Here is a 55144-nt window from a genome sequence, read left to right as displayed (position 1 = left end):
CGCGGTAGAAGGCGAGCGAGGCTTCGGGGTCGTTGTGCGGAAGGAAACTGGCTTCAATGGTGAGGTCCATGACCATCACGCTAACCGCGACCCGGGACCGGCGCTTCTCGATTCCTGATCGGTCTGGTCACCTGTTTGGCCACACACGACGGGATGCCCGCGGTCGCGTCGGCCGCCTCGCGCCGGTAGACGCTGGGCGATACACCGACCAGTTCGGTGAAGCGGGTGCTGAAGGTGCCGAGAGACGAACAGCCGACCGCGAAACAGACCTCGGTCACGCTCAGCTCGCCGACCCGCAACAGCGCCATCGCGCGCTCGATCCGCCGCGTCATCAGATAGCTGTACGGCGACTCCCCGTACGCAAGCCGGAATTCGCGGCTGAGATGTCCGGCCGACATGTGCGCACCGCGCGCGAGTGCTTCGACGTCCAGTGGCTGCGCGTACTCCCGGTCGATCCGGTCCTTGACCCGGCGCAACCGGGCGAGATCGCTCAGCCGTTGCTCGGTGGTCGGTGGCCTGGTCACGGCTTGAATCGTCCCATAACTCCGCAAGCCCGGTCGAGAACGACCGGGCGGCGATCAGGCGGGCTTGCGCCAGACGGAGACGTGGCTCTCGCTGTCGGCGGTGAAGGGGCGGCGATGCCAGTCGGCGAACCGGCCTTCGAACTCGAGCCCGGCCAGTTGCGCCATCAGGTCGCATTCGGCCGGCCACGCGTAGCGGAAGGTGCCGGAGCCGTACCGCGTCGTACCGTCGGCAAGCCGGTGATAGTGGTGCGACGTGCACTGCTGCTCGACCACGTCGTAGGTGTCGAAGATGAGGTGCCCGTCATCCTCGCCAAGCGTCATCGGCACGGCCGTCTGGCCTGGCGGCATGCGGCGCAGAGCCGGTACCCAGAGCTCGATGACGAACCGGCCGCCCGGCGCGAGATGGCGCGCGGCGTTGCGGAAGCACTCGACCTGTTCGGCCTGGGTACGCAGGTTCGAGATCGTGTTGAAGACGAGGTAGACCAGGGAGAACTCGCCGGGCACGGTGGTGCGGGCCATGTCGCCGATCACCACCGGCAAGGTTGCCTCGTCGACCTTTTTCCGCAGCTCGGCCACCATCGGCTCCGACAGCTCGATCCCGGTCACCGGCACACCGCGCGCGGCGAGCGGAATGCCCACCCGTCCGGTGCCCACCGCGAACTCCAGCGCTGGGCCGGATCCAGCCAGCTCCGCCAGGAAGCCGACAGCTGGATCGAGCACCTCCGGCGAGAAGGCCTCCGGAGAACTCTCGTCGTAGAACTTGGCTGTTTCTTCGGTCCAAACTTCACTACTGGTCATTACGCCCGAGCCTGGTTCAGCGGCCTGGAGGTTGTCCACCGGTTTTCCTAGTACTAGCCGACCCTGCCGGCCACCCCTGCTGCCTCCTCGTCGGCAACCCCTGACTTCGGGCAGTCGATGGGTTAGGCGGTGCGGGGTTGGACTAGGCCGGCGTCGTAGCCGAGGATTACGGCTTGGACTCGGTCGCGGAGGCCGGTTTTGGTGAGGATGCGGCTGACGTGGGTTTTGACCGTGTGCTCGGTCAGGTGCAGGGAGGCCGCGATCTCGGCGTTGGAGTTGCCTTCGGCAAGCAGTTGCAGGACCTCGCGCTCGCGGGCGGTGAGGCTGCTCAGCTGATCCAGTGCGGCCGGGTCCTGCCCGCCGGCGGCGAACCGGTCGATCAGGCGGCGGGTCACCGGTGGTGCGAGCAACGCGTCGCCGCCGGCGATCACCCGTACGGCGTTGATCAGCTCGTCGCGCGACGACCGCTTCAGCAGAAAGCCACTGGCACCGGCGCGCAGCGCGGCGTACACGTACTCGTCGAGGTCGAAGGTGGTCAGGATGATGACCTTCGGCCCGTTCTCCGTACCGGCCAGTCGGCGGGTGGCCTCGATGCCGTCCATCACCGGCATGCGCACGTCCATCAGGATCACCTGCAGGTTCAGCAAGGCCGAGGCCTGCCGGATCGCGTCGGCGCCGTCGACGGCCTGGGCGGCCACCTCGATATCGGGCTGCCCGTTCAGGATCATGGCGATACCGTCGCGGACGAGATCCTGGTCGTCGACCACCATCACCTTGATCGGTTCCTCGCCACCGGTCGTACCGTCGATCCCGGTCACACCAGCGCCTCAGCGCCGGCCGGAACGTTGGCGCCGATCGTGGTGCCCGCGCCCGGTGCCGACTCGATGCGCAGCCGGCCGCCGTGGATGCGGACCCGCTCGCGCATTCCGGCGAGGCCATGGCGTCCGCCGCGTCCGGCCTCGGCCGGATCGAACCCGCGGCCGTCGTCTGTGACCGTCAACTGGATGTCCCCGTTCTGCACTGTGATGGTGACCGTTGCCCGCTCGGCGCCGGAGTGCCGTACGACGTTGGTGAGCGCTTCCTGCACGATGCGGTACGCCGTGAGCTGCTGCCCGGCCGGGAGGTCGTCGGTGACCGGCGGCATCACCAGATCGACCTGGAGGCCCTGAGTCGCGACCTGGGTCACCAGGCTGGGCAGATCCGACAGGCCGGGCTGGGGCGCGAGCTGCGGATCAGGTACGCCGTCCGCGTCGCGCAGCGCCGACAGCATCCGGTCGAGTTCGCCGAGGGCGCGCCGGCCGGTATCGCCGATGCGCTGGAATCCGCGCAGCACCTCGTCATCGCCTTGGCGGATCAGATCGGGCCCGGTTTCGGCCTGGATCACCATCAGGCTGACGTGGTGCGCGATCACGTCGTGCAGGTCGCGCGCGATGTGGGCCCGTTCGGTGAGCTTGGTCTGCTCTTCCTCCTGCTCGACGGCCCGGTGGCGCAGCTGATTCTCGCGCTCGCGGGATTCCACGATGCCGCGGTAAAGCCGGGCCAGCACGCCCAGGCACACGCCGAGCGCGAGGACCAGTGACAAGGCGATCGGCCAATCCCGGTCGAACACGATGTCCAGCCGGGTGGCGTGTGCGTTCTTGTACCAGACGCCGTCGCCGAACTCGGTACTGTCGAGCCCCCGGAACAGGTTGGGCAAGATCACGTTGCGGGTGAAGTTCCCGAGGCCGGTGATCACGACCATGCCTGCCAAGATCGCCGCTGAGGCGGGCAGGGCGAATTGCCACCGGCGGTGCCGCGCCAGCGAGTACAAGGCGAAGCCGAGCGCCAGCATCAACAGCCAGCGCTCACTCGACAGCCAGTACGCCGTCAGGTTCGCGAAGGCCAGCACGATGCAGGGCACCAGCGGCCGGATCCGTCGCAGCGCGAGTGTGAGCGGGGCGCAGATGATGTAGACGGTCAGCCAGGTGGGGGCATAAAGCCACTCGTCCCACCTGATCGCGCGCCAGATGTCGAGCCCCATCACGGGTACCGCCAGGACACTCAGAACCACGTCGGCCGCCAGCAGGCTCGTCGGCCGGAGTAGTACCTCGCGCAGGTCGTTCAGCCAAGCCTCGGCCGTGCGAAGTCCGAGCCGCCAGGCCCGGTTCATCAGGATCGCCCATATCGCCGCGGCGGATCCGGCAACGAACACCCAGAACAGGGCCGGCACCGGGACCGAGTACGCGAGTACCGACGCCGCGAGCATGCCGACGGCGGTCAGGAACGGCGTGACGGTACGCAGCGCGAGCAGCGCCGGCGCGGTCATCACCAGGACGAGGACCGGCAGCGGGCTGGGGAACCAGTTGTACTCGTTGATCGACCAGTGCACCGTGGCCCCGGCGGTGAGCACACCGGCCACCGCCAGGGCCACGTCGAGTCTTGATCCGGACAGGGCGGGGCGAGGCATGGTCACATTCTGACGGCCGGATCGAGCGCGCTCGTCACTCGGAAGAGTGACGCCCGTCCGGCAATTGTCACTCTTTTTGGTCACAGCAGGTGAGACTTGGCGGCGATGCCCCGTGGCTAGGTCATTGTCCACGCTTGTGAACATGACCCTCCTGACCCCTTCCCGGCCACCCCGCCGCGAAGCCGCCAGCCGGCCCACCGCCTGGCCGACCGCTGTCGCGGTGGCCGCCTTTGTCGGCTTCTGCCTTTGGAACTGGCCGCCGTCGTCCCTGCAGTTCGACCTTCGTGTGTACGTCGCCGCGGCGGGCGACTTCCTGGCCGGGCTCGATATCTACGAGGCGAGTGTGCGCCATCCGGAGATCGGGATGGCGTTCACCTATCCGCCGTTCGCGGCCATTCTGTTCGCACCGCTGTCGCTGGTCGGTACCGGCGTCGGGCGCGTTATCACCGTGCTGATCTGCGCCTTCTCCACGCTGGCGATCGGCCTGGTGAGCGCACGCGCGATCTGGCCCCACCTGCCGGCGGTCAGGCTCCGCACCCTGGGATTGGCGATCGGTGCGGCCGGCGTCGCGCTGGAGCCGGTTCGGTCGACGTTCGACTACGGGCAGATCAACCTGATCCTGACGGCGATGCTGCTGGTCGACCTGCTCGGCTATCTACCGAGCCGGTACCGCGGCGTGCTGATCGGGATCGCCACCGGCATCAAGCTCACTCCCGGCATCTTCTTGATCTACCTGGTCGTCACGCGTCGCTACCGCGAGGCCGCGACCGCCGCGGCGGCAACGATCGCCACGATGGTGATCGGATTCCTGGCGATGCCGGCGGAGTCGATCAAGTTCTGGTTCAAGCTCATCTACGACCCGGGCCGTCCGGGAGCCAGCCACTTCATCAGCAACCAGTCGCTGCGCGGAATGGCCGATCGGCTCACCTACGGGGAAGGTGCCTTGTACTGGCTGGTGCTCGCCTTGGCGGCACTGGTGCTGGGCATGTACGCCGCCCGGCGCGCGTACTTCGCCGGTCAGCACTTGGAGGCGATCCTGCTCGCTGCCTGCACCGCGCTGCTCATCTCGCCGATCTCCTGGACCGCCCACTGGGTCTGGGCCCTGCCGATTTGCGCGCTGCTGTGGTCCCGCGTCCGGACCACGCCGGCGATCGCCGTACTCGCGGCCGGGTGGACGGTCACGATGGCGTTCGGTCTGCCCTGGTACGCGCCGTACTTCGGTGATCGCGAGTACACCCACCAGGGCTTCGACGTGGTCCTGGGCAACTCGTACGCGCTGGTGGCCGTCGCCTTCATCGCGACCTCCCTGCTGACGAAACGCCGGGTATGACGCAGCGCCGCGTCTTCTGGGCGCTGGTCGTCGTGCTGGCCCTCACCCCGATCCTGTACGCCGCCACGGCGGGGTCGCTCGATCTGAAGGTGTACCGGGTCGGAGGGACCGTTTGGCGGGACGGGCTCAGCCTGTACTCGCCGGGATTCGCCGAACTGGTACCGGTGCTGCCGCTGCCGTTCACCTATCCCCCGTTCGCGGCGATCTTGTTCACCGGAGTCGCGGTGCTGCCGTTCGTAGTCGCCGAGGTGCTGATGAACGCCGTGAGCGTGGCCGCCCTGGCCGCCACGCTCACGGTGGTCACCGCCCGCCTGTACGGGTGGAATCGCCGCTCGGTCATCATCGGTCTCGGCCTGACGACCATCGGCATGCTGCTCGAACCAGTTCGCGCGACGATCGGGTTCGGCCAGGTGAACCTGCTGCTGATGGCGCTGGTCACCCTCGACTGCCTGCTGCCGCGCACACGTTGGCCGCGCGGGTTGCTGCTCGGTTTGGCCGCCGCGAGCAAGCTGACGCCAGCGGTGTTCGTCTTGTACTTCCTGGTCCGGCGGCAGTACCGCGCCGCACTGGTTTCGCTGGGGTCGTTTGCCGGGTTCACGCTCGTCGGCTTCGCGATGCTGCCTGGGGATTCGATGAAGTACTGGTTCGGTGTGTTGTTCGACCCGGGCCGCATCGGCGGCGCGACGTACTCGTTCAACCAGTGTTTCCAGGCGGTGCTGGAACGGATCGCGCCCGGTCATACGTTGTTGTGGGCCGGCTTGGTCGTACTGGCGTTCGCACCGGCGGTGGTCGCGGCACGAAAGGCCCGGGCCGCGGGCGACGACGTGACGGCCTTGATCGTGATCGCTGCCTTCGGGCTGCTGGCCTCGCCCGTGAGCTGGTCGCACCATTGGGTGTGGGTGGCGCCGGCGTTGATCGTGTTGGCGCACAAGCGTCAGTGGTTCGTCGGTGGGCTGGTACTCGCGGTGTTCGCCGTCGGTCCCCATAAGTACCTGCCGCCCGAAGGCCGGAGCTGGAACTGGGCCGAGCATCTGATCGGTTCGGCGTACGTCGTCACCGCGGTGGTGGCTCTGATCGTGCTCGCGTTCCACCGGTGGGCGGTGATGACCTCAGGGCCAGGTGGTGGCGTGCCGGGCGAAGACCTCGGGGTCGCTGTGCAGCGGGATCACGCAGAGCAGGTGGCCACCGGGGGCTCGTAGCGTGTGGCAGTCGAGCCACTGCGAGAGCTTGACCGCGCCCAGGCCGGTCAGCCTCGCGACCTCGGCGTCCACGTCATCGGTTTCGATGTCGAGGTGGTAGCGCGCCTCCCCTTCGATCGACTGAATCGCCAGCACGTGATCGGTCAGCGCGCCGGGCAGATCGATGAACTGGGGCTCACCCGGCGGACTCTGCGTAGACGTGCCCAGGGCGGCCGACCAGAACGTAGCCGCCTCGGCCGCCTGCTCCGCGGGCGTATCGATCAGAAACGTGGAAACGCGACTGCGATGCATGCCCACCGAGTCTAGATACGCCCGGGTTTGCGGGCGAGGTGGCGGGTCAGGCCACGAAGGGTCATGGCGGTGATTCGGCCGTTGGCCAGGCCCAGTTCCACCAAGTCGTCGAAGACGCGTTGATCGGCCGAGGCGGCTCGGATACCGGCGTCGAGGATCAGGCCGGAGTGGCTCAACCGCGCGCTCAACGCCGTATGGCGAAGGTGGGCCGACAACAGTCCGCGAGCCGCCTCCCGGTACCGACGACCGGCACCCGGCCCAGTTGTCTGCGCCGCGGTGCGTCCGGCGAGAAGGCCCGTTGCGATCGCGTAGTAGATCCCTTCCCCGGTCATCGGATTCACCAGGCCTGCTGCGTCGCCGACGAGCAGAACGCGTCCGCGGCCGGTCGGCCAGGACGGAACCGCCAGCGGAAGGTGATGCGCTCGCCAGGCGGTTGCGCCTTCGGCCGCGTTCGGTAGCAACTCGTCGAGCCGGCTGAGCAGTTCGCGTCGCGTCGGGTGGGACCGCCCCGCGGTCAGGCCTTCGCCGTAGCCGACGTTGGCCAGGCCGTCGCCGCGATCGAACGACCAGGCGTACGACGGTTGGTGGCTGGTGCCGAACACGATCACCTGCGCGCCCGTTCGGCCTGGCGGCGTGGGCGCATAGCCGCGAATCGCCAGGGCCATCGGCCCCGGACCGGTCCATCCTCGCAGCGCGGCACATTCAGCGCTGGACGTACGGCGCGGGAACGACCGTGCCGGGGGCGTGGGGGCGCCCCCGGCCGGGATATCAGCAGTCGGCGATGCGGGTGTAGTTGGCCGGGCCCGGGTAGGTGGCCCAGTTGCTCTGGCCGAACTTGGCCGCGACCACAACGCCGTCCTTGATCTGTTCGTAGTGCAGGTGCGGTCCGGACGAATTGCCGGTGCTGCCGACCCGGCCGATCTGCTGGTTGTCCGAGACGCGAGCACCGGCGGCGACACCACGGCTTTGCAGGTGCGCGTACAGCGTGTGCCAGCCGTCGCCGTGGGCGATCCGGATGTAGTTGCCGTAACCACCCGCGTCGTACGACGAGATGATCACCGTGCCGGCGGCGCTGGTCTTCACCGGTTTGCCGAGGTCGTCGCTACCGGAACCCCAGTTGAAGTCGAGCGAGTAGTACGACGGGCTGTGACCCGAGCGGCTCGCGCCGGACCAGGTCTCGTGGCAGCGGAACGGCACCCGCAGGATCGGGCGTTCCAGTAGCCGGGTGTCGCGATCGGCGGCGGCCCGCGCGGCCGCGACCTGGGCCGCGGGAATGGCGGCCCGCTGAGCCATGTAGCTGCCGGGCGCTGGTTCGCCGATCCGGCTTTCGGGGGTTGGAGCCGCGTGCGCGGTGAGGCCGACGGCGGCCAGCGCGGCAGTGGTCGAGGCGAGAGCGAACAGACGTTTCACGGTTTCCTCCATGGGGCGGTCGGAGAAACCCCGGGCCGGCGACCTCGTCGAGGTCCGCACCCGGCGGTCATCGCCAGCCTCCGCCCGCGATCGGCCCATGCCCACGAACCCGATCAAACTCGGTCAGCCGCCGGCCGCGCGGATAACGGCCGCGCGGATAAATGAGTTGAGCCGCGCGGTGACCGGCTGTTGTACTGCCAGAGAACTGTTCGTCTACCCAGGAGAAACCAATGCGCCGAGCGTCGATGTCCGCTGCGAAGGGGTACTCCACCTATTCAAGGGACATGACGTTCAGTGTTGAGTTTGAACTTGGGCATTCTGGCGCACATCGACGCCGGTAAAACCAGCCTGACCGAGCGGCTGCTGCACGCCGCCGGGGTCATCGACGAGATCGGCAGTGTCGATGACGGCAATACCCAGACCGATTCGCTGGCGCTCGAGCGCCAGCGCGGCATCACCATCAAGTCGGCCGTGGTGTCGTTCCGCCTGGGCGATCTCGCGGTCAACCTGATCGACACCCCCGGCCACCCCGACTTCATCGCGGAGGTGGACCGGGTACTCGGCGCGCTCGACGGCGCGGTCCTGGTCGTCTCGGCCGTCGAGGGCATTCAGGCGCAGACCCGGGTGCTGATGCGCGCGCTGCAGCGCCTGCGCATTCCGACGGTGATCTTCGTGAACAAGATCGACCGCTCCGGCGCCCGGTACGGCGAACTGCTCACGCGCCTCGCGGCCAAGCTCGCGCCGGAGATCGTCGCCATGGGCCGAACGGAAGCCCTCGGCACCCGAGGCGCCCGCTTCACGCCGTACGACGGAACCGAGCCGGGTTTCACCGCGAACCTGGTGGAGGTGCTCGCCGAACACGACGACGAGTTGCTCGCGGCGTACGTGCAGGACGAGTCGGCCATCTCCCACGAGGACCTGCGCAAGCGGCTGGCCCGCCGTACCGCCGAGGCGAAGGCCCATCCGGTGTACTTCGGCTCGGCCGTGACCGGTGCGGGTCTGGACGAGTTGATCGCCGGGATCAGGGAGTTCCTGCCCGCACGCACCGGCGATGCCGACGGTCCCGTCTCGGGCACGGTGTTCAAGGTCGACCGGGCGCCTTCGGGCGCGAAGGTGGCGTACGTGCGGCTGTTCTCGGGCACGATCAGAACCCGCGAACTGGTCCACCTAGGCAACCATGAACGTGCCTCAGGCAACCGTACTGATGCCCCGGGCAACGAGGCGAAGGTGACCGGGATCGACCGTTTCCAAGGCGGAACGCCGGTGCGCGCCAACACCTTGACGGCCGGCCAGATCGGCCGGTTGTGGGGCCTGAGCGAGATCCAGATCGGCGACACGCTCGGCCTCGCCGCGATCGATGCCGCAGGCAAGCACCACTTCGCACCGCCTTCGCTGGAGTCGGTGATCTACCCGGTCCGGCCGGCCGACAAGGCCCGGCTGCGGATGGCGTTGTCGCAACTGGCCGAACAGGACCCGTTGATCAACGTGCGCCAAGACGATCTGCGCCAGGAGGTGTCTGTCTGGCTCTACGGCGAAGTACAGAAGGAGGTCATCCAGGCCACCCTCGCCAACGATTACGGCGTCGAGGCCGGGTTCCGGGAGACCACCACGATCTGCGTCGAGCGACTGGCCGGCACCGGTTCGGCGTACGAGCTGATCGGCACCGACGAGAACCCGTTCCTGGCCACGGTCGGCCTGCGGGTGGAACCAGGCCCGGTGGCGAGCGGGGTCGAGTTCCGGCTGGAGGTGGAACTCGGCTCGATGCCGATCGCGTTCTTCCGTACGGTCGAGGAGACGGTGCGCGAGACCTTGCAGCAAGGCGTACACGGCTGGGAGGTGACCGACCTCGTCGTCACGATGACGCACTCCGGCTACTACGCCCGGCAGAGCCACTCGCACGGCGTGTTCGACAAGAGCATGTCGAGCACCGCTGGAGACTTCCGCAACCTGACGCCGCTGGTGTTGATGACCGCGATCCAGCAGGCCGGGACCGTCGTACACGAGCCGGTGCACCACTTCCGGATCGAGATGCCGGCCGACACCTACGGGCCGATCCTGCCGCTGATCACCCGGTTGCGCGGCGTGCCGCACTCCCCCGAGATCGACGGTGTCACCTGCGTACTCGAGGGCGATCTCCCGGCGGCCGGCGTGCACGAACTAGAGCTGCTGCTGCCGGGATTGACCTCCGGCGAAGGCGTTTTGGAGACGGCCTTCGAGCGGTACGACCCCGTCACCGGTCTGGTGCCGGAACGCCCCCGCACCGACCACAACCCCCTGAACCGAAAGGAGTACCTGCTCCACGTCGAACGCCGCGTCTGATTCAGTAGCGCACCGCCAGCCAGCGCCCGAGATTGCGGAGCTGGTCGTTCAGCGCGGCCGGTTCGATCACGTCGAGGTCGAGGTTGAGGTAGGTGAGCCACCGCGCGGCCCAGTCGAGATCGTCCGTGCCGAACCGCAGCTCGCACTCGTCGCCGTCCTCGACGACGGTCGCGACGGCCGGATCGACCAGTTCCCGAACCAGGTCCGCGGACGTGTGCACCCGCACGCGAACGCCGTACCGCCAGGGACCGTGCGCGAGCCGCTCGGCGACAAACACAGCAGCATCCGCGGGTTCTTGCGGTGCCGGGAAGCGAGTCCCGAGCGGCTGGACCTGCTCGACCCGGTCGAGCGCGTAGACCGCCCAGTCCTGCTCCTCGCGCGGGCAGGCGATCAGGTACCAGCGGCGACGTACGGCGACCAGGCGGTGCGGCTGTACGTCGACGGGCCGGGTGGTCCCACTGCCCTGGCGGCGGTGCCGGATCCGGAGGGCCTCCCCGGCCCGGCAGGCGAGTGCGACGGCTACGAGTACCTCGCGGCCGGGCCGTCGCGTCGGTCTGCCGGACACCGTTTCCACCTCGGCCAGCGCGGACAGCCGCGTGCGCCAGCGCGATGGAACCACCTGGGTGAGTTTGGCCAGGGCCGTGACCGCGGGTGCCTCCAGACCTTCGACCGACACCGCCGTACGCAATCCGACCGCGACAGCGGCAACTTCGTCCGCGTCGAGCAGCAGCGGCGGCATCGAGCGGCCCGCGGACAGCCGATAGCCACCTTCGCGCCCGGCTTCGGCGTCGATGCGGTAGCCGGCCTCCCGCAAGTGGGCCACGTCCCGGCGGGCGGTTCGCTCGGTGACACCCAGCCGGGACGCGAGCTGCGTCGCCGAGATGCCGGGATGTGCCTGCAGCAGGGCGAGCGTCTCGAGGCGGCGGCTGGTTGTGCTCATGTCGCCATTCTGGCGGGTCAACCCGGACAGGATCTGTCCTAGTGGTGCGCCATGCTGGATTCATGACTCAGAACGAACTGCTTCGACCCGCTGGGCTGGTCCAGTCGCCCGCCTTCACCCACGTCGCGATCGTGCCGCCGGGCGCCACGACCATCTACATCGGTGGCCAGAACTCGGTCACCAGCGACGGCACGCTCATCGGTGCGGGCGACGCCGCCGCGCAGACCGAACAGGTGATGAAGAACCTGCACCTCGCGCTGGCCGCCGCGGGCGCCACCGTGCAGGATCTGGTGATGATGACGGTGATCTTCGTTGACGGTGTCGATCTGGCCGAGGCCTATCCGGTCGCCGCGGCCGGACTCGCGGGCGCGGCTCCGCCCGTCGTGGGTGTGCAGGTGGCGGGGCTGGCCGTGCCCGGCGCGCTGATCGAGGTCAGTGCCGTGGCGGCGGTGACGCGATGAGCCCGGTGGGACGTACGCGCGACGCGGGCTGGCAGATCGGCGTGTCCAAAACGATCAACCGGCCGGTCGATGAGGTGTGGGTGTTCATCACGTCACCGGCCGGGGTCGCGATCTGGCTCGGCGACGACGTCACCGTGATCCCGGAACGCGGCGCAGGGTACGAGACCAGCGCCGGGGTCCGGGGTGAAACGCGTGGCTTCCGCGAGCGCGACCGGATCCGGCTGACCTGGCAACCGCCCGGCTGGACGCACGACACGACCCTGCAGCTCACCGTTTCGCCCGCAGGTCAGGGCAAGACGAGACTGGTGATCCACCAGGAGCGGCTGGCCGACGCGGACGAACGCGAGCAGCAACGCAACCACTGGCAAGGCGTCATGACCGCACTCGCGGCGGGACTCGGCTAGTCGCGCGGTACGGACGGCGGGGCTTCGCAGCTGTGGTCGGTGGTGCCGGTTTCGACGATGTCCTCGTACACCCCGACCTTGAACGTGATCAGGTCCAGGCATTCGGTCAGCCGGGCGATCTGGGCGCGCACGTCGTCTTGATGCTGCCGCAACAGGTCGAGCCGGTCCTTCTCGTTGCCGCCGCCGTCGCGCACCAGCTCGGTGTAGCGGCGGACGGCCGGCAGCGGCATGCCCGAGGCCCTGAGAATGATGCAGAGGTTGAGCCACTCGACGTCGTCCAGGCCGTACACCCGGCGACCACCGGAGTTGCGCCGGACCGGAGCGGCGAGAATGCCTTCGCGTTCGTAGAAACGCAGCGCGTGCACGCTCAGGCCGGTTCGTGCGGCCACCTCACCGATGCTCAACTCCACCGCGGTATCAGTCACCGGACCAGCATATGACTTGACCTAGAGTCGCCTCTAACTCCTAGTCTTCCCACGTTCCTTCGCTGAATAGGAGTTCCCATGCGTTACCGCACTCTTGGCGGCACTGGTATCGAGGTCAGTGTGCACTGCCTCGGCACGATGATGTTCGGCGCTGTCGGCAATGCCGACCACGACGACAGCGTGCGCATCATTCACGCCGCCCTCGACCAGGGCATCAACTTCGTCGACACCGCCGACATGTACTCCACCGGCGAGTCCGAGCAGATCGTCGGCAAGGCACTGGCCGGCCGCCGCGACGACGTCGTACTGGCCACCAAGTTCCACTTCGCGCTGAGCGAAGGCCCCAACCGTGGCGGCAACTCCCGCCGGTACATCGTCAAGGCGGTCGAGGACAGCCTGCGCCGCCTGCAGACCGACTGGATCGATCTGTACCAGGTGCACCGCCCGGACCACACCACCGATATCGAGGAGACCCTGTCGGCGCTGACCGACCTGGTCCAGCAGGGCAAGATCCGCGCGTTCGGCTGCTCGGCGTTCCCGGCCGAGCAGATCGTCGAGGCGCACGTCGTATCGGAACGGCGCGGTCTGCACCGGTTCCGGACCGAGCAGCCGCCGTACTCGTTGCTTGCCCGCGGCATCGAAACCTCGCTGCTGCCGACGGCTCGCCGCTACAACATGGGCGTGCTGACCTGGAGCCCGCTGGCCTCCGGTTTCCTGTCGGGCAAGATCCGCAAGGGCCAGGCGATCGACCTGACCAAGGGCCGCGCGGCGATCACGCCGTTCCGGTTCGACCCGTCGATTCCGTCGAACGAGGTCAAGTTCGACGTACTCGAGCAGCTGATCGAGGTTGCCGAGGGCATCGGTTGCACGCTGCCGGAGCTGGCGCTGGCCTTCGCGGTCGCGCATCCCGCGGTCACGTCGGTGATCATCGGGCCGCGCACGATGGAACACCTGGACAGCGCACTGAAGGGCGCCGAGCTGGTGCTGGACGACGCGACGCTGGACCGCATCGACGAGATCGTGCCGCCAGGAACGAACGTCTATCCCCCGGACGGCGTATGGCGGCCGCAGTCCCTGGTTGACGTCAGCCAGCGCCGGCGTCCGCTCGACGACCGCTCGGCGGCCTGATTCGTCAGATCGTGCCGGTGATGCGTTCGTCCATGACATCTGCTTCACGCCGAGCAGGCCGGTTCGATGCCACGAAGTGGAAATGCCCGGAAGCTGAGATCGAGATACCGCGAATCGTCGTCCGTATACTCGGGGTGACGGCTTATGACGACTCCGACGAAACCCGCGCTCGACGCCTCTGAACTGGTTGAAGTGTTCAAGGCGCTGGCCAACCCTGTGCGGCTCCAGGTACTGCACTGGTTGCGGGACCCCGATCTCAACTTTCCGGTCGAGCACGCCGAGGTGGATCGCCAAGTCGTCGGCGTATGCGTGAGCCACATTCAGGCCAAAACCGGGCTCGCCCAGTCGACGGTTTCCGCCTACATGGCGTCACTTCAGCGCGCGGGCCTCGTGCGGTCCACCCGAGTCGGTAAGTGGACCCATTACCGCCGCGACGAGCAGCGCATCGCCGATCTCGTCGACGTACTCGGCCACTCCCTCTGACACCGCCGTACTCCCGCTTGGCGAAATCGCGTGAAGTCACATCGAAAATCTGCGATACTTCGATTCGACAGGCGCCAGGGCGGTGCCGGCACAGGAGAGAGACATGGGTGCGATCGAAGGTATGGAGCTGGGGCGGTTCGGGGTCTGGACGTTCGACTTCGAGCAGCTTCCGGCCAGCGCGATCCGGGATTCCATCCAAGAGCTGGAAGGTCTCGGCTGGCCGGCGTTCTGGTTCCCGGAGTTGACCGGGCGGGAGGCGATGTCGCACGCGGGGTTCCTGCTGTCGAGCACCGAGCGCATCGTCATCGTGAACGGCATCGCGCGGATCCGCTCCCGCGGGCCACGATGGACCCAGGGCGCGGCGGTGTTGCTCGCGGACGCCTACCCGAACCGGCACCTGCTCGGCCTCGGTTTCGGCGACGCCAAGCCTGGGGTGAGGCCCCTGCAGGCGATGGGTGAGTACCTGGACGCGATGGACGCGACCACCGCCGCCAACCCGTTGCCCGAGGCGCCGATCCGGCGGCTGCTGGCGGCGTACGGGCCGAAGATGCTCAAACTGGCTCGCGACCGGTCGGCAGGGGCGCATACCTATCACGTGACCACCCGGCATACCGCTCAGGCGCGGGAGCTGCTCGGAGCCGGGCCGTTCCTCGGTGTCGAACAGGCGGTGCTTTTCGAGGCCGATCCGGTCCGGGCGCGGGCGATCGCCCGTGAGCACCTGCACGTGTACTTCACCCAGAAGTACAACGTCGCCAAGTTCCTCCGCCTCGGCTACAGCGACGCGGACATCGACAACGGCCGCGGCAGCGATCGACTGGTGGACGACCTTGTGGTCTGGGGTGATCCCGAGACCGTGGTCAGGAAGCTGCAGGACCACGTCGATGCCGGGGCGGATCACGTCGGAATTCAGGTCATCGGGCTCCAGCCCGGCCAGTCCGCCATGCCGCACTGGCGGTTCCTGGCCGAGGCCCTACTCCCCCAGGCAGCTGTGGCGGCTTAGTTAGAGCACTTCGCCCTGGGTGTGGTCGAGGGGCGTCAGCTGGAACCACCGTTGGCTGGCCGGAACGAACTGCAGCGCGATGGCCGCGATCGCGAAAAGCGCGGGAAGCAGGACCAGGCAGCTCATCCCGCCCATGATCAACAAAACCAGTCGTACGTCGCGACCGGCCGCCAGCAGCGTCGCGAACCACCAGACACCGAACCCGAGCAGTACGAGCATCACGCGCACGGTCAGGTTGGCCGCGTCAACGAACGACAGCCAGCCGGTGACGAGCAGGAAGCCACCGAAGAGGATCAAGGTGGCCGCGACCAGCAACCACAAGACGTACGCGGCCGTGATCGTCCGCGGTCGCGGCACGACTTCTGGCCCGTTCATCACGCCATCCCTTCGTCGCCCCAGACAGTAATTCATGCCTGGGGCGACGAAGGAACAAGCCTCAGACCAGCTCGGAGACCAGGACAGCCGTCGTGTTGGGTTCGAGGGCCTCGAAGATGTGGGGGGCGTCGCCGGGGTAGCTGACGTAGTCGCCTGGGTTGAGCTCGACCGGCTCGTCGCTCGGGCCGACCAGTGCGCGGCCGCGGCTCAGTACGACGTGCTCGACCGTGCCGGGGTTGTGCGGTGCCGAGGTTCGCGGTTGGCCAGGGCTGACCTGGATCAGGTAGATGTCACGACGGGCGTTCGGCGGGCACGACGCGAGCAAGGTTGCGGCGTAGTCGGCCTGCTCGGAGTACATCACCGGACCTTCGCCGGCCCGAACCACCCGCACCACCGCGCGCGGCGGATCCACCAGGCGGCTGAACGGCACATCCAGCGCGACGCTGAGCGCCCAGAGTGTTTCCACACTTGGATTGCCCACGCCGGATTCGAGCTGCGACAAGGTCGACTTGGCCAGGCCGGCCTGCTTCGCCAGCTCAGTAAGGGTGAGCCCGGCATGGTCGCGCTCGCGCCGGATCGCGGCCGCGATCAACGCAACCGGCGACCGGCCGGCCGCCGTGGACCCGTCAACCTTTTCCGACATCGTTCGCTCCAGACTCCGCTTTGTTCGACTTGACGAACACCACCAGCACTGTTCACTGTAGTGGACATGAATTCGTTATGGCGAACACTTGATCGCGCCACGCTGCGCGATATCGGCCTGGTCTGTGTCGCCGACGCCATCGTGGGCGCGTCATTCGGCGCGATCGCGGTCTCGGGCGGTCTCGACGCCTGGGTGCCGGTGGTGATGTCGCTGCTCGTTTTCGCCGGCGGCGCCCAGTTCGCCGCGATCGGCATCGTGCTCGCGGGCGGCAGCGCCATCGCCGCGGTGGCGACCGGCCTGCTGCTCAACGCCCGCCTGCTGCCGTACAGCGTCGCGGTCGTCGACGCACTCGGCTCGCGCTGGCGGACCCGGCTGGTCGGTGCCCAGCTGCTGACGGACGAGTCGGCCGCCTTCGCGTTGCAGCACACCGACCCGGCCCGCCGCCGCGCCGCCTTCTGGGCCTGCGGCTTAGCCCTGTACGTCGTCTGGAACATCTCCGTACTGCTCGGCGCCCTCGCGGGCAGCGCCGTCGGTGATACCGAGGCGCTCGGCTTGGATACGGCCTTCCCGGTAGTCCTGCTCGCACTGGTTCTGCCTTCGCTGCGCGAACGCCGTACTCGTAACGCGGCCTTGGTCGGTGCAGCGGTCGCAGTCGCTAGTACGCCGTTCCTGCCCGCAGGCCTTCCCGTACTCGTGGGACTCGTCGGCCTGCTCCTGGCCCGCTGGCCATCTCTGAACAACCAGGACAAGCCGCAAGGCAACCAGGCCGAAGAAGACTGTGAGGCGCAAGCATGATGCCGCTGGTGGCAATTCTGATTCTCGCGGCCGGGACCTACGTGTACCGCCTAGCCGGTCCGGTGTTCCAGGAGAGAGTGCAGATCCCCGAGCGCTGGCAAGACCTGCTGTCGGTCGCAGCCGTTGTACTGCTTCTCTCCCTCGTAGCGACCGGAGCGGTCATGGAGGGCCAGTCGTTCGCCGGCTGGTCTCGGGTGGCCGGAGTGCTCGTGGGCGCTGTACTCGCGCTGCGCCGCGCACCGTTCCCCCTGGTCGTCATCGCCGCCGTAGCCACTACTGCGCTCCTACGCCTCGCCGGTGTGGAGTAGCCCGCATAAGTACTGGCAGATCCAGTGGGGGCTGGACCTGCCAGTACGTTCTTATGGGGTTGGGTTCACCTCCCGGGAGTTGTTACGGGCAGGTGCCGTTCACAGGGCCGGACAGGCCGGTCCACATGAACGCGTCACTGACCCAGGTGCCATCGCTGAGTCGATTCCACAGACTGCTGGCTCCCCAGCGGCCCGTGTGGCTCGTACCGGTCTTGGAACACGAGATGTTCACCGTGGTGCCGTCCGCGACGCTTCCGGCCAAGGCGTATCCCGTGCCGGGTCCGGTCCGCTTGTTCACGGTGCCGCCGCCGAAGGCGTCGATCACGCCCTGGGTGAAGCCGAGCGCGCCGTAGTTGTAGAGGCTGCCGCCCGGGTTGCGCTGCGTGCTGCCGTGCAAGGCCCATCCGTTGTACGCGGTGCTCGCGTTCTGGAAGACCCAGCCGCCGAGGTTGTGCCCGGCGATGCCGACGTACGCGCTGTTCTGCCGCAGCGCGAAGTGCACGTGTGCACCACCGGCCGCGCCGCCGCAGGAGATGTCCGTACCGATGTTGCCGAGGAAGGTGCCCTCGCTCACCGCCAGGCCATTAGCCGCGATGTTGTTGTGCAAGTGGTAGTAGTCGGTGGCGTAACCCCGGTCGTGGATGACCCGGATCCAGCCCTTGCCATTGCCGCACATCGTGTACGCCGTACCGCCGCGCGCCGCGAGTACCTGACCGTTGCCGCCGGCGAGATCGATCGCGCTGTACGGCGTCTCCGAACCACCCCAGCCGTGCGAACCACCCGGCATGGTCCACGAGTGGCCTACGGCGAACGGGAGGCGCATACCGGTTCGGTAGTCGCCGCCAGCCGCTTGCGGGGCGAAGGCCGTCTGGTTGAACAGCGGCTTCTCCTTGGCCGTCACGACCGGTGAGGCCGCCGACAGCTCGGCGAAGGCCTGCTCGCCCTCGAACCCGACCTGCCACCCCGTGGCGTCCTTGCGAGCTACGAACAGCCAGCCCTCCGGGTGGTTGTCCTCCCCCCTCGGCGTGACCGCGACCGCCGTACCGAACACCCAGTCTCCACTGCGGCGAGAAACGTTCACCTGGGTTCCGGCACGCTTGGCCGACTTCTTGGCGGCAGCGTTCACCTTGCCGGTGACAACTTGCTCAAGTGACGGTGGTGCTGCCGACTCCGTAGTGGGCGCCGATTGGGCTACAGCGGTTGTAGCCGTGGCACTTACCAAGACACCCGCACTGAGTACGGCGATCCAGCGAATACGCATCTTTTCAGCCTCCTGATGGGCGGAACAGGACTGGTGGCTGGAAGCTATCGATCAACTACGCCGTGTCGGCTATCTTTTCGGCTGTGAGGCGTCCAGAGAGTGTCCATTGAGCCCGCTTGACACATCACCGGGGAGTTCGCCTGCTGTAGCCGCACTGGGGGCGGCGATGTTGCGGTACCGCCTTGCCCACGGCCTTTCGCTGCGGCAGCTCGCGGGCCGCCTCGGCATGCAAGGACACGGTGGGCTGTCCGATTACGAGAAGGGCCGGCGCCTCGCACCCGAAGACCTGATCGCGCGCTACGAGAGCCAGCTGCGCATCACCGATGGCGAACTGCGCTCGCTGCATTCCGCGGCCCTCGCCGAACGCGCCGGCCGTACGGCGGAGGGGGCCGCCGCGCCCGAAACCCTGGTCATTGCCGAACTGCCCTCCGCCCCGGCCGATTTCCGCGGGCGCGACGCCGAACTCGCCACGATCGCGGCCGCCGCCGGTGAGTGCCTGGCCGGCCGTGGACCCGTGACGGTAGTGATCGCGGGCCAGCCCGGCGCGGGCAAAACCACCTTCGCGGTCCAGGCGGCCTCCCGGGCGATCGCCCTCGGCCTTCGCGATGCCCAGTTCTACGTCGAGCTGGGTGAGACCTCGCCGGAGACCGTGTTGCACCGCCTGCTGCGCGCACTCGGCGTACCGGATTCCCAACTGCCGGCCGATGCCGCGGGCGGCGCGGCGATGTTCCGATCACGGTTGGCGGGGCGTCGTTGCGTGATGGTGCTCGACAACGCGCGCGACGAGCCGCAGGTACGAGCGCTCCTGCCGGGGCCGGGTCCCACCCTCGTGCTCGTGACCAGCCGCCATCGTCTGACCGGCCTGTCCGGAGCGCGCCGGGTGGATCTCGGCGAACTGCCCGAGCGCGACGCGACCGACCTGCTCGCGGACATCGTCGGCGCCGAACGGGCCCAGGCCGAACCAGAGGCCCTGGCCGAGGTGGTCACGGCCTGCGCGCGGCTACCTCTCGCCGTACGGATCGCGGGGAACCGGCTCGCCTCCTGGCCGAACTGGTCCATCGCGCATCTGGCCGACCTGCTGCGCGACGAGCAACGCCGCCTCGGCTGGCTGACCGCGGGCGACCTCGCCGTGCGCGGCGCCTTCGCCTTGTCCTACCGGCGCGTGCCCGCGACCACCCGCCGGCTGTTCCGACGACTGGCCCTCGCGCCTGGACCGGACTTCGGACCCGAAGCGGCCGCCGTACTGCTGGGTGAACCGGCCGAGGAACACCTCGACGCCCTGGCCGGAGCCAGCCTGCTCGGCCTGGCCGCGACGCCCGGGCGATACCGCCTGCACGACCTACTCAGGTTGTACGCCGCGGAGTTGCTCGACGAAGAGGAACACCGCCACGATCGGGAGAATGCCGAGCGCGCGCTGTTCGACTGGTTGTTCCGCAACGCCCGGTCCAACGCCGAGGCGATCGCGCCGATGGCCGACCCGAACCCGGAGGCGCGGGCGACGGCACTGGCGTGGCTCGATACGGAGGCCGCCGGGGTGCTCGAGGCGTGCCGTCGTACGGCGGTACGCACCGACGGCGCATTCGACTCGTTGTTCCGCGGTCTCACCCAGGGCATTCCCTGGTACTACGACCTGCGGTGCCGCTGGCCCGAGATGGTCGAGGTGGCCGAACTCGCCATGGCCGTCGCCGAACGCGCGGGCGATCTGAGCGAACGCGCCTACGCGCACAGCATGCTCGGCCTCGGCCGGATCGGGCAGCACCGCTACCGGGCGGCCGTCGAGTCGTTCGAGGCGGGTCTCGCGGACGCGCACGCGACCGGCCTGGCCGCGGAAGAGGCCGAGCTGTACGGACGCCTCGGCCTGGCCTACGAAGGACTCGGGCGGTACGGCGAGGCGGAGGCCAGCCACGCCGATCACGTGCACCGCTGCCAGGCCCTGGGCGATCGGTGGGGCGAGGCGGCAGCCGTCGGACGGCGTTCGCACGCGCTGCGCATGCTCGGCCAGCACAGCGAGGCGGCGATCTGCCTGCGCCGGGCCCTATCGATGCGAGCCCAACTCGGCGACGAGCGAGGTGTCGCGATGGCGGAGTACCGGTTCAGCGCCCTGCGCAACGACCAGGGCCGGTACGACGAGGCGTTGCGGCGAGCCGATCGGGCCCTGGCGGTGTTCGAGGCGCACGACGATCGCTGGGGTTCGGCCGTGGTGCGGTTCGAGCTTGGCCGCGCATTGGCCGGGCTCGGGCGATTCGCCGAGGCGGCGGCGTCGTACCGAACGGCGGTCAAGGGCCTGGACCAGGTCGGCGAGTGGCAGCGCCGCGCCGAGGCGGCCTCGGCACTCGCGCAAGCGCAAGCACACGCATTGGGCCGGCGCTGATCCATGGCGGGTGGACCATCGACTGGCTAGGGTCGGGCGATGAAGTACATGCTGCTCATCTACGGCAACGAACAGACCTGGCAAGCGCTGAGCGAGATCGGCCAGGACGAGGTCATGGACGTGCATCAGAGTCTGTTCGACGAGCTCAGCAAGACCGGCGAGTATCTCGGCTCAGCCGGCCTGACCACCGTCGACGCGAAAGTCGTCCGGGTTCAGAACGACGTACCCGCGGTGACCGACGGGCCGTTCAGCGAGGCGAAGGAAGTGCTCGCCGGGTACTACCTGGTCGAGTGCGACTCGGTCGAGCGCGCCACCGAACTGGCCGGCCGCCTGGTCGAGGCCCAGTACTCCCCGATCGAGGTCCGCGCCGTCATCAACCCGCACGAGTAGAACCCGGACATGGTCGCGCCCCCGGGTCCAGCCTCACACTGGACACGGGGGCGCATGACCCACGTTGATCAGGTCGTCGTGAGCACCAGTGACGCACGGCAGATGCCGTGATCACCGGCCCCACTCGCTCCTCGGACTGCCAGGGTGGAGCCAATCGCCGGCACCGGTTCGCCGGCCGGCAGCCGGACCCCTACCGACATCCGATTGGTCAGCCGGACCCGGAGCAGCGGGCTGGCGCCACCTGTCGCCTCCACGCTGATCACCCGCCCCTGCTGCACCATCGCTCGCCCCAACCCCTTGGCCGCACCAGCCATCTCGCGCCGGCTGCTGTCGACCAGTACCTCAAGTTTTGACACTACCCCTCCTCGCCTTGACCCCATTCGAAGGCTGAAGCGTGACGTAGGAGGACAGGCGCTTCAAGGCAATACCGGGAGTTTGCAGGCTCCTGCCAATTTGGGCGCAGAGGTTTAGAACGACCAGGTCCGGACCACTTGAGCCAGTGGTCGCCCGTTCCCCGCGTGATCCGCCGCCCGGACAACCTCACAAGCGCCGGAACCACCGGGTCCGTACCACTTTTAACGACCCGTCCCGGCACAAGTTATCCCCGACTTACCTCAGCGCGTCGGCCAAGCCCCGCCGTTCACGTTCAGCACCTGGCCGGTGATGTGGCGAGCGCCTTCGGAGGCGAGGAAATGCACCGCGGCCGCGACGTCGGCGGGCTGTCCGGCCCGCCCGTTGCGGGTCTGCCCGACCAGGTTCGCGCGGCGCTCGTCGTCCATGCGCCCCCGGAAGAACTCGGTGTCGTCGACGAAGCCGGGCGACACCACGTTCGAGGTGATACCGCGCTTGCCGAGTTCCGCCGCCAGGTCGAGGTTCCAGGTGGACAAGGCCGCCTTCGCCGCGCCGTACGAGCCACCGCCGGAACCACGATCGGCCGCGATCGAACCGAGCAGTACGACGCTACCGCCGGCGCCCATCCGCCCGGACAAGGCCGAGGTGGTGAGCACGGCGCTGAGCACATTCGCCGCGAGGTTGTCCCGCCAGGCCGCGGCGAGGCTCGCCAGGTCGTCGTACTCGCGGCCGATGTCGGTGTTGCCGCCCGCGTTGTTCACCAGTACGTCGATGTGCTCGGGCAGTTGCGCGGCCAGGGCCTCGACCTGCGCCGGATCGGTGGCGTCGCAGACGACGGGACGGGCGCCGAGCTCGGTCGCCACCCGGTTCAGCGGTTCGGCGCGGCGGCCGGTGATCACCACGTCGTCGCCGTCGACGCGGAACCGCTTCGCGATGGCCTTGCCGATACCGGCCGATCCCCCGGTCACCACGATGTTGCGCATGACTTCTTGCCTCCATGATCGCGTTTAGCCCTAAACGTTCAGACCTAAACGTTAGCATGGGCGCATGAGCGCTGCGCAGCCTGGCGACGGCTACCCCCTGGACGATCCGGGCGACTACCCGGTGGCCGAGATCGCGGCGGCCTGGTTGCGCGAGCGGCCCGGCACGCCGGTCGACTCGATCGGCATCGTCACTCCCCTCTGGCGCCTGGCCAAGCTCTTCGCCGACGACCGGCGCCGGTTGCTCGCGGAGCTCGGCGTGGACCCGGCGACGCTGGATCTGCTCAGCGTGCTGCGGCGCAGCGGTGCGCCGTACGAGTTGAGTACGCGCGAGCTGAGCCGGCGTTCGCTCGTCACCGCCGGGGCGATCTCGCAGCGCGTGGCCCGGGCCGAGCGGTCGGGACTGGTCGAGCGGCGCACCGAGACCGACGGCAGCCGAGCCGTGGTCGTCACGCTGACGCCGACCGGCCATGACCTGATCGAGCGGACCGTCGACCAGGTCCTCACCCGCGAGTCGTCGCTCCTGGTCGGCCTGGACGACGAACAGCGCGGCGCCCTGGCCGAGGAGTTGCAGACCCTGCTGGCCTCAGTGCGACGCACCCTGGCCGAGGAGCGTGATTGAGACTCAGGCCTGGTCCGCGATGGCCTCGAGCAGGTCATGCCAGGCGTCGTACGGCTCGGCCGGGTCCTCGGCGAGCGGGCCGGTGTGGGTGAGGATCACCCGGGCGCCGCCGTTGCCGTCGCGGAGCTTCCACGTGATCGGGCCGCACACCAGGGAGGTGGGCTCGGACACCTCGGCGACCGGGCCCGGCTCGATGCCCTTGGCAACGAATCCCTGCGGGGCGGGTTGGCCTGGTGCTGGCGTTCGACCGCCGCTGAGGTGCGCCCAGATGCGTTCCTTCGGCTTGGCGAACTGGCGCTCGAACCGGATGGTCCACTCTTCCGCCGTGCGGGTGATCGTGCCCGCGTCGAGGCCGAACTTGGCTACGTAGTGCTCGTGCCGAGGCGCGTAGTCGACCGGCTCTTCGCCCGAACCACCGAGCATGAGGTCCAGCGCCGAGAAGCAGCCCAGCCAGCCCGCGGTGTAACTCGCGGCGGCCGGACGGTCGTCGAACGTGGCCGTCAACGTCATCACACAGCCGTCGCCGTCCGGTTCGAGTTCCCAGCGCAGCACCTCAACGCCCCAGTTGTATTCGAGCAGCCGAGGCGGATCGTAGGCCCGGATCACGCCGGCGTTGTCCGGATCCTCGACGAAGCCGTCCTCCCCCTGCTCGAAACTGAAGGCGATCCGCCCGTCGAGCCGCAGGTCCAGCTCAACCACCGCGGGGAACCAGGCGGCCAATTCCGACGGCTCGGTCAGCGCGCGCCACACTTTCGCGGGCGCATGCCCCAATCGCCGCTCGATCCGCAACTCGGTCCGGCCATCAACACTGCGCAAAGTCTCGTTCATGACCTCGAATATACCGAGTCGGTTATATACACGCAAGGCCATACACCTACGGCCCGGCGAACCGCGCTTGATCGGCGACTTCCGTGGTCAGGTCCGCCGACTCCCCGGGCCAAAGGTCCAACGCCGTCGCCGCGGTAGGCCCGTGGTGTTTCCACGAACCGATCACCCGGCCGCCTTGCACGATGGCGGGCTTGAGCATGCCGCCGCCCGGGTGGATCTGCTTCGCGAAGGCCTCGGGCACCATCGACCGCCGATCGCGATACCCGAGCAGATACGCGTCGAACTCCCCCAGCAGCCGCACGTCGGCGCATTGCCCGGGTTCGCCGTACATGGCGTAGGCCTCGCCATCCACGGTCACCGTCGTGGCTGCCACAGCCTCGATCGCCAAGCGGCAGGCCGGCACCGGGAGCCCCGCCCAGGTGGCGAAGTCCGCCGCCGTCGCCGGGCCGTACGCCGCGAGGTAGCGCCGCGCCAGAGTCTCCACGGATGGTTCGGCAGTCGCGACGAAGGGCTTGCCGAGCCAGGTCGCGACGTCCACCCAGGTCTCCGTCGCGTCATACCCGGGCCCGTAGCAAACCCGCCCGAGCAATCCCGCGTGGCGGATCAACGCGTACACCGCCTGGCCTCGCGGCTCGGGGATCAACCCGGCGTCGACGAACAACGCGCCGATTTCGGCCCGGCCAGCCGGTCCGTGCTCCGCGAGATGCCCCTCGAGTACGTCGACCGCGCGGGCCCGGATCGATTCGGAAAGCCCGAGTTCGCCGTACCTGCGCTCGGTGGCCCGGATCAGCCCGGGCGCGAGGAGTTCGAGCAGCCAGCCGGCGTCTTCGGTGGTGACCAGCTGCAGGGTGCCGCGCTGGAACCAGCCGCGTACGACGCTGCGATCGGCCTCGCGGGCCTGGTCCACGTCCGCCCGGGTGGTCGCCGTACTGCGCGCGCGAACCGCATGAGCGGCGCCGCGCCAGGTCTGGGCCTGAACCCCACCCGTCCGGCGTACGACGTCGGCTACCCCTCCGGAGCCGGCCTCGTCCGCCGGACGATCCAGACCGTTCGCGGAAGCACGGGCCTGAAGCAACCAGCGGACCGTCCCGTGCGACACACTCGCATCACATCATCAATCGAGCGTGCCGCACAGGGCTCATGGCCGTTCCGTTATGTCAGGTGATCGTCGACCAGGTTCGCGTAGGCGGTCTGGCCGGTGGTGTTCGGGTGGTACGACTCGCTGATCGGATTCGACAGGCCATTGATCCATTCGGGGCTGCCGCAGACGGCGTGACCGACAAACGCCGAGGTCGGATTCACGAAGGTGAAACCCGCCGCGGTGGCCCGGGCGCTGATCTTGGCGTTGAGCAGATCGGCGGTCTGGTTCAGCTTCGTCATCTCGCTCGCGCTGAACCAGGTACCGGCGTTGCAGTCGGTACCGTTGAACAGGCGCGGATAGCCGACGATGACCACCTTCGCGGCGCTCGCGCGGCTGCGCACCGTCGCGTAGAGGCCGTCGAGGCGGGCCGGCAACGTGTTGTTGATGACGTTCTGCGCGTTGCTGATCGCCGAATCGCAGTTGCCGAGCCAGGACGGCTTGGCGCACTCGGTGATCACCGACGAGAAGCCCGCGTCGTTGCCGCCGACCTGCAACGTGACGAACTCGATGCCGCTGTTCAGCGCACCGAGCTGATTGTTCGTCACGTCGGAGACCCGTGCGCCGGAGCAGGCGACAAAGCTGAGGGTGGCGGCGATCCGGGTCTTGATCAGCGCGGGATACGCCTTGAGCGAGCGCTGGCAGCTGCCGCTCTCGGTGGTGTAGGTGCGCGTGCCGACGCCGGAGGCGTACGAGTCACCGAGCGCGACGTAGTCGGGGGCCGCCGCGTGGGCGGTGGACGGGGTGAGGAAGGCCGTGGTGATGACCGCGGCACTCAGGAGAAGGGCGGCTCGTGGCCGGCCGTGGAGGAGTCTCATGCTCGACCGCCTTGCACTCAGAGTTGGGGACCAAAGGTGCGTGCACGTGGCCGATCCCGGGAGCGAGAACGAGACTGTCGCCGACGATCGATCGAGGGGTGATCGACAGGCTGCGGGGGAACGACGGGCCGCCTCACGAGACCAACTGACAGTTACCATGACGGACCGGTGAGTAACTGCACAAGGGCTCGGTTAAAAATTCACCGCTGATTCCGATGATTGGTTGGTACTGGCCCTCGGTTGTTGCCCGCCGCCGGTGGATCAGCGGTGTTCGGGGCCCGGTACGGACAGCGGATCGAAGCCATAGGGCAGTTCGAGCCGGTTCGCGGCCATCAGCCCGGCATTGCCGAGCAGCTCCCGGGTCGGGCCGTCGGCGACGATCCGGCCGCCGTTCATCAGCAGGCTCCGGTCGCACAGCTGCAGGGCGTACGGCAGGTCGTGCGTGATCATCAGCAACGTGACGTCCAGCCCGGCCAGGATGTCGGCGAGTTCGCGACGGCTGGCCGGATCGAGATTGCTCGACGGCTCGTCCAGTACGAGCACCTCCGGGCGCATCGCCAGCACGGTGGCGACCGCCACCCGGCGGCGCTGGCCGAACGAGAGGTGGTGCGGGGCGATCGAGGCGTGGTCCTGCATGCCGACGGCGACCAGCGCCTCCTGCACCCGTTGTTCCAGCTCGGCCCCGCGCAGGCCGAGGTTGGCCGGGCCGAACGCGACGTCATCGCGCACGGTCGGCATGAAGAGCTGGTCGTCGGGATCCTGGAACACCAGGCCGACCTTGCGCCGGATCTCCGTCAGGTGCTCGCGATGCAGGTCCGATCCACCCACCTTGATCCGCCCGCTGCCGGTGCCACCCGCGACCGAGCCGAGGATGCCGTTCAGATGCAGCACCAGGGTCGTCTTGCCGGCACCGTTCGGGCCGAGCAGCGCGACCCGCTCCCCCTTTTCGATCCGGAAGTCCACCCCGAAGAGGGCCTGGCGACCGTCGGGATAGGCGAAAACCAGCCGTTCAACCAGGATCGAGGGTCCGTTCACCACGGCAGCATTCTCGCAGCCACCGCGACGAGTACGGCGACCGCGGGCAGCGCGAGGCCCGTCGCCCACTGGACCCGGGTGGCGCCGCCATCGGACAGCGGCGGCATCGTGCCGTTGTAGCCGCGCGCGAGCATCGCGAGATGGACCCGCTCACCGCGTTCGTACGACCGGACGAACAACGCACCCGCGCCGGCCGCCACCGCCTTCAGATGGCCCGCGCGCCCACCGGCGTACGCGCGGGACTCACGAGCGATCCGCATCCGCTGCAGGTCCCCCGACACCACGCTCAGGTAGCGCACCATGAACGAAAGGATGGCGACGAGCGTTGACGGCAGGCGGAGGCGTTCGAGTCCGCTGAGCAGCTCGCGTGGCGACGTACTGCCGGAGAGCACGATGGCGGCGAGTACGCCGAGCGTACCTTTGGCGAGCAGGTTCCACGCGCCGAGCACGCCGGCCTCGGACAGACGCAGGCCGAGCAGGTCGACCTTCGGACCCGTGGCCACGAACGGCAAGAGCAGGGCGAAGACGATGAACGGCGTCTCGACCGCGAGGCGGCGCAAAACGGTTGTGCCGGGCAACCGCGCGAGCCGGATGCAGCCGACCACCAGCGCGGCGAACACCGCGAAGGCCCAGAACCGCTCGGCCGGAGACGATACGACGGCCAGCACGAAGATCAGTAGAGCGACGATCTTGACCTGCGCGGGCAGCCGGTGGATCGGGCTGTCGGCGAGGACGAGCAGCCCGTCCCCGGCGGACATCAGACGTTGACCTCGCTCTTGGCGGCCCGGTCGCTTCGAACCGCGGTACGGAGCGAGGACAGCTTCGCCACGGCCAGGCCGACGCCGATCGTGAGCAGCACGCCGATGATGCCGGCCAGCGCGCCGGAGACCCGCTCGTTGCCGATGCCACTCACGCCGTAGTCGGCCAGCGGGCTGCCCGCGACGGCAGAGTCCTGCGCGCTGGAACCGAAGCCGAGGGACTCACCGACGAACTCCAGCCCGTCCGGATGCGCGCTCGCGAACAGGCTGACGCCTCCCGCGACAAGCAATGTGACGGCCAGGGCGATACCCAGCGGCCGGGGACCGGCGTTCACCGCGATCGGCTTGTCTGCGGTCACGGTCGAGCTGTTGCCGTCGGCATCGATCAGGACAAGCTCCGGCTGCAGGTGCCGCGCCACGTAGACGAGGTCCGGCCGCGTCGCGACCACCGCGCTGAGCACGGCCGCGGTGATGGCCGCCTCCCCCAGGCCGATCAGCAGGTGCCAGCCGACCATCGCGCCGGCCAGCTTGCCCATCGGGATCGCGACGGCACCTCCGGCGGCGTACAACCCGGTGAAGGCCAGCGCCGACGCGGGCACGGCGAGCAAGGCACCGACGGCCGCGGCCGGTACGACGCTGCCGACGCGCTTGGGTAGCACCGCCAGCAGGGATCGGGTGACGACATAACCGACCAGGACGCTCACCACGCCCATCAAGGTGATGTTGGTGCCGAGCGCGGTCAGGCCACCGTCGGCGAAGAACAGGCCCTGCACGAGCAGGACCACCGACATCACCAGCACGCCCGTCCACGGGCCCACCAGCGCGGCGGCCAACGCACCGCCGAGCAGGTGACCGCTGGTACCGGCGCCGACGGGGAAGTTCACCATCTGCACCGCGAATACGAAGGCGGCGGTCAAACCGGCCAGCGCCGGACCGGTTTCGCGGATCTCGGCACTCGCCCGGCGCAGGCTCACCCCGACGGCCCCGGCCGCGATCAGGCCGGTGGCGATGGACGTGGGCGCGTCGAGAAAGCCGTCGGGAACATGCATGCGCACATGATCGCGTCTTCTGCGACCGGTTCGCAACAAGCCGGCTCTGGCGACTGTGACCGGGTCCACTGGGTAATGTCCGGCGGGTGCTAGTTATCGCCCATCTCAGTGATCCCCACCTCGACGGCAGCGCGGACGCCACGGAACGCCTGCACCGCGTTACGGCGTACCTCCAGCGGCTGGAGCGGCCCGTGGACGTCGTACTCGTCACTGGCGACATCGCCGACCACGGACTGCCCGCTGAGTACGCCGAGGCGGCCGAGGCGCTCGAACTGCCTCAGCCGGTTCTGGTGTTGCCGGGCAACCATGACGTGAGTACGCCGTTCCGGGCGGGCCTCGGGGTAGAGGGTGGGCATCCGGTTCACCAGGTTCGCGACGTTGCCGGCGCGCGGTTCGTACTGCTGGACTCCAGCGTGCCTGGAGAGGACTACGGCTGGTTCAGCCCGGAGAGCCTCGCTTGGCTGGATGGAGTGCTTCGGGAGTCTTGGGACGGCCCGTTGTTCGTGGCCTTGCACCACCCACCCGTACTGATGGGACACGCCACGCTCGACCAGTGGGGCCTGCGCGACGCGGACGCGTTTGGCGCCGTACTGGCCTCTAACAAGGTCACCGCGGTTTTTGCCGGGCATGTGCACGCCGCCTTCGTTGGCCAGTTTGCGGGCGTACCGATGCTGGTCGGGCCGGGTATTCGTTCGGCTACGCGCTTGCCTTGGGAGAAGGGCGGACTGCTCGACCTGGAGGCTCCGCCCGGGTTGGCGGTCCACATGTACGACGAGGTGGACGGGCTGCGTACGGTCTACCGCTACCTCGCTTAGGCACTTCGGGGTTCTGCAGCACCCCGAAGCCACCTATGCGGCTCCTACGGTTGACGGCCTACTTGAGGTTGGCGGCGGCGTAGACGTGCATGGCGTCGCGGAGGTACTCCACGAGGCTGTCGTCTCCCCCGCCGATGCTGGCGCGGAAGCGCTCGTCGTCGACGTACATCTGCCCGAGCCCCTCGTACGCCTCCTTGGTCGGCGTCCAGAACAAGCACGTTACGTCGTAGTGCAGCTGGACCAGCTCCTGCACGCGCGGATCAGTCACCTCAACCCCCTCCGCCAGCAGCGGCGCGAGGCCCGCGTGCACCTTGCCGTACCCGGTCCTGGCCTTCTCGGCGTCATCATCGGACCAGCCCTGCATGCGCCGGTGACTCGCGTCGATCACGTCATCGCCCCAGCGCTGCCGCGCCTCCGCCTCATACGGGTTCTTCTCGAACCCGGCGAACACCTTCTTCGGTTCCATCTCGCCTCCATTCCGCAAACTGTCGATGGTGGAGTCGACGGTCTGGACGAGCCGCCCGAGCCGGCCCTGTTCCTCCACGAGCCAGTTCCGGTGCTTCACCAGTACGGCGATCGTGCTCGACGCGTTCTGTCGTTCGAGCACGTCCGCGATCGCCTCAAGGCCCAGCCCGAGTTCCCGCAGCAGCAGGATCCGCTGCAGCCGGTAGAGCTCGTCCTGGCCGTAGTACCTGCGGCCACTTGAACTGGTCCAAGCCGGGCTAAGCAGCCCGATCGCGTCGTAATGCCGCAGGGTCCGCGAAGTGACTCCAGACTCGCGGGCCACCTCGGCGATTGACCAAGCCACAGCCGCCCCTTCCACCACCAGACCGGCCTATCCGGTCATGACCTCAACGCTAGAACCTGCCGGTGCGTCAACTTCAACTTGAATAGATGGGCCGGGGTTAGGCCGTGGCTTGCGTACGGCGGGCGTAGGCGCGGGCGGCGCGAACGCGATCGCCGCAGCGGGTCGAGCACCAGTGGCGGCGGCCGCGGCGCAACAGGTAGCGATTGCACGGAGGCGAGTCGCAGGTGATGAGCGACTCGGCGTCCGGGCTGGTGAGGAGGTCCGCCGCGTTGGCGGCGACGGCCGCGAGAGCGTGATCGAGGATCTCGTTGACCGGGCACACCGTCGCCCGGTACGGGCCGTCCTTCTCGTCCCACTGCAGCAGAGCCGCCGTTGGAACCCGGGTCAGCGCGTCGTTGACGGCCGACAGGGCCGTCGGCAGTGCGGGCAGCCCGGCGACGCGGGCGGCGAACAAGCCCCGGACGTGCTCTCGCATCGAACGCAGTTGCGTCGCGCACATCTCTTGAACGCCGGCATCCGCCGGGGCCAGACCGTGCGCGGTCAGCCACTGGTTCGCCGTCGCGGGCGTGCCGAGCAGGTCGACGAACTGGCCGCCCGGCAGCGCGACGGCGCTGTTCACGAAATCGAGGGCGACGTACTGCTCGGCGCCGGGCGCGGGCGGCAGCACGGTGTCGGCCAGCGAAGTCTCGTTCACGCCTCTCATGGTACGGCTTGCTTTCATCCATGAGAAACACGTACCGTTCTCACGGATAGCTGAGTTGTCATCCGTGAGGAGATTTGTTGTGACCCCCAGTTCCGCACAGTTCCCCGTCCGCGTGACCGGTGGCCCGACCGCCGTCTTCGAGTACGGCGGACTGCGGTTTATCACCGATCCGACCTTCGATCCGCCCGGCTACTACGAGCGCGACGGCGCGCGGATCCTGACCAAGACCGAAGGTCCGTCGCTCAGTGCAGCCGAGCTCGGGCCGATCGACGTGGTCCTGCTCTCCCACGACGAGCATCCCGACAACCTCGACACGACGGGTCGGGCGTTGCTGGCCGACGTACCGCTCACTCTCACCACTCCAGGCGGTGCGGAGCGCCTAGGGGGCACCGCCCAGGCTCTGGCCAACTGGGACTCCATCGAGCTGGAACGAACTGACGGCGGCGTACTGACCATCACGGGCGTTCCGGCCGTCCACGGACCCGGCAAGCGTGAGGAGGTGGAACCCTTCACTGGTGAGGTGGTCGGTTTCGTACTGACCGGAGACGGTCTACCCACGGTGTACGTCAGCGGCGACAACGCGTCACTAGAAGCTGTCCGGGAGATCGCCGAGCGCTTCGGCCCGGTCGACACGGCCATCTTGTTCGCAGGGGCTCCGCGGTTCGCCGTACTGTTCGACAGCGTGCCGATCGTTCTGGATAGCGCCCAGGCGGCTGAGGCCGCCAAGATCCTCGGTGCCCGGCGGGTGGTGCCCGTCCACCACGACAGCTGGGCCCACTTCACCGAAGGCCAGGATGACCTAGTGGCCGCCTTCACCACTGCTGGCCTGCAAGACCGCCTCGACCTCTCCGCGGCGTACTAGTCAGCTCATGGCGATTCAACCGTGTCCCCCGGTGCGGGACCACCCGCCCGCTGGGGCGCAGCGCCGTACGTTGATCGTTCTAGTGGTCGCGCAGATCCTCAGTGGTGCAGGACTAGCGGCTGGCGTGACGGTCGGTTCTCTGCTCGCGCAAGACATGCTGCGGTCAACCAGCCTCGCGGGCCTGCCCAGCGCACTGGGGACGGCCGGATCAGTCCTAGCCGCCGTGGCCGTCGGCCGGATCTCCCAGGCCCACGGCCGTCGAGTCGGGCTCGCGACGGGGTACCTCGCGGGCGCCGTCGGTAGTGCGGGAGTGATCGCTGCGGCCGTCGCCGACAACGCGATCCTCTTGTTCGCCGGACTGTTCGTGTACGGCGCAGGTATGGCGACGAACCTGCTCGCCCGGTACGCCGGAGCGGATCTAGCCGCTCCGGAGCGCCGTGCCCGAGCCCTGTCCACTGTGCTCGTCGCGACCACGTTGGGCGGCGTTGTCGGGCCCAACCTTGCTGCACCCACCGGGGAACTCGCGCTGGCTCTCGGCGTTCCGTACTTGGCCGGGCCGTTCCTGCTCGCCGGAGCCGCCTACGCGTTGGCGGCCGTCGTACTCACGATCTGGCTTCGTCCCGATCCCCTGCTGCTTGCCCGCGCCGCAGAGGCGCACGCCGTTCCAGAGCGGGCGCCGGCCTCCGGGCCAGCGAAGCGGTCGGGGCTGTGGCTGGGCGCGCTGGTGATGGTGCTGACGCAGTTGGTCATGGTCGCGGTCATGACGATGACGCCCGTCCATATGCACGACCATGGCCACGGCACGGCCGCGTCCGGGTTTGTCATCGCGATCCACCTCGGGGCGATGTATCTGCCGTCGCCGCTGACGGGCTGGCTGGTCGACCGGTTCAACCGGCTCGCCATCGCCGCCGCGGCCGGGCTGGTCCTCCCGACCGCAGGTGTCGTCGCGGCCACGGCGCCCGGTCACGCCGTCGCCCCGCTGGCCGTGGCGCTCGCGCTGCTCGGCCTCGGGTGGAACCTCGGCCTCGTCACCGGTACGGCGATGGTCACTGACGCCGCACCGCTGGCCACGCGCGCCAAGACCCAAGGCCTGGTCGACGTGGCGATCGCGATCGCCGGAGCCACGGGCGGGATGGCCTCGGGCTTCGTCGTCGCGCTGGCCGGCTATCCCACGCTCGCCCTGGCCGGCGCGTTCCTCGCCTTCGCCATCATTCCCGCCACGATCGTGGCCAGCCGGAGACGGAGAACGGCGGCGACCTGAGAGGCCGCCGCCGTTCCGGGAGAGCTGGATCAGAAGTTGATCATGTGGCCTTCGAGGCCGTGGATGGCCTCCTTGAGCGCCTCGCTCAGCGTCGGGTGGGCGTGCACGTTGCGCGCGAGTTCCTTGGTGGTGATGTCCCACTGCTGGGCCAGGGTCAGCTCGGGCAGCAGCTCGGTGACCTCTGGGCCGATCAGGTGGCCGCCGAGCAGCTCGCCGTACTTGGCGTCGCTGATCAGCTTCACGAAACCGGTCGGATCGCCCAGGCCGTGCGCCTTGCCGTTGGCCGTGAAGGGGAACTTGGCGACCTTGACGTCGTACCCCTTCTCGCGCGCCTGCTCCTCGGTGTACCCGAAGCTGGCGATCTGCGGCTGGCAGAAGGTGGCCCGCGGGATCATCACGTAGTCGAGTTCCATCGTCTCGTGCCCGGCGATGGTCTCGGCCGCGATCACGCCCATCGACTCGGCCGCGTGCGCCAGCATCAGCTTGGCGGTGACGTCACCGATGGCGAAGATGTGCGGCACATTCGTGCGCAGGAAGCCGTCCACGGCGATCGCGCCGCGCTCGGTCAGCTGCACGCCGGTCTTGTCCAGGCCGTAACCGTCGACACGCGGCTGGAAGCCGATCGCCTGCATCACCTTGTCGGCCTCCAGCACCTGCTGGTTGCCGTCCTTGCCGCTCACGGTGACCTTCACCTTGTCGCCGGAGTCGTCGATCGCCTCGACCCGGGTCGAGGTGAGCACGTCCACGCCAAGCTTGCGGTACTGCTTGGCGAGCTCCTTGCTGACCTCGACGTCCTCCAGCGGCACGACCCGGTCGAGGAACTCGACGATCGTGACCTTCACGCCATAGTTCGACAGCACGTAGGCGAACTCGACGCCGATCGCGCCGGCGCCCGCGATGATGATGCTGCCGGGCAGCTCCTCGGTGAGAATCTGCTCTTCGTAGGTGACAACCCGCTCGCTCAGCGTCGTACCGGGCAGCAGCTTGGTGGTCGCGCCGGCGGCGATGATGCAGTTGTCGAACGTGACGGTCTCGGACGAGCCGTCGTTCAGCGAGACGTCCAGCGTGTTGGCGTCGGTGAAGCTGCCCCACCCGTCGAACTCGGTGATGCCGTTCTTCTTCATCAGGAAGTGCACACCCTTGACGCGGCCGTCGGCCACCTTCCGGCTGCGCTGCACCGCGGTCGGGAAGTCGAAGCTGACCTCTCCGCTGATGCCGAAGGTCTTCGCCTCGGTCCGGAAGATGTGCGCCAGCTCGGCGTTGCGCAACAACGCCTTGGAGGGGATACAGCCCACGTTCAGGCAGACACCGCCCCAGTACTTCTTCTCGATGATGGCGGTTTTGAGCCCGAGCTGGGCGGCGCGGATCGCCGCGACATACCCACCGGGACCGGCGCCGAGGACAACAACGTCAAAGTGCGAGGCCATGGTCCGAAGAATAGTGGGTCAGCCGAGGGTTCCCGGCGTGAGGTCGGTCGCGCAGCGTCCAACGAGGCCACCAACCGGGTCACGGACGGTCATCGGGGCTGGCCCTGCCGGGGTCTTGCGCCTACTCTTGGGTTCGGTTACGGGGCCGGAGCAGTACGGCGGTTGCCCGTGTCGTGAGGCGATGATGGGGGCTTGATGCTGTTCCAGACCGGTGAGCACCTGCGCACCAGCCGGCGACTGCGCGTCGCCGCCCTCGGTGTGGTTCTCGCCGCCGTCAGCATCCCGATGGCGTATGCCGATCCGCCCCCGCCGCCCGCCTCGGTCACCGACGTGAACCGGACCTACGAGCAGCTCCAGGCCGAGGCCGCCGCGTTGCAGGCCGACTTCGCCATGGCCACGATCGCGTACACCAGGGCCCTCACCCAGTCCCAGCGCGCCGACGCCGCCGCCGACAAGTCCGAACTGGCCGCCGCGCGCGCCAAGGCCAAGGCCGACGAGCAGCGTGCGTTGCTGGGCCGCGTGACCGCGCAGGCCTACCAGCTCGGACTGCCGACCGCCTTCGGGCCGCAGCCGCTGTTGTGGTCGCAGACGCCTTTCGCCTCGAACCTGCCGCAGTTCGCCGACCGGCAGACCGCGATCGCCAAGGTCGGCAGTGACCAGGCCAAGCTCTACCACGCCGTGCGAGCCCTCGAGGCCGCGGCGAACGTTGCGGCTGCCGACGCCATCTCGAAGCGCACCGCCGCCAACCAGGCCGCCGCTACCGCCAAGACGCTGGACGCGGAGGTTCGCCGCAAGGCCGCTTCTGCCTCGGTGACGATGCAGGGCCAGCTGGCAGACCTTGCCGGCGCCAAGAGAATGTCTGCCCAGCTGCAGAAGTCCCGCAACGACCAGGCGAAGTCCCGCTGGCAGACCTATCTCGCCGAGCTCGCGGCCGCCGGGGTCACTCCACCCAAGGCGGCAGCGCTACGGGACCCGGCCAAGCTGCCGAAGGGCCTGCGGCCGCTCAAGGACTCGACCGGCGCGGTGATCCGTGGCGCCGCCTCGGTCGTCGACGGCGGCCGGACCATCCGGGTGCTGCCCGCCGAGACGATCCGCGCTGTGACCGCCGCCTTCGGCACCGTCGCCAAGAAGTACGCCGTCGCCGGTACGGGCCCGGGCAGTTTCGGCTGCCTCGGCGCCACCCGCGCCGCCTGGAAGTCGTACACCGCGCTGCCCTCGCCGATCGACAAGGTCTACGCCAGCTACCAGAAGGTGCCCGTCACCACGGTTCAGCCCGGCGACGTCATCGTGATGGGCAACGGCAGTACCGGCCTGTGGCACATCGGCGTGGCCATCGACAACAGCGAGATGATCGCCGCCGACGAGACCAAGAAGTCGGTTGTCGTCACAGCCATTCCGGAGAGCTTCTACGCGGCCCTGCGTCCCACCCTCGGCAAGCCTGTCACCCCGCAGGTGGCGCCCGCGGCCACCGCCGCCGCGGAGGCGTTCCGCTGCGGCGCCACCCAGACGTCGTACGACGTGGGCTCGGGTAAGTGGACCTGGCCGCTGAACGACGGCACCTACGAGATCGGTACGCCGTTCGGTCAGCCGGGTGGCCTGTGGGTCACCGGGTTCCACACCGGCCAGGACTTCCCCGCCGCACTGGGCACGCCCGTGCACGCCGTGGCCGGTGGTGTCGTCTCCGTGGAGCACCCGAGCTGGGCCGGCAATCTGGTCCGCATCGACCACGGCAACGGCCTCGAAACGTTGTACGCGCACCTGAGCTCGGTGGCGGTCTCCCCCGGCTCGACCGTCGCACCGGGCCAGGTCATCGGCGCGGTCGGCAGTGAGGGCAACTCCACCGGGCCGCACCTGCACTTCGAGGTCCACTCCGGCGGCGACGCGGTCAACCCGATGCCGTTCCTGGCCACGGGCGGTCTCAGCAACGGTGGCACCAGCTTCGGCAACGGCCTGATCCCGCTGTCGGAGCTGTGCGTTGTTGCCAACGGCCACCGTCTACGCTGCGACGCCGCGCAGGGGTTCAAGGCACTCTCCGCCGCCTACCAGGCGCACTTCGGTCGCAAGCTGTGCATGACCGACAGCTACCGGTCGTACGACGCTCAGGTCTCGCTGTACCAGCGCAAGCCGTCCCTGGCGGCCCTTCCGGGTACGTCGAACCACGGCTGGGGCATCGCCGTGGACCTGTGCGGCGGCGCCGACCGGTTCGGTACCGCGCAGCACCAGTGGCTGCTGGCCAACGCGGGCAACTTCGGCTGGAAGCTGCCGCGCTGGGCGCGCCAAGGCGGCAGCAAGCCCGAGCCGTGGCACTGGGAGTTCACGGGCGCTTGAGACCGGAAGGTTCAACCGGCCCCGAGATCCCAAAATCGTTTTACCTGACAACATAAGCTTCTGTTCGTGGCCGAGCAGACGAGTCCGGACCGCACGGACGGCAATATCACTTTGGATGCCCAAGACGACCGCTGGGAGTGGCGCCGGAAGATCCGGTCCGATCCCAAGAAGCACCTGATCTACCGGATCGGGGTCGGCATCGTGGGCGGCATCCTGATCATCGCCGCGCCGTTGACCGGCTGGTTGCCCGGTCCCGGCGGCATTCCGCTGTTCATCGCGGGCCTGGCGGTGCTGGCGAGCGAGTTCGAGTGGGCGCAGCGCTGGCTGTACCGCGTTAAGGACTGGGTCAAGGAATTCACCACCTGGACCGGCAAGCAGCCCGCCTGGCTCAAGACGCTCGGCACGGTCGCGCTGTTCTGCTGTGTGGTGGTCGCGATCTGGCTTTACCTGGCCGTCCTCGGCGTGCCCGGCTGGTTGCCCGACTCCTGGGAGAACTGGCTCCACACCCTGCCCCTGCTCTGAGCCACCCTTCGGCCAGTTTCGAACAGCTTCAACCTCTGCGATGGCCTGACTAGCGTTGGGCCATGCCGCTGAACCTACGCCCTGCCACCGGTGTGCGCCTCGCCTCCGTACTGGCCTCCGTACTGACTTCTGTGCTGCTCGCCGCGGGCCCCGCGCCATCGAAACCCGCGGCCTCGGCCGTTGCGCTGAAGGTCATGCCGATGGGTTCGTCCACCACCGCGGGCAGCATTCCCGGCGGCTACCGCTCGGACCTGTACTGGATGCTCACCTCGGCCGGACGGCCCGTGGACTTCGTCGGCGCGGTCACGGATACCGGGCCGGCGCAACTACCCGATCGTGATCACGAAGGCCATGGCGGTTACGTCATCGACCAACTCACGGCGATTGCGACCGCCCGGATGCAGACATACCAGCCGGACGCCGTACTGCTGCATGCCGGCGCGAACGACGTCCTGCAGAACCGCGACCTGGCCAACGCGCCAACCCGGCTCGAGACGTTGATCGACACGTTGCTCGCGGTGAAGCCCGACGCGGCCGTGTACGTGTCCACTGTCGGTCCGCTCGGCGATCCGGCCGCGAACGCCCGCGCGGCGACGTACAACAACGCCATCGCCTGGGTGGTGCAGAAGAAGATCGATCAGGGCCGCACGGTGAAATTCGTCGACCTGCGCGGCGCCTTGCTGGCGTCGGACGTGGGCGCGGACAAGATCCACCTCACCCACAGCGGCAACACCAAACTGGCCTCCCGGTGGTACGCCGCCCTCGCCGGAACCCCGATCGCCCGGGTTGAAGCCGAGACCGCCACCTTCAGCCCAGCCGTCGGCGGTACGGCCCCGCATGCTGCCAGTACGCCGAACGCCTCGGCCAACGGCAAGGCCGGCTGGATCGACGAACCAGGTGAATGGGCCGAGGTCACGGTCAACGCGCCGTACGCGGGCGCCTTCCGCATCTTCGTCCGCGGCGGCAACGGCACCACCACCCCGTGCGCGCACACCCTGACCGTCAACGGCGGCCAGTCCCGCACGATCACCTACCCGCCGTACGGCTGGGAGAACTGGACCGTGCAAGCCCAAGACGTCACCCTCACCGCCGGCCCGAACAAGCTCCGCTTCGCCAAACACACCTGCTATGCCGAACTCGACTCAATAGACCTGACCCTCCGCTAACGGTGGAGCGAAAAATTGTCGGTGAGGGTGGTTAGCGTGGGGGCATGCTTGAGACGGAAGCCGAAGTAGCTGCTTTACAGGAGTTGCTGGACAGGTCGCATGGGTCGTCGACGGGCCACTTGCGCAACATCATCAACGACGAGCGGATGCTGTCCGCGAAGGACCTCGTCGCGCTGCTGACCGGGATGAAGGTGCTCAGTGTCGCCACCGTGACCGCCAAGGGCGAGCCACGGATCAGCGCGCTGGACGGGCATTTCCTGCACGGCACCTGGACGTTCGGGACGGACGCGGCGGCGGCGAAGGCGCGGCACATCGCGGTTCGGCCGGCGGTGAGCGTGGCGCACGTCGACGGCGAGGAACTGGCCGTCTTCAGTCACGGCCGGGCCGAGCGGCTCGACGAATCCGATCCAGGGTGGGATGAGATGATCGGGCATTGGACGGCGTTTTACGGCAGTTCCCCACTGACCTGGGGTGAGGACATCGCGATGTACCGGTTCTATCCACACTGGATGGTCGGCTACACCGCCAACCGCGCCGAGCTGCTCGCCAAACGCGGCGTCAGCACCTAGCCCGTCAGCGGAAGGTTCAGCGGGCGGGACCGTCCGGACCGGTAGAGCGGCCGAGGTGATGCGACGCGGGCCGCGCGTCGCTCACCCGGCCGTCGGGTGTTGCCGCCTGCGGGCCGGCCGAGAGCGGGCTGCCCGGCTGCGTCGCCAGGACGTCGCCCAGCACCCGCAGCTCCTCGGCACCGAATTGGGCGCCGGGCGGGTTGTGCTCGAGGGCGACGCGGCGATCGCGTTCGGCGGCCCACTCCGCGGTGGGCGCGGTGTTCACGGTGACACCCGACGCGGACGGTGTGACCATCGGGCCGAGTGCCTTCCACAGCTCCGCGCGGGCCTGGTCCGGGCTGGTCCGATAACCCTGCTCGTGCGCCTGCAACAACCGGAACGTCGCCTCGGTCGCGGCCCGGGCCGATCCCGACTCGATCGGCGGCTTGTCGAACTCGTCCGCGTGCGTGTTCTTGCCATCGTCGATGCCGACCGCGTGCGCCGGCGTGAACACGTGGAACGACTGGACCGGCGCCTCGACGTTTCCCTCGTAGACCGAGTCCTCCCGCCACGCGTGCGCGCCGCTGTAGCTGTCCTGGATCGAGTGAACGGCGGCACCGAGCGGCGGCATCTCCTGCCGCAGGATGTCGTCCGGCCCGGTGGCGGCGGCACCGGCTTGGCGTGCGGCGGCCATCGCGTCGTCGAGATAGCTCGCGTTGATGGCGAGGTTCTCCGGGCCCGACTTGTACGGGTCGGCCATGAAGTGCTCGCGCTGTACGCCGGGATTGGCCCAGGCCGAGTGCGTGGTCGGGCCCGGGCCGACGTACGGCACGGTGAGGTTGGTGCCGTTGAAGTTGCGCACCAGCCCGGCACCGACTGGGCGGTCGATATGCGCCTGGGCCTTGTCGAGCGCCTCGAAGTAGCGCTGCTCGTCAAGCCCGCGGATACGCCCGTCCGGACCGGCCATCGTGGCGTAGAGCCGCTTGACCGCTTCCTGGGTGATTTCGCGGTGGCCGTGCCAGTGATCGTCGCCGTGCTGCTTCATGACCGATCAGCGTAGTAGCCGAGGGAGTCTCTCCGAGAGGATTTCGTAGTCGCGGATCGAGTTGTACGCGTGGGCCGACAGCCGAACGAACGAGCGCCCGTCGAATCCGGTCACGGTGATCTCGGCCCCGATCTCCCGGGAGGCCCGTTCCTTCAGCGCCTCCCCTGACTCCTGCGTCAGCTGCACCGCGGAAGGCAGTTCCACCAGCCGCATCGTGGCGGCAGGTCGCGCTACCTCGGCCACGCCCGTGCCGAGAGCCTTCGCCAGTGTCAGCGCTGCTTCGTCCACCAGGGTCGAGAGGTGCTGCAGGCGGCGCGGCCACTCCAGCTCGGCCAGGAGGCGCAGAGACTCGGGAGCCGCGATCCAGGCCGTGTAGTCGTTCGTGGCCTGCTGGTCGAACCGCTCGGGCAAGTCGCCGTACTCCGACCAAGACACCACGAGCGGCTGTGTGGTCTCCCGCCACTTGGGCGCGACAACAAGCCCGGCTGTGCCTCGCGGCGTACAAGGCCACTTGTGGAAGTTGCCGGTCCAGAAGTCGGCGCCGTGCTCAGCCGGGGCGTCGATCAGCGCAGGCGCGTGAGCGCCGTCCACTACGACCGGTACGTCGACGGCGTGGCACACCTCGACCAGTCGCGCGATCGGGAACGTCATCGCTGTCGCGGAGCTGATCTGGTCCACCACGAACACGGCCGTACGGTCGTCCAGCGCGGCGGCGATCGCGGCCACCACCGACTCGTCGTCGGCCTCCAGCGGGATGGCGACCTCGACCACCTCGGCGCCGTTCAACCGGGCAAAACGCTGCGCGGCGAACCGAACCGCGCCGTACGTGTGATTCGTCAGCAGGATCCGGCTACCGGCCGGAATCGGCAGTGTGGTGAGGGCGGCGGTGACTCCGGCGCTGGCGTTCGGCACCAGGGTGAAGCCGGCCGGGTCCGTCTGCAGGTAGGCGGCCAGCTCGAGCCGGGCGGCGGCCACGCGCGCCCCGACCGAGCGGAACCAGCGCATCGGGTTGGTGTCGGCCTCGGCGAGCAAGGCGGCCTGGACCTGCTGGGTGCGAACCGGGACGGCACCGAACGAGCCGTGGTTCAGGTGCACCTGGCCGGGGTCGAGACTCCACAGCTCGGGGCGGGGCGTGGTGTGGTCGGTCACCACCCAAACCTACCTGCACCCAGGCGGCACTACCGTGGGCAGATGCCCGCTGATGAGACAGAGGCCTTCGCCCAGACACCGACCCGCCCTGCGCACCACCGACCGCAGTCGCATCGTGATCCGCACCAGCGAGATCCCCGCCATCGCGCGTGACCTCGCCACCGTCGGCGAACGCATCGACGCGCTCTGGGTCCGCGACGGCGAGCAGTACGTCGATGAGGTCATGCGGCACGCGCCCGATCCCGATCAGCCCGACGAGATCCGGCGCCGAAAGATCGAGCGGCTCGAGATGTTCCAGCGCATCGGCGACCAGCTGCCGCAGGTGATCGAGGCCATCCTCGCGGCCGATTCCACCGATGAGGCCATCACCGCCGTGAGTGCGCTGATCGACGAGCCCGATGACGCGAAGGTGCTGGTCTTTCTCTCCGATATCGACCTGTTCGCCTTCACCGCAGCGGCTCGTGCCAACGGCCGCAAGAAGCTGGACGAGCTCAAGAACTCCTAGGCCGCTCCACAAAGTGCCGACTGGTCAGACGGGATCGGTGAACGAGACCGGTTTGCCGCAGGCGCGGGCGTAGGCAATCTCCTTGCTCGTCGACTCGCCGATGTACCCGCCGGGGTTGACGATCAGAACACGATCAGCCAGGTCGATCTTGCGCAGGTGCAGGGCGCCCAACGCGGTCTTCTGCTCGTCGGTGATGCCCTTCGCTTCGTCATCCTCGGCGGGCAGGACTCCCGGCGCGACGACGATGGCGCCTGCCAGGGTCAGGTCGCGATTCGCCGCATGCATCTCGGCCGCGAACCGGATCGAGCCGCAGATGCACACAATCTCAGGTCGGTCAGGCACAGCTCAGCCCTTCAGTTCGACGGGTAGGCGCCCCACGGTCGTGGCCGGGTGTGGCCGGATGGTCGCGCGGGCCGTGTGACGAGCGGTCGGGTATGTACGCGGCAGGATGTCGGCGGCGGCAGGGCGGATGCTGGGGGGACCGGCGTCGGCTGGTCACTGTGGGCGGGTGCGGGAGATTAGGCGGAGTTCCAGCATGGCGGCGAAGCGGGCGTTGGGGTCGTCCAGGTCCAGACCGCCTACCTCGGCCAGGCGGCGAAGGCGGTAGCGGAAGGTGTTCGGATGGACGTAGACCGCCGCCGAGGCCGCGATCACGTCCCCGAATGCGTCCAGCCACGCCTCCAGTGTTTCGACCAGGCAACTCCGCCGCTGGAGGTCGTACGCCATCAAGCGTGCCACCGGCCCGGTCGGCTCGTCCCCGCGCGCCTGGGCCAGATCGGCCAGCTCCAGCAGCAGCGCATCCACAGACACCTCACTGATCCGCGCAACCGCCGCAGGCGAACGCCCCAACCGCAACACCCGCAGCGCGCGATCGGCGCCCGTCCGCGAACGAGCCAACGCCGCGTTGTCCACCGCCACCGCGCCGACCCCCACCAGGAGCCGACGACCTGTCCCGATCCGGTCGAGGAAATCCGTGGCGACGCCAACCGCCCGTTCCTCGGCGTCGGCCTGGTCGCGCCGTACGGCCAGGATCGCGTAGACGGTGTCGCCGATCAGGGTCGCCGCCGAGCGAGGATGAACGGCGCTGAGGTGCATCGAGAACGCGTCCGCGATCCGTTGCCTCTCCCCCACCAGCCCCGCCCCCTCGAGCTCGGGCGAATCCACCGGCGACAGCGCGAGCACCACGCAGCTCTGATCGGCGAGCCCGAGCCGCGCCAAGGCCTCGGGCGCCCCCGCACCGGCTTCCAAGGCGGTCGCAACCAGGTCTGCGCGAAGGCGCCGTTCGACGTCCGCGCCAGCGCGTTCCCGTAACAGGTGCAGGGCAACCAGCTTCGCGGCATCGCGCAACGCCTGCCGGCGCTCGGCCGACAACGGCGAATGGACCGCGGCCCAAATCGACCCGAGAATCTCGTCACCGGCCCGAACGGCCAGCGCCACCCGAGGCAGGTGCAAGCCGTCCACCGGGCTCGGCATCGGCGCTACGTCGATCGGCACATCGCTGCGATACAGGTCGTGGAACACCCCGCGCTCTTCCAGGATGCGCGTGAACCGCTCCGGGACCTGCCGGCCGAGGATCGTCTCGACCCGCGACGGGTCGGCCTCGTCCTGGCGTCCGGAGAAGGCCAGCACGCGGGAGTTCCGGTCCTCGATCGTGATGGGCGCGTCGAGCAGTGTGGAAATCGCGTTCGCCAGCGCGAACAGATCGCCCGAGGGCATTCCGCCCAGCGTCTCCTGGCCGATTTCCCCGACGTCGCCCTCGGCGATCAACGACCGCAGCAACGCGGCGAGTTGGGCCCACGACGCACCCCGGGTGAGTCCGAGCAGCGCGACCCCGGAACGCGTGACCGCCGCCGCGAGTTCGTCGGTGAGTTCCACCGGCGCCCGTACGACGAGACCGGCCGCGTCGTACCGGCCGAGGTCGTCGAGCAGCCGGGCGATCGCGGCCGGATCGCGCAAGCCGACACCCAGGACGAGCGCGCGGCCCTGCGGAGCCGGTTCGTCGTGGGGATCGTGAATCACCACGGCCGCGATGTGATCGGACCGACCAGGTTCGCCGCAGACCAGGTCCAGCAGTGTGGAGCCGAGATCCTCGAGGATGCGGCCGAGGCTGGCCCGCGGGCGGGTGGTCACGGGAACAAGCACGAACCCGACGCTAACAGCGCCGGGTCCCGCTCAGATTCGTCCATCACCACAAAATCGTAGCCTCGATCGGTCCGCTCAAACCAACGACAAAACGTTCAGAGCCCGATCCACTCCGTGCTCACCGTCACCGCGTCGAGGGCGTCCGGCAACGGCTCGACGCCCAGCCCCGGCCCGGTCGGCACCACCAGATGCCCGTCGTCGAGCTGGAACGGCTCGGTCACATCCATCGCGTAATACCGCGAAGACGCCGACGTATCCCCCGGCAACGTGAATCCCGGCAACGCCGCGAGCGCCACATTGGCCGCCCTGCCAAGCCCTGTCTCCAGCATCCCGCCACACCAGACCGGGATGTCGTGCGCAACACACAGATCGTGGATCCGCCGCGCTTCGAGATAGCCGCCGACCCGGCCAGGCTTGATGTTCACGATCGAGCAAGCCCCCATCGCGATCGCGTCGGCCGCCGCCCGCGCTGAAACGATCGACTCATCCAGGCATACTGGCGTGCTGATCACCTTCGCGAGCTGGGCGTGCCCGAGCAGGTCCTCCTCATCAAGCGGCTGCTCGATCAGCAGCAGGTCGAACGGATCCAGCCGCGCCAGATGCCTCGCGTCAGAACGCCGGTAGGCCGTGTTCGCGTCCACCTGCAGCAACACCGCGTCCCCGAACTGCTCACGCACCGCCCGCACGGGCTCGAAGTCCCAGCCCGGCTCGATCTTCAGCTTGATCCGCAGATAGCCCTCGTCGAGATAGCCCGCGACCGCGTCCAGTAAAGCCGGGATCGAGTCCATGATGCCGACCGATACCCCGCAGGGCACCCGATCGACCGCCGCGCCCAGTTCCTGCCCGAACGAGACTCCCTTGGCGCGTAGTTCGGCGTCCAACACGGCCATCTCCAGAGCCGCCTTCGCCATTCGGTGCTGCTTGAACGGCGCCAGCGCCGGCGCGACCGCCTGAGCGCTCAGTCGATCCACCTGAGCCAGGGCCGGGATCAGGAACCGGCGCAGCACATCGGCACAACCCGCGACGTACTCCGAGGAGTAGAGCGGGTCGCTCATCGCGACACATTCACCCCAGCCTTCGGCCTCGGGCGTGACCGCGCGCAGCAGCAGCGCCTCCCGCACGGTCTGAGTTCCGAACGAGGTCCGGAACGGCGAAACCAGTGGCAGCTGGATCGTGCGCAGCTCGACGCCGGTGAGTTTCATGACTGGTCTCCTCTGTCGACGATGTAGTAGTCCGAGCGGGCGAAGCCGCGGACGCGTGCGCCTTGATCGAGCAGGCCGCCCAGGCAGTCGCGCACCGCCAGCCGCCAGCGGCCCGCGCTCATCGGGTCATCGCCCCGGAGCCTTTCGATGTCAGGCGGTACGGCGATGAGCACGGTTCGTGCGTCGACGTCATGGCGAACGGGATCACCCGAATCCGACCTGGCGAGCATCGCCTGCGCACCCGCGGCCCGTTCGGCCACGAGATCGGCGATCGAAGGCGCACCGGCACACGCGGCCGCGACCAGCGGGTCTTCGAGCTGCCAGGTCACCATCAGCCGGTCGGTGTCGTCGCCGGCGTTGAGGGCGTCGTTCATCGGGCCGTAGAAATTGGCCAGGTACTCCGCCGGGCGCGCACCCAGCTTCACTAGATTGAAGTACGCGTTGCGCCCCACCAACGGGTCGTACGTCCACGAGATCTTCGTGAGGCCCTGCGCCATCGCCCACGCCCGCTGATGCACCTTCATCGCGAAGCCGACGCTGCGGCCGCGGGTCTTCGGTGAAACCCCGGCGATGTGGCTGTGCAGCCCGAATTCGGCCGGTGGCGAGAAGAACCCGACGCAGGCGCCGACCAGCTCGTCACCCTCGAACGCCCCGGCGACGTACCCGCCGGCCCGGGACATCGCACGCAGCAGCTCCGAGCTCACCGGCGCGTGACCGCCGTCGAACCGCCAGATCCGGTCGAACAGGTCGCACACCGCGTCCAGCTCCGCCATCCGGTCGAGGCCGCGGATGAACACCCCCGCGGAAGACGCCGCAGCGTCGGCGGCAGCCACGGCGTCAACCACCCCTGCGGGCAGGTCGGCGCGCGCCAGGTCCGTGGCGATCGTCCTGGTCACGATTGCTCATCCCGCCGTACGTCGGTCATCAGCGCGCGCAACAACGCCGTACGGCCGGGCAGTTCGGCCACGATCACGTGCTCGGAGTCCGCATGGGCGCCGCCACCAACAGCGCCGAGGCCGTCCAGCGTCGGTGTACCGATGCCCGCGGTGAAGTTGCCGTCCGAGGCGCCACCGACCGCGGCCGAGGTGAGCGGCTTCAGCCCGAGGCCTTCCGCGAGCCGTTGCGCCCGGGCGAACAACTCCGCCGAGGCCCTCGCCTGCAACGGCGGCCGATTGCCACCACCGGTGACCTCGATGCGGGCCTCCGGCAGCACCGGTTGCAGCGCGCGAATGTCCCGGTCGACCCGCTCCTGCTCAGCTACGTTCCGCACCCGTACGTCGACGGCGAACTCCGCCCGGGCCGCCACGGTGTTGGTGGTCGTACCGGCGTCGAGGCGGGTCGGCGTGACGGTTGTGCCCGCGGCCGGATCGCCCATCGCGGCCACGGCCAGTACCTGGTGGGCCACCTCGATCGTGGCGCTCACGCCACGCTCCGGCTCGAGTCCGGCATGCGCGGCGCGACCAAGGACCCGTACGTCGTACCGCGAGACGCCTTTGCGTTCGGTCTTCAGCGCGCCACCGTCGGCCGAGGCCTCCAGTACGAATGCCGCCCGGCAACCGCGGGCTTCGTCCTCGATGAGCTGGCGCGAACTGGGCGAACCGAGTTCCTCGTCGCCGGTGACGAGCAGAGTCACCCCATCGAGGTCGTCCAGTGCCGCGAGGGCGTGGAAGGCCATCACGAGACCGGCCTTCATGTCGAAGCACCCCGGCCCTCGCAGTACTCCGTCTTGTACGTCGAACGGGTGCGTCGCCAGCGAGCCGATCGGCCAGACGGTGTCGTGATGCCCCAGTACGAGAACGCGCGGCACCTCGCCGAACCGCCACCGCAGGTGGGTACGCCCGTCCAGCACGATGAACGCCGGCGCGACCCCCAGCAGCCGGGTCCCCAGCTCCGCGACGGTCTCAGCGCTGCGGGCCACGGCGACCAGGTCGGCCGAGGGCGATTCGCACCGGACCAGCGTCTCGATGTCCTCGATCATCCCGACACCTTCGGAGTCGCGCGTACGCCGTGGTGCACGTACTGCTCGCCAGTGGGCAGCGAGTAGAACACCACCGGCGTCCAGCTCAACCCGCCTTCTTCCCGTACGACGAAGGTGGACTCGTCGATGGCCACCAGCTCGAACTCCTGCGCCGGGTCCGGCAGCATCGCCGCGAGTGGCCCGGTCATCGTGCGCCGCAGCCGCAGCGTGCCGTCGGACTCGAAGACCTCCATCCGCATGCTGGCCCGCTCGTACGTGCCCAGGTAGGCGCTCGCGTCCACCTTCGGCGGCTGCGCGGCGGGCGCCAGCGGCCGGGGCATCGCGACCCCCGTCAGCTCGGCGAAGACCTCCCGATAGAGGTCCTCGTACAGATCGCGCGCGTGGCCGCCGTTGGTCAGCAGCGTGACGGCGAACTCGTGGCCAGGCAGGATCCGCAGGAACGCCGACTGCCCGATCGTATTGCCGTCATGGCCGTACATCCGCTGGCCGTCCCACTCCATCCGGATCCAGCCCAGGCCCCACGAATCGCCGAGCGTGTGCTGATCCGGTACGTCGGCCTGCTTGGCCGTCATCTCCGTGGCGGCGGCCTCGCTGAGTACGCGGTTGCCGTCGGCACCTAATCCACTCGTCAGGTGCAACCGCGCGAACGCCAGTACGTCGGCCGCTGAGGCGGTGACGAGCCCGGCTGGTCCGAGCGACCTGGGCAGGCTCCACAGCGGTGCGGGTTTCGGGTCCTCGTTGCCCTCAGCAACATGCCCGACCGCCGCCCGGAACATCAGCGCCTCCTCGGGCAGCGTGACGGTGTGGGTCAACCCGAGCGGCGTGAACAGCCGCTCGCGCATCGCCTGGTCCCAGGTCTGACCGGTGAGCTTCTCGATCACCCGGCCAGCCAGGTTGAACCCGGAGTTGCAGTACGAGAACGTCGCGCCAAGCGGGTGGTTCTGCGCGGCCTGGTCGAGCTGGTCGACGTACCGCTCGAGGCAGTCGTCGCCACGGCCGGTGTCGGTGAACACGTCACCGTCGATGCCGCTGGTGTGCGTGAGCAGGTGCCGCATGGTGACGCGCTTGGTCACCTCGGGATCGAACAGGCGCAACTCGGGCAGCAGCTCCGCGATCGGGGTGTCCAGGTCGAGCTTTCCCTCGTCGACCAGCTGCATCACCACGGTGGTGGTCCAGACCTTGGTGATCGAGCCGATCTGGAACACCGAGTCGGCGGTCACCTCGACCCCGGTCGCCAGGTTCAGCACGCCACTGTGTGCGACCACCGGCTCGTCCCCCAGGCGCAGGATCCCCAGGGTCGCGCCGGGCACGCGGTGAGTTTCGGCGAGTTCGTTGAGCCGCCGCTGCCAATGCGCCTGGTCGATCGGAACGCGACGCGGGCGGCCGGGCACGCCGGCGTACTGCTCGACCCAGTCGACCACCCGCTGGTTCCAGTCGGCGCGGTGCGAGGGCTTGCCGCTGAGGATGAACAGGTGCGATCCACCCGGGTAGAGCACCAGCCGGGTCGGCACGTTCTGCTCGCGCAAAGCGGTGAACCACTGCTCCGCCTGTCCGATCGGGCACCGTACGTCGTCCCCGCCCTGCACGATCAGCGTGGGCGTCCGTACGTCACGAACGCGGCTGAACGGCGACTGCGCCTCGACGTCCTCGCCAAGCTCCTTCGCGGTGAGGAAGTGGCCCGCGTCCGAGGTGCCTCCCATGCTCGACAGGTCGGCAACGACTCCCCCGGCGACGGCCGCCGCGAAACGCTGATCCCGGCTGGTCAGGTAACACGTCATGAAGCCGCCGTAGCTGTAGCCCGCGACGGCCAACCGCTCGGCGTCAACGGCCTGCTCGGCGACGAGTTGGTCGATCGGCTCGAGGAAGTCCTTCGCGTCGGATAGACCCCACGCGCCCAGGCTGCCTCTGAAGAACGCCTCTCCGTAGCCGTCGCTGGCTCGGGGGTTGAGCAACAGAATCGCCCAGCCGCGTTCGGCGAGGGCCTGGTGGTACAGGTGCACCGGATCCGCCGAGCCGTTCCACGCGTTGTGCGGTCCGCCGTGGATGTCGACGAGCAACGGCCGCGGTCCGCTCGCCGCCGGATCGCGCAGCAGCCAGCCGTGTACGACCGTGCCGTCAGAGATGATGAACTCGCGCTCCTCGTGCACGAACAGGTCCAGCTCGGACGGCCCGTGGGTGGAGCGTGTGGTCACCTCGCCGGACGCGCGATCGACCGTCGCCACTTCGCCGTACGACGTGGTGGTACCGAGCACGATCGCGACGGCACCGTCCGCGACGGAGGCGCCGGAGACGTTCTGCGCGCCGCCGACGAGACACTTTGGCGCGGAGCCGTCGAGACCAGCCTCGTAGAGATGGGTGTAACCGCGATCGCGAACGCAGAACACGACCGATCGGCCGTCTGCCGTGACCTGCGGCAAAGCCCCTGGATAGCCGGGACCACCGGGCATCACGTTGCGATCCAGCCCGGCCGCCAGGTCGACCACCTCGCCGCCGTCGAGCGGTATCCGCAGCAGCCCGGCGTGGCCCACCTCGGTGTCGGTACGCCCGACGGCCAGCAGCGCCTCGCCGTGCGGGGTCCAGCCGACCGTGCCGAGCATCCAGTCCGTCCCGCCGACCAGCTCGGGCTGAGCGGTCCGCGCGTTCGCGTCCACGACGTACGCCGCCGAACGGAAAGTCAGATCCGCGTCAGCGTCCCGTGCCGCGGTAAAGGCGAGCCTCGTGCCATCGGGCGACCAGGCGGGGTCGCCGGCGTGCCAGTCGCCAAGCGTCACCTGACGGACGTCGCGGCTCGCCAAGTCGAGCACGTGGACGTGCTTGCGAATCCCGCGGATCAGCCCGGCTCCGTCGGCCTTGAAGTCGAGGCGGTCCGCCACAACCGGTACGTCGTCGTCCTTCGGATTCAGCAGGTCGATCGGCGCGGCGAAGGCCAACCTGGTGCCATCGGGACTCCAAACCGGCGTACCAGCGCCGAGCGGCAAGGTCGTCACCTGCTCAGGCTCACCGCCGCCAACCGGCAGGATCCACAGCTGCGCGGGCCCTTCCGCCGAACGCAGGAAGGCGATCCGCTGTCCGTCGGGCGACCACGCCGGGGCCTGATCGTCACCGGCCCGGGTCAGCTGCACCGCTTCGCCCTCGGCCGGGCTGAGCCACAGCGCACGCCGATCCCGGTCGGCCTCACGGTCCGCCGTGCGCAGCACATAGGCGATGCTGCCGTCGGGACCCGCTGCGGGCTGCTCGGGCAACGCCAGGTCGTACAAGTCGTTTATGGTCGGGCGTCGAGTCATGTCACTCCTGAGATGAGATCTGGATAGCGCCGGCTGCGAGGGCGGGCGCGAAGTGACAGGCAGCGTGGTGCTGCCGGTCGGACGTGCCGAGGGCCGGATCGTCGGTGACGCACACGGTCCGGTCCGGATGGACCAACGGCCCGATCGGACAGCGGGGATGGAAGCGGCAGCCGGCGGGCGGCTGGTGTGGATCGGCTGGTTCGCTGTCGGCGACGGCGGGCGGTTCCGCGGCGAGCAACGCGCTCCGCCGCGATGGCGCCGCGTCGAGCAGCTCGCGGGTGTACGGGTGCAACGGATCGGCGAGCAGGCCGTCGACCGTGCCGATCTCCACGATCCGGCCCAGGTACATCACCGCGATGTAGTCGCTGATGTAGCGCACCACCGCCAGGTTGTGCGAGATGAACAGCATCGTGAGACCGAGCCGGGTCTGCACGTCCCGCACCAGGTTCAGTACGGCGCCCTGGACCGACACGTCCAACGCGGAGGTGATCTCGTCGGCGATGACCACCTCGGGCTGACCGGCAAGCGCCCGCGCCAGCGCGATCCGCTGCCGCTGTCCGCCGGACAACTGGCCGGGCAGTACGGCGGAACGGTCCGGGTCGAGATTCACCAGCTCCAGTAATCGAGCCACCTCCTGGCCCCGCGCGCTCCCCCGGAACAAGCCGCGCGGCATGGCCTCGGCGATCGACTCGCCGATCGTCATCCGCGGATCGAGCGAGGCGTACGGATCCTGGAACACCATCTGGATCGGACGCCGGCCGCGGCCGCTTCGGCTCACGTCGACACCGTCGAGAAGTACCTTGCCCTCGCTGACCGGAGCCAACCCGACGGCGGCCCGGGCCAGCGTCGATTTGCCTGAGCCGGATTCGCCCACGAGGCCGACGACCGACCCGGACGGCACGGTCAGACTCACCTGGTCGACTGCGGTCAGGCCGCCGTACTTCACGCTCAGCCCGTCGAAGCGCAGCTCGCTCATCGCGCACCTCCCGCCGTCAATGCCCGGTCTTCGACAGTGACCACTGGATGCCAGCACGCCACGCGATGCGACCCGCCGACGTCCAGCAGTAGCGGGTCCTCGCCCCGGCACTGCTCGCTGGCAAAGGCGCATCGTGCGGCAAAGGCACAGCCGGCCGGCAGGTGGCCCGGCTCGGGCGGACGTCCCGGAATCACGCCGAGCGGCTGGTGCCGATCGGTGTCGAGATCGGGTACGACGTCGAGTAGCGCCCGCGTGTACGGATGACGTGCCGCCGTGTGCAGCCGGTCCACCGGAAGGTCCTCGACGATGCGCCCGGCGTACATCACCAGCACCCGGTCGCAGGTCTGCGAGACGATCGTGATGTCGTGGCTGATCAGCATGATCGCGGCCTGGGTATCGCTGCGGACCTGGGCCAGCAGCCGTAGCACCTGGCGTTGCACCGTGACGTCGAGCGCGGTGGTCGGCTCGTCGGCGATCACCAGTTTCGGCGTACCCATCAGGCCCATGCCGATCATGGCCCGCTGCCGCATTCCGCCGGAGAACTCGTGCGGGTACTGTCGCGCGCGCCGCTCCGCCGCCGGTACACGAACCGCCTGCAACTTCCGTACGGCGAGGGCCAAGGCCTTCCCCCGGCTCAGGCCTTGGTGTTCCTCGGCCGCCTCCGCCAACTGCCGGCCGATCCGGCGGGTGGGGTTGAACGAGGTGGTCGGGTCCTGGAAGACCATCGCGAGCGACGTACCAAGCAGAGTGCGCAACTCGCGTTCGGGCGTCGACAGCAGCGGTACGCCGATGAAGTCGAGCCGGGCCGCAGTGACCACTCCAGGCGACTCGATCAACCGTGAGACCGCCAACGCGGTCAGGCTCTTGCCCGAACCCGACTCGCCAACGACTCCGACGGCCTCCCCCGCGTGCACGCTGAACGACACCCCGCGCACCGGCGTCGTCCATCCCGCGGCGGACGGAAAACTCACGCGCAGGTCTTCCACCTGAAGCACCGCGTCGCTATCGGCCGGGCCGTCCGCGATGGGCGCCGGTTCGGGCAGTACGCCGACTCGCGGCTCGGGCTTCCGCTGGCCAACCACCGCCGCGAGAGTCTCGCCGAAGAGGTTGAACGCGAGCCCGGCGACAACCACCGCGAGGCCGGGACCGAGGGCGGCGGCCGGGTTGGTGTAGATGCGGTTCAGGCCTTCGCCGAGCAACCGGCCCCAGTCGTACGACGGAGCCTGGACGCCGATACCGAGGAACGACAAACCGGCGAAGGCGAGCAGCGAAGCGCCGGCGCCGATCGTCGCGTTGACCACCAGGGGTTCGGCGATGTTGGGCAGGATGTGGCGCAGCAGGATCCGGATCCGGCTGACACCCGCGATCCGCGCGGCCGCGACATAGTCGAGTCCCGCGACGGACGCCGAGAGGGTTTGCGTCAGCCGGGCAAAGCTCGGCGCGGTCGCCAGACCGATGGCCAGCATCGCGCCCGTCGTACCGACACCGAAGATGACGGCGAAGAACAGGGCCAGTAGCAGACCGGGAAAGGCCACCGCGATGTTGACCCCGGCGGTGACCAGCCGGCCCGCGCGTCTGGGCAGCACCGAGGGTGCCGTACCGAGCAGAGTGCCCACGACGACACCGAGCAGCGTCGCCCCCAGGGCCAAACCGAGCGAGAGCCGGCTGGCCACGAGAACGCGGTAGAAGATGTCGCGTCCCAGCGCGTCCGTGCCGAGCAGGTGATCGGCCGACGGGCCTTGCTGGATCGCGTCGGTATCGATCGCCGCGGCCGGCTCACCCCAGAGCACCGGTGCGAACACCGCCAGCGCGATCATCGCCGTCAGCAGCACAACCGCGCTCGCGCCGAGCGGGGTACGGACCATCGCCATGGCCGTCGCGCGCCGCCGTGCCATCAGGCCTCCCGAATCGTCGAGCGCGGATCGAGTACGGCGAGCAGCACGTCCACGACCAGATTCACCAGCAATACGCCGAAGCCGTAGACCAGCACGATGCCCTGCACCAGCGGATAGTCCTTCGCCAGAATCGAGCTCACGATCTTCGTGCCCAGCCCCGGCCAGGCGAAGACGTTCTCCACCAGGACCGTGCCGGCGACGAGCGCGGCCAGCAGCAGTCCGCCGAGCGTGAGCGTGGCGGTGAGCGCGTTGGGCAGGGCGTGCCGGGTGTAGATCAGCCGCGGCCGCAGGCGTTTCGCCCGCGCGGTCCGGATGAAGTCGTTGCTCAGCACAGCGAGCATCTCGACTCGCACGATCCGGGCCAGCACGGCCGCGGGACCGATGGCCAGCGCGACCACGGGCAGCACGAAGGAGGCCGGCCCGGCGGCGCCCGCGACCGGGAACCAGCCGAGGCTGACCGCGAATACGTAGACCAGCGAGACGGCAACCAGGAATTCCGGTACCGCGGCCACCACCACGCTTGTGCTCGCGAACGCCAGCTCACCGCCCCGGCGCCGTCCACCCCGGGTGAGCACGGCCATGAGTACGCCAACCGGGATGGCGATCAGCACCACGACGGCAAACGCGAGCACGGCCAGTTGCAGCGTGGCCGGCAAGCGGTCCGAGATCACCTTGGCGACCGCCTCGTTACTGCCCATCGAGATGCCGAGGTCGCCGCTGAACAGGCCCTGCAGGTAATGCCAGTACTGGACCGGCAGCGAATCGTTCAGGCCGAGCGCCTCGCGCCGGGCGTTGACGACCTCGACCGGCGTGTTCATGCCGAGCGCCGCCCGGACCGGATCGCCGGGCACCAGGTGGATCATCAGAAAGGCCGCGGTGACCAGCACCCACAGCGACACCACGAACCGGGCCAGCCGGCGCGCGGTGAACGTCAGCCAGGGGCTGTCCCGGACTGCCGTCACCCCGCGCGGCCGGACCGCCGTACTCGCCGTCACTCGAACATCCGGATCGACGCGGGATCCACGCCGTCGTCGGCCTTGAACTCGGCGCCCTTTCCGAAATAGGGCACGGTCGAGTTGATGAACGGCACCACGTCGACCGACTTGAACAGGGCCACCTCGGCCGCGGACCAGTCGGCGCAGCCGGCCTTGCCCGCCTGACGTGTCGCCTTGCCGACGCTGGCCACGTAGTCCTGGTTGTTCACGTGGCCGAAGTTGACGCCCTTCGGCGGTGCCGCGCCGCTGATGAACGGCACGAACTGGCTCGGCAGGCTGATGCTGACCGGCGACATCGAGACGTCCCACGCGCCGGTGCTGAACAGCACCTCGTTCAGGCCGGTGCTGTCGACGGCCTTCAAGGTCGCCTCAACGCCGAGGGCCTTCCACTGCTGCTGGACCAGCTCGGCGGCCGCCGTCGCGGTCGGACCACCCGCCGTTCCATAGATGAAGGTGAGCGCGAGCTTCTTACCGTCCTTGGCGCGTACGCCGTCCGCGCCGGACAGCCAGCCGGCCTTGTCGAAACCGGCCTTGGCGGCGGCCGCGTCGAACGTCGGCACGTTGCCGTCCACGTTGTCCCCGCGACACGGATTCGGCGCGATCGTGACCAGGCTGGTGGCCGGAGTGCCCTTGCCGTTCGTCAGCACCTTGCC

Annotated in this window: 57 protein-coding genes (2 of these 57 cut by a window edge); 21 read left to right on the top strand and 36 right to left on the bottom strand. The window is 68.8% G+C overall.

Annotated elements, in window-relative coordinates; all coding sequences use genetic code 11:
- The 5 genes from ACFFGN_RS17025 to ACFFGN_RS17005 form a co-directional block, all read right to left on the bottom strand.
- Positions 1 to 70, bottom strand: partial view of a VOC family protein gene (locus tag ACFFGN_RS17025; protein ID WP_380048544.1) — the start only. The gene continues 341 nt to the left of window position 1, outside the view; the window shows 70 of its 411 coding nt (coding positions 1–70); its start codon is at positions 68 to 70; its stop codon lies off the left edge, out of view.
- A gap of 10 nt (positions 71 to 80) precedes the next feature.
- Entirely contained in the window at positions 81 to 524 is a 444-nt protein-coding gene (locus ACFFGN_RS17020; protein WP_380048542.1) for a helix-turn-helix transcriptional regulator, read from the bottom strand.
- A 54-nt stretch (positions 525 to 578) separates the two neighbouring features.
- Entirely contained in the window at positions 579 to 1322 is a 744-nt protein-coding gene (locus ACFFGN_RS17015; protein WP_380048540.1) for a class I SAM-dependent DNA methyltransferase, read from the bottom strand.
- 122 nt (positions 1323 to 1444) lie between these two features.
- Complete coding sequence (locus tag ACFFGN_RS17010; RefSeq protein ID WP_380048538.1) at positions 1445 to 2140, bottom strand: response regulator transcription factor; 696 nt, start codon at positions 2138 to 2140, stop codon at positions 1445 to 1447.
- Positions 2137 to 3768 (bottom strand): sensor histidine kinase, encoded by a 1632-nt coding sequence (locus tag ACFFGN_RS17005; protein WP_380048536.1) that lies wholly within the window; start codon positions 3766 to 3768, stop codon positions 2137 to 2139. Before ACFFGN_RS17005 ends, ACFFGN_RS17010 begins: the two co-directional genes overlap by 4 nt.
- Positions 3769 to 3910: 142 nt before the next feature.
- On the opposite strand from ACFFGN_RS17005, the gene ACFFGN_RS17000 reads away from it, so the two are divergent.
- Together ACFFGN_RS17000 and ACFFGN_RS16995 are read left to right on the top strand one after the other, a co-directional pair.
- On the top strand, positions 3911 to 5098 hold the full coding sequence (locus ACFFGN_RS17000; protein WP_380048534.1) for a glycosyltransferase 87 family protein: 1188 nt from the start codon (positions 3911 to 3913) through the stop codon (positions 5096 to 5098).
- Positions 5095 to 6297: a glycosyltransferase 87 family protein gene (locus ACFFGN_RS16995; RefSeq protein ID WP_380048532.1), complete on the top strand. Its 1203-nt coding sequence runs from the start codon at positions 5095 to 5097 to the stop codon at positions 6295 to 6297. The genes ACFFGN_RS17000 and ACFFGN_RS16995 overlap by 4 nt, the downstream gene beginning before the upstream one ends.
- Here the strand turns inward: ACFFGN_RS16995 and ACFFGN_RS16990 are convergent.
- The 3 genes from ACFFGN_RS16990 to ACFFGN_RS16980 form a co-directional block, all read right to left on the bottom strand.
- Positions 6208 to 6588: a VOC family protein gene (locus ACFFGN_RS16990; RefSeq protein ID WP_380048530.1), complete on the bottom strand. Its 381-nt coding sequence runs from the start codon at positions 6586 to 6588 to the stop codon at positions 6208 to 6210. The two genes, ACFFGN_RS16995 and ACFFGN_RS16990, sit on opposite strands and share 90 nt — an antisense overlap.
- A gap of 11 nt (positions 6589 to 6599) precedes the next feature.
- A complete protein-coding gene (locus ACFFGN_RS16985; RefSeq protein WP_380048528.1) occupies positions 6600 to 7253 on the bottom strand; it encodes a hypothetical protein in 654 nt (217 codons plus the stop codon).
- Positions 7254 to 7356: 103 nt separating this feature from the next.
- On the bottom strand, positions 7357 to 7998 hold the full coding sequence (locus ACFFGN_RS16980) for a M23 family metallopeptidase (protein WP_380048526.1): 642 nt from the start codon (positions 7996 to 7998) through the stop codon (positions 7357 to 7359).
- A 294-nt stretch (positions 7999 to 8292) separates the two neighbouring features.
- On the opposite strand from ACFFGN_RS16980, the gene ACFFGN_RS16975 reads away from it, so the two are divergent.
- Complete coding sequence (locus tag ACFFGN_RS16975; protein WP_380048524.1) at positions 8293 to 10317, top strand: GTP-binding protein; 2025 nt, start codon at positions 8293 to 8295, stop codon at positions 10315 to 10317.
- A 1-nt stretch (position 10318) separates the two neighbouring features.
- On the opposite strand, the gene ACFFGN_RS16970 is transcribed toward ACFFGN_RS16975, so the two are convergent.
- Positions 10319 to 11257, bottom strand: coding sequence for a helix-turn-helix transcriptional regulator (locus tag ACFFGN_RS16970; protein WP_380048522.1), 939 nt, complete (start codon positions 11255 to 11257; stop codon positions 10319 to 10321).
- A 62-nt stretch (positions 11258 to 11319) separates the two neighbouring features.
- Between ACFFGN_RS16970 and ACFFGN_RS16965 the strand changes: the two genes are divergently transcribed.
- A complete protein-coding gene (locus tag ACFFGN_RS16965) occupies positions 11320 to 11718 on the top strand; it encodes a RidA family protein (RefSeq protein WP_380048520.1) in 399 nt (132 codons plus the stop codon).
- Positions 11715 to 12122: an SRPBCC family protein gene (locus tag ACFFGN_RS16960; protein WP_380048518.1), complete on the top strand. Its 408-nt coding sequence runs from the start codon at positions 11715 to 11717 to the stop codon at positions 12120 to 12122. Before ACFFGN_RS16965 ends, ACFFGN_RS16960 begins: the two co-directional genes overlap by 4 nt.
- Here the strand turns inward: ACFFGN_RS16960 and ACFFGN_RS16955 are convergent.
- Positions 12119 to 12547 (bottom strand): MerR family transcriptional regulator, encoded by a 429-nt coding sequence (locus tag ACFFGN_RS16955; RefSeq protein WP_380048516.1) that lies wholly within the window; start codon positions 12545 to 12547, stop codon positions 12119 to 12121. The genes ACFFGN_RS16960 and ACFFGN_RS16955 overlap by 4 nt on opposite strands.
- A 78-nt stretch (positions 12548 to 12625) precedes the next feature.
- Between ACFFGN_RS16955 and ACFFGN_RS16950 the strand changes: the two genes are divergently transcribed.
- From ACFFGN_RS16950 to ACFFGN_RS16940, 3 genes are all read left to right on the top strand, one after another.
- On the top strand, positions 12626 to 13675 hold the full coding sequence (locus ACFFGN_RS16950; protein ID WP_380048514.1) for an aldo/keto reductase: 1050 nt from the start codon (positions 12626 to 12628) through the stop codon (positions 13673 to 13675).
- A 144-nt stretch (positions 13676 to 13819) separates the two neighbouring features.
- The gene (locus ACFFGN_RS16945; RefSeq protein ID WP_380048512.1) at positions 13820 to 14158 is read left to right on the top strand and encodes an ArsR/SmtB family transcription factor; all 339 of its coding nucleotides are present in this window, start codon (positions 13820 to 13822) and stop codon (positions 14156 to 14158) included.
- Between the two features lie 103 nt (positions 14159 to 14261).
- Positions 14262 to 15158 (top strand): TIGR03620 family F420-dependent LLM class oxidoreductase, encoded by an 897-nt coding sequence (locus ACFFGN_RS16940; protein ID WP_380048510.1) that lies wholly within the window; start codon positions 14262 to 14264, stop codon positions 15156 to 15158.
- Here the strand turns inward: ACFFGN_RS16940 and ACFFGN_RS16935 are convergent, their stop codons facing one another.
- A complete protein-coding gene (locus ACFFGN_RS16935) occupies positions 15159 to 15533 on the bottom strand; it encodes a hypothetical protein (RefSeq protein ID WP_380048508.1) in 375 nt (124 codons plus the stop codon).
- 61 nt (positions 15534 to 15594) lie between these two features.
- Positions 15595 to 16176: a helix-turn-helix domain-containing protein gene (locus tag ACFFGN_RS16930; RefSeq protein ID WP_380048506.1), complete on the bottom strand. Its 582-nt coding sequence runs from the start codon at positions 16174 to 16176 to the stop codon at positions 15595 to 15597.
- A 66-nt stretch (positions 16177 to 16242) separates the two neighbouring features.
- Between ACFFGN_RS16930 and ACFFGN_RS16925 the strand changes: the two genes are divergently transcribed.
- Both ACFFGN_RS16925 and ACFFGN_RS16920 read left to right on the top strand, forming a co-directional pair.
- A complete protein-coding gene (locus ACFFGN_RS16925) occupies positions 16243 to 16971 on the top strand; it encodes an AzlC family ABC transporter permease (protein WP_380048504.1) in 729 nt (242 codons plus the stop codon).
- A complete protein-coding gene (locus ACFFGN_RS16920; RefSeq protein ID WP_380048752.1) occupies positions 16971 to 17279 on the top strand; it encodes a branched-chain amino acid transport AzlD family protein in 309 nt (102 codons plus the stop codon). The genes ACFFGN_RS16925 and ACFFGN_RS16920 overlap by 1 nt, the downstream gene beginning before the upstream one ends.
- A gap of 82 nt (positions 17280 to 17361) precedes the next feature.
- On the opposite strand, the gene ACFFGN_RS16915 is transcribed toward ACFFGN_RS16920, so the two are convergent.
- Positions 17362 to 18540: a peptidoglycan DD-metalloendopeptidase family protein gene (locus ACFFGN_RS16915; RefSeq protein WP_380048502.1), complete on the bottom strand. Its 1179-nt coding sequence runs from the start codon at positions 18538 to 18540 to the stop codon at positions 17362 to 17364.
- A gap of 166 nt (positions 18541 to 18706) precedes the next feature.
- Between ACFFGN_RS16915 and ACFFGN_RS16910 the strand changes: the two genes are divergently transcribed.
- Both ACFFGN_RS16910 and ACFFGN_RS16905 read left to right on the top strand, forming a co-directional pair.
- The gene (locus ACFFGN_RS16910) at positions 18707 to 20911 is read left to right on the top strand and encodes an ATP-binding protein (protein WP_380048500.1); all 2205 of its coding nucleotides are present in this window, start codon (positions 18707 to 18709) and stop codon (positions 20909 to 20911) included.
- A gap of 39 nt (positions 20912 to 20950) precedes the next feature.
- Positions 20951 to 21301 carry a YciI family protein gene (locus ACFFGN_RS16905; protein WP_380048498.1) on the top strand — a complete coding sequence of 117 codons (351 nt, stop codon included), beginning with the start codon at positions 20951 to 20953 and terminating at the stop codon, positions 21299 to 21301.
- 68 nt (positions 21302 to 21369) lie between these two features.
- On the opposite strand, the gene ACFFGN_RS16900 is transcribed toward ACFFGN_RS16905, so the two are convergent.
- Together ACFFGN_RS16900 and ACFFGN_RS16895 are read right to left on the bottom strand one after the other, a co-directional pair.
- The gene (locus tag ACFFGN_RS16900) at positions 21370 to 21657 is read right to left on the bottom strand and encodes a hypothetical protein (protein ID WP_380048496.1); all 288 of its coding nucleotides are present in this window, start codon (positions 21655 to 21657) and stop codon (positions 21370 to 21372) included.
- Positions 21658 to 21915: 258 nt separating this feature from the next.
- Complete coding sequence (locus ACFFGN_RS16895; RefSeq protein ID WP_380048494.1) at positions 21916 to 22635, bottom strand: SDR family NAD(P)-dependent oxidoreductase; 720 nt, start codon at positions 22633 to 22635, stop codon at positions 21916 to 21918.
- 64 nt (positions 22636 to 22699) lie between these two features.
- On the opposite strand from ACFFGN_RS16895, the gene ACFFGN_RS16890 reads away from it, so the two are divergent.
- Positions 22700 to 23254, top strand: a complete 555-nt coding sequence (locus tag ACFFGN_RS16890; RefSeq protein ID WP_380048492.1) for a MarR family winged helix-turn-helix transcriptional regulator — start codon at positions 22700 to 22702, stop codon at positions 23252 to 23254.
- 3 nt (positions 23255 to 23257) lie between these two features.
- On the opposite strand, the gene ACFFGN_RS16885 is transcribed toward ACFFGN_RS16890, so the two are convergent.
- The 6 genes from ACFFGN_RS16885 to ACFFGN_RS16860 form a co-directional block, all read right to left on the bottom strand.
- A complete protein-coding gene (locus ACFFGN_RS16885; protein ID WP_380048490.1) occupies positions 23258 to 24082 on the bottom strand; it encodes an SRPBCC family protein in 825 nt (274 codons plus the stop codon).
- 46 nt (positions 24083 to 24128) lie between these two features.
- The gene (locus ACFFGN_RS16880; protein ID WP_380048488.1) at positions 24129 to 25157 is read right to left on the bottom strand and encodes a winged helix DNA-binding domain-containing protein; all 1029 of its coding nucleotides are present in this window, start codon (positions 25155 to 25157) and stop codon (positions 24129 to 24131) included.
- Between the two features lie 77 nt (positions 25158 to 25234).
- Positions 25235 to 26038, bottom strand: coding sequence for an SGNH/GDSL hydrolase family protein (locus ACFFGN_RS16875; RefSeq protein ID WP_380048486.1), 804 nt, complete (start codon positions 26036 to 26038; stop codon positions 25235 to 25237).
- A 261-nt stretch (positions 26039 to 26299) separates the two neighbouring features.
- Positions 26300 to 27076, bottom strand: a complete 777-nt coding sequence (locus tag ACFFGN_RS16870; protein WP_380048484.1) for an energy-coupling factor ABC transporter ATP-binding protein — start codon at positions 27074 to 27076, stop codon at positions 26300 to 26302.
- Positions 27070 to 27831 carry a cobalt ECF transporter T component CbiQ gene (gene cbiQ, locus ACFFGN_RS16865; protein ID WP_380048482.1) on the bottom strand — a complete coding sequence of 254 codons (762 nt, stop codon included), beginning with the start codon at positions 27829 to 27831 and terminating at the stop codon, positions 27070 to 27072. Before cbiQ ends, ACFFGN_RS16870 begins: the two co-directional genes overlap by 7 nt.
- The gene (locus ACFFGN_RS16860; protein WP_380048480.1) at positions 27831 to 28880 is read right to left on the bottom strand and encodes an energy-coupling factor ABC transporter permease; all 1050 of its coding nucleotides are present in this window, start codon (positions 28878 to 28880) and stop codon (positions 27831 to 27833) included. The genes cbiQ and ACFFGN_RS16860 overlap by 1 nt, the downstream gene beginning before the upstream one ends.
- Before the next feature lie 86 nt (positions 28881 to 28966).
- On the opposite strand from ACFFGN_RS16860, the gene ACFFGN_RS16855 reads away from it, so the two are divergent.
- Entirely contained in the window at positions 28967 to 29695 is a 729-nt protein-coding gene (locus ACFFGN_RS16855; protein WP_380048478.1) for a metallophosphoesterase, read from the top strand.
- A gap of 58 nt (positions 29696 to 29753) precedes the next feature.
- On the opposite strand, the gene ACFFGN_RS16850 is transcribed toward ACFFGN_RS16855, so the two are convergent.
- Both ACFFGN_RS16850 and ACFFGN_RS16845 read right to left on the bottom strand, forming a co-directional pair.
- Complete coding sequence (locus ACFFGN_RS16850) at positions 29754 to 30503, bottom strand: MerR family transcriptional regulator (RefSeq protein WP_380048476.1); 750 nt, start codon at positions 30501 to 30503, stop codon at positions 29754 to 29756.
- 97 nt (positions 30504 to 30600) lie between these two features.
- Positions 30601 to 31197 carry a CGNR zinc finger domain-containing protein gene (locus tag ACFFGN_RS16845; protein WP_380048474.1) on the bottom strand — a complete coding sequence of 199 codons (597 nt, stop codon included), beginning with the start codon at positions 31195 to 31197 and terminating at the stop codon, positions 30601 to 30603.
- Between the two features lie 88 nt (positions 31198 to 31285).
- Here ACFFGN_RS16845 and ACFFGN_RS16840 point away from each other — a divergent pair, with 88 nt between their 5' ends.
- Complete coding sequence (locus tag ACFFGN_RS16840; protein ID WP_380048472.1) at positions 31286 to 32068, top strand: MBL fold metallo-hydrolase; 783 nt, start codon at positions 31286 to 31288, stop codon at positions 32066 to 32068.
- A gap of 7 nt (positions 32069 to 32075) precedes the next feature.
- The gene (locus ACFFGN_RS16835) at positions 32076 to 33329 is read left to right on the top strand and encodes an MFS transporter (protein ID WP_380048470.1); all 1254 of its coding nucleotides are present in this window, start codon (positions 32076 to 32078) and stop codon (positions 33327 to 33329) included.
- Between the two features lie 29 nt (positions 33330 to 33358).
- Here the strand turns inward: ACFFGN_RS16835 and lpdA are convergent, their stop codons facing one another.
- Positions 33359 to 34756 carry a dihydrolipoyl dehydrogenase gene (gene lpdA, locus ACFFGN_RS16830; protein WP_380048468.1) on the bottom strand — a complete coding sequence of 466 codons (1398 nt, stop codon included), beginning with the start codon at positions 34754 to 34756 and terminating at the stop codon, positions 33359 to 33361.
- A gap of 195 nt (positions 34757 to 34951) precedes the next feature.
- Between lpdA and ACFFGN_RS16825 the strand changes: the two genes are divergently transcribed.
- From ACFFGN_RS16825 to ACFFGN_RS16810, 4 genes are all read left to right on the top strand, one after another.
- Positions 34952 to 37084, top strand: coding sequence for a peptidoglycan DD-metalloendopeptidase family protein (locus tag ACFFGN_RS16825; RefSeq protein ID WP_380048466.1), 2133 nt, complete (start codon positions 34952 to 34954; stop codon positions 37082 to 37084).
- A 66-nt stretch (positions 37085 to 37150) separates the two neighbouring features.
- Positions 37151 to 37606, top strand: a complete 456-nt coding sequence (locus ACFFGN_RS16820; protein WP_380048464.1) for a PGPGW domain-containing protein — start codon at positions 37151 to 37153, stop codon at positions 37604 to 37606.
- A 62-nt stretch (positions 37607 to 37668) separates the two neighbouring features.
- Positions 37669 to 38772, top strand: coding sequence for a GDSL-type esterase/lipase family protein (locus ACFFGN_RS16815; protein ID WP_380048462.1), 1104 nt, complete (start codon positions 37669 to 37671; stop codon positions 38770 to 38772).
- 44 nt (positions 38773 to 38816) lie between these two features.
- Entirely contained in the window at positions 38817 to 39341 is a 525-nt protein-coding gene (locus ACFFGN_RS16810; RefSeq protein ID WP_380048460.1) for a pyridoxamine 5'-phosphate oxidase family protein, read from the top strand.
- 16 nt (positions 39342 to 39357) lie between these two features.
- Here the strand turns inward: ACFFGN_RS16810 and ACFFGN_RS16805 are convergent, their stop codons facing one another.
- Complete coding sequence (locus ACFFGN_RS16805; protein WP_380048458.1) at positions 39358 to 40365, bottom strand: hypothetical protein; 1008 nt, start codon at positions 40363 to 40365, stop codon at positions 39358 to 39360.
- A 6-nt stretch (positions 40366 to 40371) separates the two neighbouring features.
- A complete protein-coding gene (locus ACFFGN_RS16800; RefSeq protein ID WP_380048456.1) occupies positions 40372 to 41514 on the bottom strand; it encodes an aminotransferase class V-fold PLP-dependent enzyme in 1143 nt (380 codons plus the stop codon).
- 115 nt (positions 41515 to 41629) lie between these two features.
- On the opposite strand from ACFFGN_RS16800, the gene ACFFGN_RS16795 reads away from it, so the two are divergent.
- A complete protein-coding gene (locus tag ACFFGN_RS16795; protein ID WP_380048454.1) occupies positions 41630 to 42019 on the top strand; it encodes a hypothetical protein in 390 nt (129 codons plus the stop codon).
- Positions 42020 to 42043: 24 nt separating this feature from the next.
- Here ACFFGN_RS16795 and ACFFGN_RS16790 read toward each other — a convergent pair whose 3' ends face one another.
- The 10 genes from ACFFGN_RS16790 to ACFFGN_RS16745 form a co-directional block, all read right to left on the bottom strand.
- Positions 42044 to 42361, bottom strand: coding sequence for a hypothetical protein (locus tag ACFFGN_RS16790; protein WP_380048452.1), 318 nt, complete (start codon positions 42359 to 42361; stop codon positions 42044 to 42046).
- A 153-nt stretch (positions 42362 to 42514) separates the two neighbouring features.
- A complete protein-coding gene (locus tag ACFFGN_RS16785; RefSeq protein ID WP_380048450.1) occupies positions 42515 to 44161 on the bottom strand; it encodes a PucR family transcriptional regulator in 1647 nt (548 codons plus the stop codon).
- Positions 44162 to 44256: 95 nt separating this feature from the next.
- Entirely contained in the window at positions 44257 to 45363 is a 1107-nt protein-coding gene (menC, locus tag ACFFGN_RS16780; protein ID WP_380048448.1) for an o-succinylbenzoate synthase, read from the bottom strand.
- Positions 45360 to 46259: a GNAT family N-acetyltransferase gene (locus ACFFGN_RS16775; RefSeq protein ID WP_380048446.1), complete on the bottom strand. Its 900-nt coding sequence runs from the start codon at positions 46257 to 46259 to the stop codon at positions 45360 to 45362. The genes menC and ACFFGN_RS16775 overlap by 4 nt, the downstream gene beginning before the upstream one ends.
- A complete protein-coding gene (locus ACFFGN_RS16770; RefSeq protein WP_380048444.1) occupies positions 46256 to 47341 on the bottom strand; it encodes a M20 family metallopeptidase in 1086 nt (361 codons plus the stop codon). The genes ACFFGN_RS16775 and ACFFGN_RS16770 overlap by 4 nt, the downstream gene beginning before the upstream one ends.
- Positions 47338 to 50625 carry a serine hydrolase gene (locus ACFFGN_RS16765; RefSeq protein WP_380048442.1) on the bottom strand — a complete coding sequence of 1096 codons (3288 nt, stop codon included), beginning with the start codon at positions 50623 to 50625 and terminating at the stop codon, positions 47338 to 47340. The genes ACFFGN_RS16770 and ACFFGN_RS16765 overlap by 4 nt, the downstream gene beginning before the upstream one ends.
- 1 nt (position 50626) lies before the next feature.
- The gene (locus ACFFGN_RS16760; RefSeq protein WP_380048440.1) at positions 50627 to 51601 is read right to left on the bottom strand and encodes an oligopeptide/dipeptide ABC transporter ATP-binding protein; all 975 of its coding nucleotides are present in this window, start codon (positions 51599 to 51601) and stop codon (positions 50627 to 50629) included.
- On the bottom strand, positions 51598 to 53496 hold the full coding sequence (locus tag ACFFGN_RS16755) for a dipeptide/oligopeptide/nickel ABC transporter permease/ATP-binding protein (RefSeq protein ID WP_380048438.1): 1899 nt from the start codon (positions 53494 to 53496) through the stop codon (positions 51598 to 51600). Before ACFFGN_RS16755 ends, ACFFGN_RS16760 begins: the two co-directional genes overlap by 4 nt.
- Positions 53496 to 54491, bottom strand: a complete 996-nt coding sequence (locus ACFFGN_RS16750) for an ABC transporter permease (RefSeq protein ID WP_380048436.1) — start codon at positions 54489 to 54491, stop codon at positions 53496 to 53498. The genes ACFFGN_RS16755 and ACFFGN_RS16750 overlap by 1 nt, the downstream gene beginning before the upstream one ends.
- On the bottom strand, positions 54488 to 55144 hold the 3' end of the coding sequence (locus ACFFGN_RS16745; protein WP_380048434.1) for an ABC transporter substrate-binding protein. Its footprint extends 936 nt past the window's final position; the window shows 657 of its 1593 coding nt (coding positions 937–1593); the start codon falls outside the window, past its right edge; its stop codon occupies positions 54488 to 54490. The genes ACFFGN_RS16750 and ACFFGN_RS16745 overlap by 4 nt, the downstream gene beginning before the upstream one ends.

This window comes from Kribbella deserti (assembly GCF_042434725.1).
GTDB lineage: Bacteria > Actinomycetota > Actinomycetes > Propionibacteriales > Kribbellaceae > Kribbella > Kribbella deserti.
The sequence above is the reverse complement of the archived record's forward strand: the minus strand, read 5'-3'. Positions and strand labels throughout refer to the sequence as shown.

What these genes read in the sequence shown, in the direction of transcription:
- ACFFGN_RS17015 (WP_380048540.1), bottom strand. Translation starts at nt 1,322, where the DNA reads ATGACCAGTAGTGAAGTTTGGACCGAAGAAACAGCCAAGTTCTACGAC.
- ACFFGN_RS17005 (WP_380048536.1), bottom strand. Translation starts at nt 3,768, where the DNA reads ATGCCTCGCCCCGCCCTGTCCGGATCAAGACTCGACGTGGCCCTGGCG.
- ACFFGN_RS17000 (WP_380048534.1), top strand. Translation starts at nt 3,911, where the DNA reads ATGACCCTCCTGACCCCTTCCCGGCCACCCCGCCGCGAAGCCGCCAGC.
- ACFFGN_RS16995 (WP_380048532.1), top strand. Translation starts at nt 5,095, where the DNA reads ATGACGCAGCGCCGCGTCTTCTGGGCGCTGGTCGTCGTGCTGGCCCTC.
- ACFFGN_RS16990 (WP_380048530.1), bottom strand. Translation starts at nt 6,588, where the DNA reads ATGCATCGCAGTCGCGTTTCCACGTTTCTGATCGATACGCCCGCGGAG.
- ACFFGN_RS16985 (WP_380048528.1), bottom strand. Translation starts at nt 7,253, where the DNA reads ATGGCCCTGGCGATTCGCGGCTATGCGCCCACGCCGCCAGGCCGAACG.
- ACFFGN_RS16970 (WP_380048522.1), bottom strand. Translation starts at nt 11,257, where the DNA reads ATGAGCACAACCAGCCGCCGCCTCGAGACGCTCGCCCTGCTGCAGGCA.
- ACFFGN_RS16965 (WP_380048520.1), top strand. Translation starts at nt 11,320, where the DNA reads ATGACTCAGAACGAACTGCTTCGACCCGCTGGGCTGGTCCAGTCGCCC.
- ACFFGN_RS16960 (WP_380048518.1), top strand. Translation starts at nt 11,715, where the DNA reads ATGAGCCCGGTGGGACGTACGCGCGACGCGGGCTGGCAGATCGGCGTG.
- ACFFGN_RS16950 (WP_380048514.1), top strand. Translation starts at nt 12,626, where the DNA reads ATGCGTTACCGCACTCTTGGCGGCACTGGTATCGAGGTCAGTGTGCAC.
- ACFFGN_RS16945 (WP_380048512.1), top strand. Translation starts at nt 13,820, where the DNA reads ATGACGACTCCGACGAAACCCGCGCTCGACGCCTCTGAACTGGTTGAA.
- ACFFGN_RS16940 (WP_380048510.1), top strand. Translation starts at nt 14,262, where the DNA reads ATGGGTGCGATCGAAGGTATGGAGCTGGGGCGGTTCGGGGTCTGGACG.
- ACFFGN_RS16935 (WP_380048508.1), bottom strand. Translation starts at nt 15,533, where the DNA reads ATGAACGGGCCAGAAGTCGTGCCGCGACCGCGGACGATCACGGCCGCG.
- ACFFGN_RS16930 (WP_380048506.1), bottom strand. Translation starts at nt 16,176, where the DNA reads ATGTCGGAAAAGGTTGACGGGTCCACGGCGGCCGGCCGGTCGCCGGTT.
- ACFFGN_RS16925 (WP_380048504.1), top strand. Translation starts at nt 16,243, where the DNA reads ATGAATTCGTTATGGCGAACACTTGATCGCGCCACGCTGCGCGATATC.
- ACFFGN_RS16920 (WP_380048752.1), top strand. Translation starts at nt 16,971, where the DNA reads ATGCCGCTGGTGGCAATTCTGATTCTCGCGGCCGGGACCTACGTGTAC.
- ACFFGN_RS16915 (WP_380048502.1), bottom strand. Translation starts at nt 18,540, where the DNA reads ATGCGTATTCGCTGGATCGCCGTACTCAGTGCGGGTGTCTTGGTAAGT.
- ACFFGN_RS16910 (WP_380048500.1), top strand. Translation starts at nt 18,707, where the DNA reads ATGTTGCGGTACCGCCTTGCCCACGGCCTTTCGCTGCGGCAGCTCGCG.
- ACFFGN_RS16905 (WP_380048498.1), top strand. Translation starts at nt 20,951, where the DNA reads ATGAAGTACATGCTGCTCATCTACGGCAACGAACAGACCTGGCAAGCG.
- ACFFGN_RS16895 (WP_380048494.1), bottom strand. Translation starts at nt 22,635, where the DNA reads ATGCGCAACATCGTGGTGACCGGGGGATCGGCCGGTATCGGCAAGGCC.
- ACFFGN_RS16890 (WP_380048492.1), top strand. Translation starts at nt 22,700, where the DNA reads ATGAGCGCTGCGCAGCCTGGCGACGGCTACCCCCTGGACGATCCGGGC.
- ACFFGN_RS16885 (WP_380048490.1), bottom strand. Translation starts at nt 24,082, where the DNA reads ATGAACGAGACTTTGCGCAGTGTTGATGGCCGGACCGAGTTGCGGATC.
- ACFFGN_RS16875 (WP_380048486.1), bottom strand. Translation starts at nt 26,038, where the DNA reads ATGAGACTCCTCCACGGCCGGCCACGAGCCGCCCTTCTCCTGAGTGCC.
- cbiQ (WP_380048482.1), bottom strand. Translation starts at nt 27,831, where the DNA reads ATGTCCGCCGGGGACGGGCTGCTCGTCCTCGCCGACAGCCCGATCCAC.
- ACFFGN_RS16860 (WP_380048480.1), bottom strand. Translation starts at nt 28,880, where the DNA reads ATGCATGTTCCCGACGGCTTTCTCGACGCGCCCACGTCCATCGCCACC.
- ACFFGN_RS16835 (WP_380048470.1), top strand. Translation starts at nt 32,076, where the DNA reads ATGGCGATTCAACCGTGTCCCCCGGTGCGGGACCACCCGCCCGCTGGG.
- lpdA (WP_380048468.1), bottom strand. Translation starts at nt 34,756, where the DNA reads ATGGCCTCGCACTTTGACGTTGTTGTCCTCGGCGCCGGTCCCGGTGGG.
- ACFFGN_RS16825 (WP_380048466.1), top strand. Translation starts at nt 34,952, where the DNA reads ATGCTGTTCCAGACCGGTGAGCACCTGCGCACCAGCCGGCGACTGCGC.
- ACFFGN_RS16815 (WP_380048462.1), top strand. Translation starts at nt 37,669, where the DNA reads ATGCCGCTGAACCTACGCCCTGCCACCGGTGTGCGCCTCGCCTCCGTA.
- ACFFGN_RS16810 (WP_380048460.1), top strand. Translation starts at nt 38,817, where the DNA reads ATGCTTGAGACGGAAGCCGAAGTAGCTGCTTTACAGGAGTTGCTGGAC.
- ACFFGN_RS16805 (WP_380048458.1), bottom strand. Translation starts at nt 40,365, where the DNA reads ATGAAGCAGCACGGCGACGATCACTGGCACGGCCACCGCGAAATCACC.
- menC (WP_380048448.1), bottom strand. Translation starts at nt 45,363, where the DNA reads ATGAAACTCACCGGCGTCGAGCTGCGCACGATCCAGCTGCCACTGGTT.
- ACFFGN_RS16770 (WP_380048444.1), bottom strand. Translation starts at nt 47,341, where the DNA reads ATGATCGAGGACATCGAGACGCTGGTCCGGTGCGAATCGCCCTCGGCC.
- ACFFGN_RS16765 (WP_380048442.1), bottom strand. Translation starts at nt 50,625, where the DNA reads ATGACTCGACGCCCGACCATAAACGACTTGTACGACCTGGCGTTGCCC.
- ACFFGN_RS16760 (WP_380048440.1), bottom strand. Translation starts at nt 51,601, where the DNA reads ATGAGCGAGCTGCGCTTCGACGGGCTGAGCGTGAAGTACGGCGGCCTG.
- ACFFGN_RS16755 (WP_380048438.1), bottom strand. Translation starts at nt 53,496, where the DNA reads ATGGCACGGCGGCGCGCGACGGCCATGGCGATGGTCCGTACCCCGCTC.